The 57,671-nt window shown below is 66.3% G+C and carries 39 protein-coding genes (2 of these 39 running past the window's edge); 25 read left to right on the forward strand and 14 right to left on the reverse strand.

Annotation, left to right across the window (positions count from 1 at the left end; all coding sequences use genetic code 11):
- Both ACFQ9K_RS22760 and ACFQ9K_RS22765 read right to left on the reverse strand, forming a co-directional pair.
- Nucleotides 1-200 carry the start of a chlorinating enzyme gene (locus tag ACFQ9K_RS22760; protein ID WP_378720399.1) on the reverse strand. The gene continues 691 nt to the left of window position 1, outside the view, so only the first 200 of its 891 coding nucleotides appear in the window; its start codon is at nucleotides 198-200; the stop codon falls past the left edge of the window.
- Nucleotides 190-2,799: an amino acid adenylation domain-containing protein gene (locus ACFQ9K_RS22765; protein WP_378720400.1), complete on the reverse strand. Its 2,610-nt coding sequence runs from the start codon at nucleotides 2,797-2,799 to the stop codon at nucleotides 190-192. The genes ACFQ9K_RS22760 and ACFQ9K_RS22765 overlap by 11 nt, the downstream gene beginning before the upstream one ends.
- A 218-nt stretch (nucleotides 2,800-3,017) precedes the next feature.
- Here ACFQ9K_RS22765 and ACFQ9K_RS22770 point away from each other — a divergent pair, with 218 nt between their 5' ends.
- Nucleotides 3,018-5,384 carry an amino acid adenylation domain-containing protein gene (locus tag ACFQ9K_RS22770; RefSeq protein WP_378983546.1) on the forward strand — a complete coding sequence of 789 codons (2,367 nt, stop codon included), beginning with the start codon at nucleotides 3,018-3,020 and terminating at the stop codon, nucleotides 5,382-5,384.
- A 584-nt stretch (nucleotides 5,385-5,968) separates the two neighbouring features.
- Nucleotides 5,969-8,074 carry a BTAD domain-containing putative transcriptional regulator gene (locus ACFQ9K_RS22775; protein WP_378717137.1) on the forward strand — a complete coding sequence of 702 codons (2,106 nt, stop codon included), beginning with the start codon at nucleotides 5,969-5,971 and terminating at the stop codon, nucleotides 8,072-8,074.
- Nucleotides 8,075-8,127: 53 nt separating this feature from the next.
- Here the strand turns inward: ACFQ9K_RS22775 and ACFQ9K_RS22780 are convergent, their stop codons facing one another.
- The gene (locus ACFQ9K_RS22780; protein ID WP_378717135.1) at nucleotides 8,128-9,351 is read right to left on the reverse strand and encodes an argininosuccinate synthase domain-containing protein; all 1,224 of its coding nucleotides are present in this window, start codon (nucleotides 9,349-9,351) and stop codon (nucleotides 8,128-8,130) included.
- Entirely contained in the window at nucleotides 9,323-10,264 is a 942-nt protein-coding gene (locus ACFQ9K_RS22785; RefSeq protein ID WP_378717134.1) for a TauD/TfdA family dioxygenase, read from the reverse strand. The genes ACFQ9K_RS22780 and ACFQ9K_RS22785 overlap by 29 nt, the downstream gene beginning before the upstream one ends.
- 450 nt (nucleotides 10,265-10,714) lie before the next feature.
- On the opposite strand from ACFQ9K_RS22785, the gene ACFQ9K_RS22790 reads away from it, so the two are divergent.
- Nucleotides 10,715-11,548, forward strand: coding sequence for a phytanoyl-CoA dioxygenase family protein (locus tag ACFQ9K_RS22790; protein ID WP_378717132.1), 834 nt, complete (start codon nucleotides 10,715-10,717; stop codon nucleotides 11,546-11,548).
- Between the two features lie 15 nt (nucleotides 11,549-11,563).
- Complete coding sequence (locus ACFQ9K_RS22795; RefSeq protein ID WP_378717130.1) at nucleotides 11,564-12,373, forward strand: class I SAM-dependent methyltransferase; 810 nt, start codon at nucleotides 11,564-11,566, stop codon at nucleotides 12,371-12,373.
- A 73-nt stretch (nucleotides 12,374-12,446) separates the two neighbouring features.
- Here the strand turns inward: ACFQ9K_RS22795 and ACFQ9K_RS22800 are convergent, their stop codons facing one another.
- From ACFQ9K_RS22800 to ACFQ9K_RS22815, 4 genes are read right to left on the reverse strand one after another with little or no spacing between them, the layout of a single operon-like run.
- Nucleotides 12,447-13,175: a cyclase family protein gene (locus ACFQ9K_RS22800; RefSeq protein WP_378717128.1), complete on the reverse strand. Its 729-nt coding sequence runs from the start codon at nucleotides 13,173-13,175 to the stop codon at nucleotides 12,447-12,449.
- A 14-nt stretch (nucleotides 13,176-13,189) separates the two neighbouring features.
- Nucleotides 13,190-14,005, reverse strand: coding sequence for an ABC transporter permease (locus ACFQ9K_RS22805; RefSeq protein WP_378717126.1), 816 nt, complete (start codon nucleotides 14,003-14,005; stop codon nucleotides 13,190-13,192).
- An 11-nt stretch (nucleotides 14,006-14,016) separates the two neighbouring features.
- On the reverse strand, nucleotides 14,017-14,775 hold the full coding sequence (locus tag ACFQ9K_RS22810; RefSeq protein WP_378717125.1) for an ABC transporter permease: 759 nt from the start codon (nucleotides 14,773-14,775) through the stop codon (nucleotides 14,017-14,019).
- Between the two features lie 2 nt (nucleotides 14,776-14,777).
- The gene (locus ACFQ9K_RS22815; RefSeq protein ID WP_378717122.1) at nucleotides 14,778-15,728 is read right to left on the reverse strand and encodes an ABC transporter ATP-binding protein; all 951 of its coding nucleotides are present in this window, start codon (nucleotides 15,726-15,728) and stop codon (nucleotides 14,778-14,780) included.
- Here ACFQ9K_RS22815 and ACFQ9K_RS22820 point away from each other — a divergent pair.
- On the forward strand, nucleotides 15,684-17,264 hold the full coding sequence (locus ACFQ9K_RS22820) for a hypothetical protein (RefSeq protein WP_378717121.1): 1,581 nt from the start codon (nucleotides 15,684-15,686) through the stop codon (nucleotides 17,262-17,264). The genes ACFQ9K_RS22815 and ACFQ9K_RS22820 overlap by 45 nt on opposite strands.
- Nucleotides 17,265-17,288: 24 nt before the next feature.
- Here the strand turns inward: ACFQ9K_RS22820 and ACFQ9K_RS22825 are convergent, their stop codons facing one another.
- The gene (locus tag ACFQ9K_RS22825) at nucleotides 17,289-18,170 is read right to left on the reverse strand and encodes a transglutaminase-like domain-containing protein (RefSeq protein WP_378717119.1); all 882 of its coding nucleotides are present in this window, start codon (nucleotides 18,168-18,170) and stop codon (nucleotides 17,289-17,291) included.
- Nucleotides 18,171-18,478: 308 nt separating this feature from the next.
- On the opposite strand from ACFQ9K_RS22825, the gene ACFQ9K_RS22830 reads away from it, so the two are divergent.
- A complete protein-coding gene (locus ACFQ9K_RS22830) occupies nucleotides 18,479-21,868 on the forward strand; it encodes a condensation domain-containing protein (RefSeq protein WP_378717118.1) in 3,390 nt (1,129 codons plus the stop codon).
- Nucleotides 21,865-24,681 (forward strand): excinuclease ABC subunit UvrA, encoded by a 2,817-nt coding sequence (uvrA, locus tag ACFQ9K_RS22835; RefSeq protein WP_378717116.1) that lies wholly within the window; start codon nucleotides 21,865-21,867, stop codon nucleotides 24,679-24,681. The genes ACFQ9K_RS22830 and uvrA overlap by 4 nt, the downstream gene beginning before the upstream one ends.
- Here the strand turns inward: uvrA and ACFQ9K_RS22840 are convergent.
- Nucleotides 24,674-26,077 (reverse strand): aldehyde dehydrogenase family protein, encoded by a 1,404-nt coding sequence (locus tag ACFQ9K_RS22840; protein ID WP_378717115.1) that lies wholly within the window; start codon nucleotides 26,075-26,077, stop codon nucleotides 24,674-24,676. The two genes, uvrA and ACFQ9K_RS22840, sit on opposite strands and share 8 nt — an antisense overlap.
- 290 nt (nucleotides 26,078-26,367) lie before the next feature.
- On the opposite strand from ACFQ9K_RS22840, the gene ACFQ9K_RS22845 reads away from it, so the two are divergent.
- The 14 genes from ACFQ9K_RS22845 (at nucleotide 26,368) to ACFQ9K_RS22910 (ending at nucleotide 43,859) form a co-directional block, all read left to right on the forward strand.
- Nucleotides 26,368-27,477, forward strand: a complete 1,110-nt coding sequence (locus ACFQ9K_RS22845) for a sugar phosphate nucleotidyltransferase (RefSeq protein WP_378717114.1) — start codon at nucleotides 26,368-26,370, stop codon at nucleotides 27,475-27,477.
- 1 nt (nucleotide 27,478) lies between these two features.
- Nucleotides 27,479-30,244 (forward strand): nucleotide sugar dehydrogenase, encoded by a 2,766-nt coding sequence (locus ACFQ9K_RS22850; RefSeq protein WP_378717112.1) that lies wholly within the window; start codon nucleotides 27,479-27,481, stop codon nucleotides 30,242-30,244.
- The gene (locus tag ACFQ9K_RS22855) at nucleotides 30,237-31,223 is read left to right on the forward strand and encodes an NAD-dependent epimerase/dehydratase family protein (RefSeq protein ID WP_378717111.1); all 987 of its coding nucleotides are present in this window, start codon (nucleotides 30,237-30,239) and stop codon (nucleotides 31,221-31,223) included. Before ACFQ9K_RS22850 ends, ACFQ9K_RS22855 begins: the two co-directional genes overlap by 8 nt.
- A complete protein-coding gene (locus ACFQ9K_RS22860; RefSeq protein WP_378717109.1) occupies nucleotides 31,220-33,460 on the forward strand; it encodes an aminotransferase class I/II-fold pyridoxal phosphate-dependent enzyme in 2,241 nt (746 codons plus the stop codon). The genes ACFQ9K_RS22855 and ACFQ9K_RS22860 overlap by 4 nt, the downstream gene beginning before the upstream one ends.
- The gene (locus ACFQ9K_RS22865; RefSeq protein ID WP_378717107.1) at nucleotides 33,457-35,292 is read left to right on the forward strand and encodes a beta-galactosidase trimerization domain-containing protein; all 1,836 of its coding nucleotides are present in this window, start codon (nucleotides 33,457-33,459) and stop codon (nucleotides 35,290-35,292) included. Before ACFQ9K_RS22860 ends, ACFQ9K_RS22865 begins: the two co-directional genes overlap by 4 nt.
- Complete coding sequence (locus ACFQ9K_RS22870; RefSeq protein WP_378717106.1) at nucleotides 35,289-36,455, forward strand: alcohol dehydrogenase catalytic domain-containing protein; 1,167 nt, start codon at nucleotides 35,289-35,291, stop codon at nucleotides 36,453-36,455. The genes ACFQ9K_RS22865 and ACFQ9K_RS22870 overlap by 4 nt, the downstream gene beginning before the upstream one ends.
- A gap of 6 nt (nucleotides 36,456-36,461) precedes the next feature.
- Nucleotides 36,462-37,397: a 3-oxoacyl-[acyl-carrier-protein] synthase III C-terminal domain-containing protein gene (locus tag ACFQ9K_RS22875; RefSeq protein ID WP_378717104.1), complete on the forward strand. Its 936-nt coding sequence runs from the start codon at nucleotides 36,462-36,464 to the stop codon at nucleotides 37,395-37,397.
- A 23-nt stretch (nucleotides 37,398-37,420) separates the two neighbouring features.
- Nucleotides 37,421-38,818, forward strand: a complete 1,398-nt coding sequence (locus ACFQ9K_RS22880) for a hypothetical protein (RefSeq protein WP_378717103.1) — start codon at nucleotides 37,421-37,423, stop codon at nucleotides 38,816-38,818.
- The gene (locus ACFQ9K_RS22885) at nucleotides 38,811-40,124 is read left to right on the forward strand and encodes a type III PLP-dependent enzyme (RefSeq protein WP_378717101.1); all 1,314 of its coding nucleotides are present in this window, start codon (nucleotides 38,811-38,813) and stop codon (nucleotides 40,122-40,124) included. The genes ACFQ9K_RS22880 and ACFQ9K_RS22885 overlap by 8 nt, the downstream gene beginning before the upstream one ends.
- Nucleotides 40,125-40,128: 4 nt before the next feature.
- Complete coding sequence (locus ACFQ9K_RS22890; RefSeq protein ID WP_378717100.1) at nucleotides 40,129-40,377, forward strand: acyl carrier protein; 249 nt, start codon at nucleotides 40,129-40,131, stop codon at nucleotides 40,375-40,377.
- A 4-nt stretch (nucleotides 40,378-40,381) separates the two neighbouring features.
- Entirely contained in the window at nucleotides 40,382-41,266 is an 885-nt protein-coding gene (locus ACFQ9K_RS22895) for a hypothetical protein (protein WP_378717098.1), read from the forward strand.
- Nucleotides 41,267-41,280: 14 nt separating this feature from the next.
- The gene (locus ACFQ9K_RS22900; RefSeq protein ID WP_378983551.1) at nucleotides 41,281-41,979 is read left to right on the forward strand and encodes a 4'-phosphopantetheinyl transferase family protein; all 699 of its coding nucleotides are present in this window, start codon (nucleotides 41,281-41,283) and stop codon (nucleotides 41,977-41,979) included.
- Nucleotides 41,980-42,195: 216 nt separating this feature from the next.
- On the forward strand, nucleotides 42,196-42,864 hold the full coding sequence (locus ACFQ9K_RS22905) for a LuxR C-terminal-related transcriptional regulator (protein WP_378717096.1): 669 nt from the start codon (nucleotides 42,196-42,198) through the stop codon (nucleotides 42,862-42,864).
- Between the two features lie 47 nt (nucleotides 42,865-42,911).
- Nucleotides 42,912-43,859 (forward strand): alpha/beta hydrolase, encoded by a 948-nt coding sequence (locus ACFQ9K_RS22910; protein WP_378717095.1) that lies wholly within the window; start codon nucleotides 42,912-42,914, stop codon nucleotides 43,857-43,859.
- 56 nt (nucleotides 43,860-43,915) lie between these two features.
- Here the strand turns inward: ACFQ9K_RS22910 and ACFQ9K_RS22915 are convergent, their stop codons facing one another.
- From ACFQ9K_RS22915 to ACFQ9K_RS22930, 4 genes are all read right to left on the reverse strand, one after another.
- A complete protein-coding gene (locus ACFQ9K_RS22915; protein ID WP_378717093.1) occupies nucleotides 43,916-44,161 on the reverse strand; it encodes a hypothetical protein in 246 nt (81 codons plus the stop codon).
- Between the two features lie 348 nt (nucleotides 44,162-44,509).
- Nucleotides 44,510-45,460, reverse strand: a complete 951-nt coding sequence (locus ACFQ9K_RS22920) for a DUF6615 family protein (RefSeq protein ID WP_378717092.1) — start codon at nucleotides 45,458-45,460, stop codon at nucleotides 44,510-44,512.
- Nucleotides 45,461-45,879: 419 nt separating this feature from the next.
- On the reverse strand, nucleotides 45,880-46,854 hold the full coding sequence (locus ACFQ9K_RS22925) for a pentapeptide repeat-containing protein (RefSeq protein ID WP_378717090.1): 975 nt from the start codon (nucleotides 46,852-46,854) through the stop codon (nucleotides 45,880-45,882).
- Between the two features lie 528 nt (nucleotides 46,855-47,382).
- On the reverse strand, nucleotides 47,383-49,320 hold the full coding sequence (locus tag ACFQ9K_RS22930) for an NACHT domain-containing protein (RefSeq protein WP_378717089.1): 1,938 nt from the start codon (nucleotides 49,318-49,320) through the stop codon (nucleotides 47,383-47,385).
- Nucleotides 49,321-50,929: 1,609 nt separating this feature from the next.
- On the opposite strand from ACFQ9K_RS22930, the gene ACFQ9K_RS22935 reads away from it, so the two are divergent.
- The 4 genes in view from ACFQ9K_RS22935 to ACFQ9K_RS22950 are tightly spaced (at most 17 nt apart) and all read left to right on the forward strand, a layout consistent with a single transcriptional unit that may run on beyond the window.
- On the forward strand, nucleotides 50,930-52,354 hold the full coding sequence (locus ACFQ9K_RS22935; RefSeq protein ID WP_378717088.1) for a hypothetical protein: 1,425 nt from the start codon (nucleotides 50,930-50,932) through the stop codon (nucleotides 52,352-52,354).
- Nucleotides 52,351-53,082, forward strand: coding sequence for a hypothetical protein (locus tag ACFQ9K_RS22940; RefSeq protein WP_378717087.1), 732 nt, complete (start codon nucleotides 52,351-52,353; stop codon nucleotides 53,080-53,082). The genes ACFQ9K_RS22935 and ACFQ9K_RS22940 overlap by 4 nt, the downstream gene beginning before the upstream one ends.
- A 17-nt stretch (nucleotides 53,083-53,099) precedes the next feature.
- Nucleotides 53,100-57,419 (forward strand): hypothetical protein, encoded by a 4,320-nt coding sequence (locus ACFQ9K_RS22945; RefSeq protein WP_378717086.1) that lies wholly within the window; start codon nucleotides 53,100-53,102, stop codon nucleotides 57,417-57,419.
- Nucleotides 57,409-57,671, forward strand: the start of a protein-coding gene (locus tag ACFQ9K_RS22950; protein ID WP_378717084.1) for a Wadjet anti-phage system protein JetD domain-containing protein. The gene runs 781 nt beyond the window's last position; only the first 263 of its 1,044 coding nucleotides appear in the window; the start codon lies at nucleotides 57,409-57,411; the stop codon falls past the right edge of the window. Before ACFQ9K_RS22945 ends, ACFQ9K_RS22950 begins: the two co-directional genes overlap by 11 nt.

Consider the following 57,671-nt stretch of genomic DNA (forward strand, 5'->3'; position numbering starts at 1 on the left):
AGCTCGCTCAGTGCGGAGATGTCCAGGTGCCGGTCATAGTTGACCGGATTGTCGAAGACCTTGCGGGCGTTGTTCTCCGGGTCCAGCAGCGCCTTGCGCTGGGTCTTCCACCACGCGGTCATCTCCTCCGGTTCCCACAGCGTGAACGGCCCGATGTACCCCTGCTCGGCGAATGTCTTCGCGTCGTTGTCAAGCTCCACGGTTCGAGTTCCCTTCCGCGCCGACCCGTTCCAGCGCAGCGTCGAGCTGCGCCGCTGCCTCGGCGACGTGTTCTCCACTGATGAATGTCCGGTGTTCGCCCGTGATCGGGATGACGGTGAGCGGCCCGGTGCACAGCTCACGCATGGCCGCGGTCAACTCGGCGCGTCGTTGCGGTTCGGTGTCCGCGGCATCGAACAGGTGCACCGGTCCGGGGTAGGGCTTCGGCTCGTACCGCATCGCCGCGTGCATGCATGCCCGCGCGGTGTCCAGCACGGTGCGCAGGTACCCGCTCGACGCCTTGGTCGCGATGGGCGCGCCCATCAGCTGGAGCCAGGTCTGGTCCGAGGTCAGCTCGACCAGTTCGGCGTCGGTGGTGGCCGGGTCGTCCAGCCGTGCCGCCACGGTGTCGAGCAGTTCCAGGAACGGGGTCCGCGCCATCGGTAGTCCGGTGATCGGATCGATGACCGGATTGGCGTCGAACAGGCCGAGGAAGGCGACGACACCTCCGGCGGCCCGCAGTTGCTGGGCCATCTCGTAGGCCAGCACGCCGCCGAAGGACCAGCCGGCCAGCCAGTACGGTCCGTCCGGCTCGATCGTGCGCAGCTGCTCGACGTGGATCCGGGCGAGATCGGTCAGGGTGCTGCCGAACTTCGGTGGGCTGCCGGTCCAGCCGATACCGAGCAGCCGGGCCGGCGTGGTCGAGCGGTGCGCCAGCTCGCGGTAGGCCAGCAGCTCCCCACCGAGCGGGTGCACGAAGTAGAGGCCGCGGCCGGACGGGCCGGGACGGAGCGTGACGATGTGCGAGGACCGGTCCGCGGGCCGGGGTGCCGCGGTGGCGCCCAGCGCGGCGACCAGATCGTCGATCGTGCTGTCCTCCAGCAACATCGACAACCCGACGGGCCGGTTCAGCACCTGCCCGAGCTCGGTGACCACCCAGGTGGCCAGCAGCGAGTCGCCGCCGACGTCGAAAAAGTCGTCGTCCGGGGCGAATTCGTCGTGCCCGAGCACCCGGGTCCAGATGTCGGTGATGATGTCGGTGAGCGAGGGGGCCGTCCTCGGCGTCTTGGCTTCTGGCGCGGTGGGCAAGGCCAGCTGGGCCAGGGCCCGTCGATCGAGCTTGCCGGTCGTGGTCCGCGGCAGCGCCGCGATCTGGACGTACCGCGCGGGAATCAGGTAGGCGGGCAATAGATCCCGCAGGTGCTCGGTGAGCTCTCGGTGGGCGAGCGGGGCATCGGTCTGTAGGTACGCCACCAGCACCGATACGTTGTCGGCGACCTCGCGCAGATCGACTGCGGCAGCCGTGATCCGAGGGTGGCGCATCAGCGCGTGTTCCACCTCGCCCGGCTCCACCCGGAACCCGCGCACCTTGAGTTGTCCGTCGGCGCGGCCGATGAACTCGTAGTGCCCCGCGCCCGACACACGCACCAGGTCGCCGGTGCGGTACAGGCGCTGACCCGCCTCGAACGGGCTGGCCACGAACCGTTCCGCGGTGCGGGCCGGGTCACGCAGATACCCCTGGGCCAAACCGGCTCCGCCCACGTACAACTCGCCCACGGCCCCGTCCGGCAAGGCACGCAGCCGCTCGTCCAGCACCCGGCAGCACACCCCCGCCACCGGCTCACCGATGCTCGGTACCTCCGGCCACTCGGCCGGTCCGGCGGGCAGGGTCAGGCTGGTGACCAGATGGGCCTCGGTCGGTCCGTAATGGTTGTCCAGCCGGCATTCGGGCAGCCCGGTGAACAGGTCGCGGATAGCGGGGGTGGTGATCAGTCGTTCGCCGGCCGTCACCACGTGCCGCAACGAGGTGGGGACCACGTCGAGGCGACCGGCCGCCACCGCCAGCAGCTGGAGCGCCACATACGGCAGGAACAGCCGTTGGATCTTATGCCGCACAATCGAATCCAAGAGCGCGACCGGATCGCGGCGCACCTGCTCGGAGGCCACGATCAGGCAACCGCCACCGGCGAGGGTGGACAGCACCTCCTGAAAGGTCACGTCGAACGAGTTCGCGGTGAATTGGAGTGTGCGCAGTCCGTTTTCGCCGCTGTCGAGTTGCCAGCGGATCAACCGGGCCAGCCCGCGGCGGGTCATCGCGACGCTCTTGGGAACGCCGGTCGAGCCGGAGGTGTGCATCACGTACGCGAGTGCGTCCGGGTCGGTGCGCAACTCGGTGAAAGAGTGGGCGGGCCCGTCCGGGTCCACCGCGGTGATATCGGCCGGTAGCCGCTGCGCGCCGTCGCGATCGGTAACCGCCACCGGGCAATCGAGGCGTCGCAGGATCGTCGCGTTGCGTGCGGCGGGCGCCGTGCTGTCGAGCGGGCAGTACACGCCGCCTGCCGCGAGCACCGCCAGCATGGCGATCACCGTGTCGGCGGATCGGCCGAGCAGCACCGGTACCGGTCGCTGCGGTGCGACACCGGCCGCGTGCAGACGGTGTGCCAGCCCGTCGACCCTGGCGATCAGCTCGGCGTAGGTCAGTGACGTGTCCGCATCGACCAGCGCCGGTCGGTCGCCGGCGGCGCGGGCCCGCGCCCGGATCAGATCGAGGGGGAACGGGGCCTCGGGATCGGCGGCCGCCGAGCGCGTCACGGTTTCCATGCCTCGCCTTTCGATCACGAACCACCGGGCTCGGTAGCTGCCAATTGCGTACTCCGACAGTAATTTCCGGCAAGGACAGTCGAGCAGTCACGTGAATGGGCGACCCCGACCGGGTCGTGTCGGGTAAATGCGGGACAGGAAACTTCGCCAGCACGGCCGGAATCTGGAGTGACTGCCTTGTTCGCTGAGCATCCACAGCCCGGATCATTGGAGCGTCCATGACATCTGACTCCCTCGCCGCGCTACCGATCGAGGTGCCGCCCCACGCCTCCGGTCGCCGGCGACGCCCGGCGACCGGCACCGAGACGGAGCCGTCGGAATGTGTTGGTCCACTGGTGGTTCCGGCCGACGTGCCGGACAAGCTGCGCGCGCTGGCGGCGGTAGCGGGGACGAACGATTTCATGGCACTGTCGATCTGCGCGACGATGCTGGCGCGCCGGCTGTCCGGTTCCGGTTTCATCCGTCGGGTCCGCGTGATCCGAGGTATGCGCGAAGCCATCACACCGGTCCCGGCCGATCCGGCCGACAGCTTCCGTGCGGCGCTGCGCGGGGCCGGCGAACCTCACGTCGCCGCGATCCCTGACCCGGGCACCGGCCAGCGCGTCGACGCCACCATCGTGGTGTCCGAGGACGGCAGGCTCTACGCGGAGAGCATGTCCAGCTCGGTCGACGCACCGCCCGCGCTGACCTGGGCCCAGACGTTCGTGCAGTTGCTCATCGGCCTGGCCCGCGACCCTGACGCGCCGATGGCCATGCTGCCGCTGATCGACGCCGACGAGCGCGATCGGATCCTGCACCGCCTGAATCCGCACCGCCGCCCCGACATTCGGTACCGCACCATGAGCGAGCCGTTCGAGGAGCAGGCGGCCCGCACCCCCGATGCGGTAGCTCTGCTGGACGAGTTCGGCACCGCGATGAGCTATCGCGAGCTGAACACGCGCGCGAATCGATGGGCGCACCTGCTGCTTCGCCGCGGCGTCGGCCCCGGTACCCGCGTCGGCATCTGCCTGCGGCCCGGTATCCACCAGATCATCGCCATCTACGCGGTGGTCAAGACCGGCGCCGCCTACGTGCCCCTCGATGCCGAATTACCCGACGTCCGGCTGGCTTTCATGCTCGAAGATGCCGCGCCGACGCAGGTGCTGACCGACGGCGACTGCCGGGATCGGATCCCGCAGGGACCGTGGCAGGTCACCGATGTCGAGTTCGAGCCAGGCTACGCCGAGTGCGCAGGCACCGATCCGGTCGTCGACGCCGATCCGGCAGGCCTGCTCCATATCCTGTACACCTCCGGCACCACCGGCAGACCGAAGGGCGTCGCATACCCGACCATCGGCGCGCTGGCGAATCTGCAGTGGCTGCAAGGCCGTTATCCGTTCGCCCCCGGTGATTGCGCGTTGTTCAAGACCTCGGCCGGGTTCGACGTCTCCATCTGGGAAATCTTCTGGCCGCTCTATCACGGTGCGCGCCTGGTGATCTGCCGTCCCGGCGGGCATCGCGACCCGGAGCATCTCGCGCGGCTGGTCGAAAGCCACTCGGTGTCGACGATTTTCCTGCCGCCGACGGTGATGAGCCCGTTTCTGGAGGAGATCTCGGCCGCGCGGGCCCGCGGGTTGCGCTGGGCGTTCTGCGGCGGTGAACCGGTCACGCCGCGCATCCGCGATACCTTCCACGCCACCTTGCCGCACGTCACGCTGCTGAACTGCTATGGGCCCACCGAGGCAGGCAGTGTCGTCGACATGCCTCTGGCGCCCGATCCCGGAGCTCTCGTGGTTCCGCTCGGCCGGCCGGCGACCAATTTCCGGCTGACGATCCTGGACGACAAGCTCGAGCCGGTGCCCGTCGGGGTACCCGGCGAGGCCTACATCGGCGGTGAAGTCGGTCTCGCGCAAGCGTATTGGCGCGCGCCGGGCCGCACGGCGGAACGGTTCGTCGCGGACCCGTCCGGGCCGCCCGGTTCGCGCCTTTACCGCACAGGTGACCTGGTTCGATACCGGCACGACGGGGTGCTGCAACACCTCGGCCGGATCGATCGGCAAATCAAGATCCGCGGACTGCGCATCGAACCCGGCGAGATCGAATCGGTGCTCGCTGCCCACCCCGCGGTGGCCGACTGCGCGGTCGTCGCACACGGCGCGCCGGTGCGGTTGCTCGCGTTCGTGGTGCCCGCGGACGGGACCGAAGCGGTAGACGCGACCGCGATCGGGCAGCACCTGTCCAGCATCCTGGCCGATCACATGCGACCCGAGAGCATCGTGGCGGTATCGCGCATCCCGGCGAACGTCAACGGCAAGATCGACGTCGGTGCGCTGGTCGCGCTCTGGCAGGAGCGGGTGGACCGCGAGCGCGAAATCGTGCCGCCCGCAGACGAGTTGGAGGTAGCACTGGTCGAAATCTACCGCCGGGTGCTGGAAACCGACCAGGTCAGCGTCCTGGACACGCTTGCCCAGCTGGGCGGCAACTCCATGCTCGGCTTCCGGCTGCTCGAGCAGTTCCTGACCCGGCTGCACGCCCAGCCGGAGGTGGCGGTACTGCTCACCGGCACCGTCCGCGACGTCGCGAACTCGATCCGCATAATTTCATGATCCGTAAATTATTTTACACTTATCCGTGCGTGGGTACTGTGAATTATTCGTCTCGGAGAGTCCCGCGGAGTTCATGTCCCGCGCGGACGAGATATCCGGGCTGCAGAGAGGAGTGAGTATGGTGATGCTCGATTTCTTTTCGATCGATATCACTCAGGTCGACCCGGATACCGCCGAATAGGAACTCCGCGCCCGGGTGCCGATGATCTTTCCTCGAGGAGTGCAGTCCATGGCCGAAAACCGAGGGTGGTGCGCCGAAGGCGAACTGCCGGTTCCGCTCGCCGCCCACCTGTGCATATCGCCCACTGCGAACATCGCCGCGCCCGCTGAGCCTGAATCCACCGAGTATTCCCGGTGATCGATCGAGTGCGCAGCCGGGTCAGGTTTCGTGAAAGGTGTTGTGCCGGAAGATTTCCTGCCGACACAAAGTAGGCAGGCGTCGACTGTACCTGTTTCGCGATGACCCAGCTGCTGTCGCCTCGATTGGGCCTTCTCGAAATAGGGGTACCATGAGTCGTTTCGCAGATTTTGATGTTACCGTTCTCGGCCATTTCGCGGCGCATACGGGTTCGCATGCGGTGGCTATGGGTCCGCCTCGGCAGCGTGCCGTGCTCGCGCTGTTGATTGTGCATAACGGACACGTAATCTCGACCCAGCGGATCATCGACGAGATCTGGGGCCAGGCCCCGCCGGATCGCTCGACCGCCACCCTGCAGACTTATATATCCCGATTGCGCAGGCTTTTGACCGACGCTCGTCCCGGAACCGGGAAGAGCAACCCGGTAGCACATTGCCCGCCCGGCTATCGGCTCTTCATCGATCGGCATTGTATCGATTCCTGCCGGTTCGAAGACGCGGTGGCGTTGGGGCAGCAATCGCTGCGGCAGGGTTACTCCGCGATCGCCCAGCAACAACTGGCGGGGGCTCTGGAGTTATGGCGCGGTACCCCGTACGCCGATTTGGCCGACTACCGGTTCGCCGCGGACGAGGCGGCGCGGCTCGAGCAGATCCGGCTGAACGCGGTCAGCGGGCACGCGGAAGCCGCCATGGCGCTCGGCCGGCACGAGACAGTGATCGCCGCGCTCGATGACGAAGTGCGCCATCACCCGTTGCACGAACCCGTGGTACGACAACTCATGCTCGCGCTGTATCGATCGGGACGCCAAGCCGATGCGCTCCGGCTCTATGAGCGCACGCGGCGGCATCTCACGGAGGAGCTGGGCATCGACGCGGGCAGCGAGCTGCAGAGCCTCTACGGCGCGATCCTGCGCCACCACCCGGTGTTGAAAGAAGTTGGCGGACAGGCTCGATCCGGTTCGGGCGCCGAAGGTGACCGCGCCGCGCTCACGTGCGGGACGCCGTCCCGGCAGGTGCTCGCCGGACGCGATCAGGAGCGGTCCACGCTCGAGCGCGCCGCCGCCGTCGCGCGTAACGGTTGCGGCCGGACGGTAGTCGTCGCCGGCGAAGCGGGAATCGGCAAGACCTGCTTGTTGATCGAGCTGGACCGCGGCCTGCACGACCAGCCGGTCGACGTGGTGTGGGGCAGTGCGGTGCAAGCCGACGGCGCCCCCGCGCATTGGGTGTGGGCACAGGTGCTCCGCCAGCTCGCGGCGATCCGCCCGGCGGCCTTCCGGCGAGCCACCGCCGGCGCCACGTCGCTGCTGAGTGGGCTTTTGCCCGAGTACAGTTCGGTTTCGGAACCGCCCACGCATTCGGCCCACGCCCGTTTCCGGATGCACGACGCGGTGTGCCGGATCCTGCTCGAGTTGGCGTCCGAACGTCCGCTGGTGATCGTGCTCGATGACCTCCATTGGGCCGATCCGCCATCGCTGGAGTTGTTTCGGCTGCTGGCCGGGCGCGTGCGCTACGGGCCGCTGCTGGTCGTGGCATCGTCGCGCGACACCGAACCCGATTTCAATCCGGCGCTGCGGCAAACCCTGGGCTCGGTGTTGAGTGAGCCGACGTCGGTCACGCTGCAATTGCGCGGCATCAGCGTCGAAGCCGCCGGTGCCCTGGCGACCGCGGTCACCGGACGTGATATCGGGACACCCTTGCGAGATGCGTTGTACGCCAGGACGAATGGCAATCCGTTCTTCCTCACCCAACTGCTCGCGTCGCTGGCCCAGCATTCGCCGGTGACCAAGGCGGAGGTCGATCGGCTGCTGCTGAAGGATGTTCCGTTCGGGGTGCGCGAAGTGCTGCGCCACCGCCTGTCGGTACTCGACGTGGACACGCGCGCACTCCTGCAGTGCTGCACGGTCATCGGCACCGATATCCCCTTGTCGATGCTCTGCTCCGTCTACAGCGCCGACCCGTCCACGTACCACCAGGTGGAGGTGGCGGTGCGGGCCAACCTGCTCGAGCCCGATCCCGAACGGATCGACATCCTGCATTTCACCCACGCCCTCGTCCGCGACGTGCTGTACGCGGAGCTGTCCACCACGGAACGGGCGCGCCTGCACGGCCGGGCCGCGCAGGCATTGGTCGAACAACGTACGACCAAGGACGAATACGCCGAGGCGATCGCCGTGCACTCGTGGCACGCCGCGTCTGTCCTCGACCCGGCGGTGGTGGTGGAGCGGTTGGCCGCGGCAGGCTGGACAAGATCGCGACCGGTGGTCGCCTCGGCGCGGTGCGAGGAACATCGGCACGGCGACTCATCGGAGCGGGGGCGCTCGCTCAGCGCATAGGCCAGGAGGTCAGCGGTGCCCGTTGCGCGACGGGCACCTCGGTGCTCCCGGCCTCAGTGGTCGCTCTGCGCGGCGCGCACCGAATCGGTGAGTGTCGCATGCCGCAGCCATGGGCCGTACGAATAGGCATTCATCCACCGATGGAAGTCTTCGCCGAATCTGGAGTAATACAGCCCGTGCGGGGATTGGAGCCGTAGCACCTGGACGGTGCCGCGGTGCAGCCGTAGCCGTACCGCTCCGGTCAGCGGTTCGTCCAACTGGGCCAGGCAGCGCGACAGGCTTTGGGCCAGATGGCCGTACCAGCCGCCGTGCACGACGAGGTTCGTCCATTCTCGAGCCAGCGTGGCCCGGACCGCGTGCTCGCGCATGCCGTACACCGCGTTGGACAGAGCGCGGTGCGCGGTGGTGATCACGGTGGCGGCGGGGGCCTCCCGGATCTCATGGTTCTTGACGCCGAACGCGGTGTCCTCCAGTCCGCTGAACCGTCCGACGCCGTGCAGGCCGCCGAGCTCGTTCAGCGTCGACACCAGTTCGTCGAGTCCGGCCGGTTGCCCGTCCAGTTCGGTGGGCAGGCCGCCGGTGATGCGCAGATCGATCTCGGTCCCGCCCGCGGGGCAATCGTCGATGGCACGGGTCCACGTGAATACGGTCTCGTCGAGGGTGTTCTCCGGATTCTCCAGCGAACCATTTTCGATGACGCGTGCCCACGGATTGGCGTCCACGCTGTGAATTCCCTGGTCGACATCGAGGCCCGCTTCGCCGAGCGCCTGCAACTTGAGCTGCCGCGCGACATCCGAACCGAGGAAGGGCGCGGCAACAACGATGTTGCGATCCAGGGCGGCGATGGATGCGTTCAACCGAAGCGCGCTGTTCTGCATATAGGTGGCCGTATGTGCCACGGCGTCACATCCGAGCTGCCGGGCCGTGTGCACGGCGACCTTGGCCATCAGGGGGCGGGTGAGGGTCGAACTCACCGGAAACTGGCCCTGGTAGTAGGCGTCGGCGTGGATCGCCGCAGGCAGGAAATCAGCGAAGAACTCGCTGGTGGCGTCGACGGTGTGCAGCTTCACCCCGAACTTCGCGGCACGTGATTTCGCCAGGTCCGACGCCACTTCGCCGGCGTCGCCGATGACGACCTGCAGTGCCGTCGCTTCGAGATTCCGTTGCGCGAGCCATTGCAGCAGATAACTGCCGTCCACGCCGCCCGAGTACAGCACCAGGATGTGTTCGGGCGCCGCGTTTTCCAACTCATCCAAGGTGGTGATGAAATGAAGCATCAGTTCTCCTGCCAGAAAGTCGTTCGGCCGCCGCCGGATTCGTCAGCTCCGAGAGTGGTTTGCACACGCGCGATCCCTCGGCGCGCGCGGCCAGGGAACGACGCAAGTCGGTGACCGCGAGACAACGGCGCAGCCATCTGTCGGTGCCGTTGTACCGAGCCTTGAACAACGTGCGTCCGTGCACCGCGCCGCGATTGTCGATGACGAGCAGGTCGCCGGCCTCGAGGACGACGCCGGAGAGGGAGTCGGCCTGCAACCTCTTCATTTCCGCCAAGGCTTGCCGAGCGAGCTCGGTGCGCGGCTCCATCGCATGGAAATCCAGCACGAACTCGCTCCCAGCGGCGCGCACCACCGGCAACCACGGAGACCACCCCGTCGAGCCGTGCTTGCGGAACGAACTGCTGACCCGGATGCGGAACCATGGCTCGTGCAGTGCTGCTCGGAGGTCGGGTGGGAGGGCGGCGACCACCGGGCCGATACTGCCCAGCAGCGTGAACGCCACTCGATCGTGGTCGGGTCGTAGGCACAGCAGGGTCACCAAGTCCGGCTTGTGCGGGTGAAAGCCGTCTTCGGTATGCAAATCGAGGTGAACTGTGCCGGAGTTCTCCTGGCTTTGCTCCGCGCTCGCCATCGGGACGATGTCCTGGACGAGGCGGCCGGATTTCTCGTCGGCGTAGGAGATCACGTCGCCCAAGCGCGAGCAGATGGCCAACTGCAGGAGGGTGGATATCGGTAAGGCCTGCCAGTCGGGTGCCATGTCCTCGGCGGTCGGTGTCGCCGGAATCTCGTTGTCCAGCGGCAGGTTTCGAATCAGCAGGCCGCCGAGCCCGTTCCCCTGCACACGGAATCGACTGAGCGTGTGCAACAAGGATTCCGGCAGGTTGCCACCCAGCATTTCGGCCGCGAACAACAATGCCGGGCTGTCCAGCGATTGGCCCCGCGCGGTTTCGTAGATCTTCGCACATTCCCGGAAGGCGACGTCACGCTCGCTGCTCGTCAGCGTGACCGCGACATTGTCGAGTGACTTGTACAGAGTCGCGGATCGCGCGGCATTTGTCATCTGTTGGCTCCCTCTCCTCCGGCGTGCGGGATCCGTGGTGTCCGATCCAAGCTATATCAAATTGCCAAATTCGTGGGCGAACGTAAGTCCGGAAAAAGCTATAGGCGCCATCAGGTATGGACGGTCGGGCGCTCGATCGGGCCGGTGCTATACCGAATAGACCGGACCGAAGGGATATGCCCGAATGGTCAGCTCCCCGCCCCGGAGTTCATCTGGCAGACTCGGATATTGGTGAGCCGGGCAATTCGCCGCGCGTAGGTAGCGGCCGGCGGAGGGCTCGAACGAAATGAGGAGTGCAGCAGCTTGACCAACGACATAGCTCATCCACTCTCCGCGGAAGATATCTCGGAATACGAACGCAACGGACTTCTGGTGCGAGAAGCGGGCTTTCTCGCCGAGGACGAGCTGCGCGAGCTGTCGGCAGCGACCCCGGAGATCCTCGACAGCCGGGGGCCGGAGGTGGTGCTGGAACGTGACGGAACGACGGTGCGGTCGGTGTACGGCGTGCATCGCACCTTTGCGGCGGTGCGGGACCTGAGCATGCATCCGAGACTCGTCGGCGCCGTCGGGCAGATCCTCGGCGGCGAGATCTATGTTCACCAATCGAAGCTCAATGTCAAGGCGGCGTTCTCCGGTGACCAATGGGAATGGCATCAGGACTACATCAACTGGCTCAGATCCGATGGAATTCCGCGGCCGAGCCTGGTTAATGTCGCCATATTTCTCGACGCCGCAACCGAGTTCAACGGGCCGCTGATGTTCATTCCGGGTTCGCAACGCCTCGGGCTGCTGCCTGGTAAGGACCGTATCGGAATGCCGGTGAATTACGAAGATGCGCCGAGCTGGGTGAACACGTTGACCGCCGACGAGAAGTTCCAGGTGGATAGAGATGCCATTCGGACACTGGCCGAACAGGGCGGACTGTTCAGTGCGAAGGGCGCTGCCGGATCCGTGCTGTTCTTCCACTCGAATATCCTGCATGCCTCGCTCCCGAATATATCGCCTTTCGACCGGAAGGTGCTGATTCTCGTGTACAACCTGGTCGACAACGCGCCCGAGCACGTCGATACGCCACGTCCTGAGTTCCTCGCCGAGCGCTCGCCGGTTGCCTTGGTACCGCGTATCGGAAAAACGTAGAAGGCGGCGGTGAACATGGGTACCGAAGTTGATCCCGATCTCCTCGCGGAGATCGCCCGCGGTCTAGTGGCTCCGTCGACCGATCGCCCCACCACCCTGGACGATGTGCCCGGCTGGTTCAGCCGAACCGATCAGGACCTGTTCGGCTGGATACTCACGGATCTCGCGGAGCACCTGCCCGGCGGCGACATCGTGGAACTGGGTGCGTTCCTGGGCAAGAGCGCGATTCATCTCGGGTCATTGCTGCGGGAGTCGGAGCGATTGGTCGTCTGCGACCTGTTCGGCTCGGATGTGCCGCGAAACGCGATGTCAGCCAACGCCCGAGCGTTCTACTCCCAGCCGGTACGGAGCGTTTTCGAGCGCAACTACCGGTGTTTCCACCATGAACTTCCCGCTGTTGTGCAAGCACCCACGAGCGAGATCCTGAATCACGTGGCACCGGGCTCGTGCAGATTCGCTCATGTCGACGCTTCGCACGAGTACGACAACGTGCATGCCGATATGCACGCGGTTCGTCAGCTGCTCGTGGCCGGCGGTGTGGTCGCGTTCGACGACTACCGGGCCGAACATACCCCGGGTACGGCGGCCGCCGTCTGGGAGGCGGTGCGCTGCTGGGGCTTGCAGCCGATCTGCCTGACCGAGGACAAGTTCTACGGCACCTGGGGTGATGCGGCGAAGCTGCAAGAGGCGCTGATCGGGGTGCTGGCGCGCGCGGCCGCGTACACTTTCGCGACCCATCTCGTCATGGGCTACCGGGTCATCCGGGTGGTGCGGCGCAGTGGCCCGGCGGCGAGCGCGCCGCCTATTGCTGAGCATCCGGCATAGAGCGCTTGTCCTGACTCGGACTGGATGCCGTTCTCGCAACTTGCGCGAACGGCATCCAGTGGTGCGTGTTACCTCAGCTTCGATCCGTACCCGGAGTCGCCGATTGCGGTACCAGCGCGTAAGCCCGGATCGGAAAGGTGCCCATACCCGCGACGGCGACGGGCGCGCCATGGAACCGAAAGCCGCTGTCCGGCAACAGGTCGAGCCCGGTCAGATGCTCGATGACGGGGATGCCCGCAGCGAGCAATCCGGTGTGCGCCGGCCTGGACAGGTCGGACATGTCGTCGATGTTCACCGAGTCGATCCCGACGACCGCGGGGCGGAGCGCGGTAATCCATTGGGTCGCTTCGACCGTGAGAAACGGATGGCTCGGGTCGGCGTAACCCGCGGTGCCCCAGTGCCGATCCCAGCCGGTGTGCACGAGAACCGCACTCCCCGTTATCGAGTCGCGGTACGGGGCGAGTTCGGCGATGCCGATGCCACGGTGTTCGGCCCGGATCACGAGACCGGGCAGATCCACCAACCGGGACAGCGGAATACCGGCGAGATCGATGCCGCCGCTGAAGCGATGGAACGGCGCGTCCAGGTAGGTTCCGGTGTTGGCCACCATCGAGATGCGCCCGATCTGGAACTCCGTGCCGGGCGCGTACCGGTCGCGAGAGTCGGTGCGCGACATATGGTCCACGATTTCGGGTCCCGGCAGACCGGGATAAGTCACCATGCCGTCCTCGACGACGTGGCTGAGGTCCACGACCCTGGTCGCGGTGACCATGTCGTCCGGTGAACGAAGGGAATGAGGCATCGGTACTCCTGTCGTCATTTGCTGAGATCCCGCTCCAGTCGCCAACCGGAGAAGGCGAGGCCGCCGACGACCATGAGGAGCAGGAAGCTGATGTGCCCGAGCAGGGCGAGTCCGTAGTTGCCGATCGTCACATCCCGTAGGAGTTCGATCGAGTGGTATAGCGGACTGAGTCGCGCGATCGCTTGAATCACTGTCGGGTACTTGTCGATCGGAAAGAACGTGCCGGAGAACAAGAACAGCATCGTTTGCACCACGATGATGATGTCGAAGTCCTGCCAGCCCCGCAGCAGGGTGCTCACCCCCATGCCGACGGCGCAGAAAGCGGCGTTGATCAGCAGCGTTGCCAGCAGGGCCGGGAACGCGTCGCCGGCACCGATGAGCCCGGTGACGGTCATGACCGCCACGAAGATGCCGCTGAGCATCGTGACCCGGAAGATGTTCCAGATCAAGTCCGCGAGCACCAGCTCGTACGCGTTGACCGACGTGGAACAGATCATTTGGAATATGCCGAGGTGGCGGTGCCTGGCATAGAAACTGAAGACCGAGGCCGAGATCGCTCCGGTCATGCAGGAGACGGCGAGCATCCCGGGTGCGACGAATTCGACGTAACTCAGCGCGTGTCCGTCGACGCTGATCTGCCGGTCGACGAGACTGCCGACGCCCAGACCGAGGGCCAGCAGGTAGAGCACCGGCTCGGTGACCGCGGACAGCAGGATTATCCCGAACAGTGAGGCCGCGCGGGAATGCAGGAAACTGAGCACGAAGGCACGTTCGACCACGGCGGCGACGCGGGTACCGGAGATACGAATCGAGGGAGCGGTGATTGTCATGATTGCCGGCATCAATCTGTGAGGCGTCGTCGGAAGGTGAAGTTCGCCGCGAACCAGCCGGCCGCGACCCATGCCAGCAGATAGCCGGCATGGCCTGCGCACTGGATGACGGTGGCGGTCCCGAAGGTGAAGTCCCGCAAGAGATCCACGCCGTGCGACAACGGTGAGAGGTAGGAGATCGGCCGGATGGCCGAGGGGAGCTGGCTGACGGGGAAGAGCACACCGGAGAACAGCACGGCGGGCAGGATGACGAATCGAGTCAGCAGCAGGAACCAGTCCTGATCCCTGATCATCGCCGAGAACGCTGTCGTCGGCGCCGCGATCGCCAGCGAGACCAGGCCGCAAACCAACGGTGCGGACAGGGCCAGTCCCAGGGTGAGGCCGCCGAACAGCGCCGCGACGATCAGGAAGGCGCCGACGGCGATCTCGGTGGCGAGCAGCACATAGAGCAACCAGCCGAGGACCATGTCCCGCGTGCGTAGCGGCGTCGACCGCATGGCGTGAATACCGCCCACCCATTCGAACTCGCTCAACACGCCGTAGGTGGATTCGCTCGCGCCTATCTGGAAGGCCGTCGAAGCGAGCAGCCCTGGAACTATCCAGAGCAGATAGTCGTGGCCGCCGATCGTGCCGATATACCCGCCGACGCCCAATCCCATACTGAGCAGAAAGAGCACCGGGAGGACAAAGGAGGAGAAGGCCGAGGCTCGCCAGAGTCGCTGGTAGAGGTGGAGGTGACGTTCCAGGACCGCGATTGCCGGATAGGTCATGGCTATTCCACCAGTGCCCGTCCGGTCAACCGCAGAAAGACGTCTTCCAAGGTGGATCTGCGGACGAACACGCGCGACGGGGACAGGCCGCGGCGGTGTACTTCGGTTAGCGCATCCTCGCCGCGGGCCGTATAAAGGACCAGCCGATCGGTCAGCAGATCGACGTGCTCGCCGATACCGCTGACGAGGGCAACGGTCTCTTCCGTCGGATTATCGGCGAACCAGAGCTCGACCACTTCTTGACTGGCGTTCTCTTTGATCAGCATCTGCGGGGTGCCCTCGGCGACGATGCGGCCGTGATCAATGATGACTATCCGATCGCATAGCTGTTCTGCTTCGTCCATATAGTGCGTGGTCACGACCTGCGTCGTCCGTTTGCGCTTGAGCTCGAGCAGATGCTCCCACACCACATGCCGCATCTGCGGATCGAGACCCGTCGTCGGCTCGTCCAAGAACACCAGATCGGGGGAGTTGACCAGGGCGCGGGCGATCGCGAGCCGCCTTTGCATCCCACCGGACAGCTCCTCGGCCTTGGTCCCCGACCGGTCTTCCAGCTGAGCGAATCGCAACATCTCCAGCGCCCGACGCCGAGCGTCGGACCTGGCGAAGCCGAAGTAGCGCGCGTAGGTGGTCAGGTTCTCCACCACGGTGAGATCGAGGTCGAGATTGTTGGCCTGGTGCACGATGCCGAGCCTGGCGCGAATGCTGGACGCTTCGCGGCGGGCGTCTCGATCTAGTACCCGCAGCGTCCCGGTCGTCGGCTGCGAAATGCAACTCAGCATTCGCATGGTGGATGATTTTCCGGCGCCATTCGGTCCGAGGAGGCCGAAACACTCACCCGAATACACATCGATATCCACCCCGGCCACGGCGGTGAGATCGCCAAATCGCTTCGTCAATTCACGGCCGTGGACAGCCAGGCCGTCGAGCGGTGGTCCGCACTTCGTGTCCAAAGTGATAACCTCCATATCCGTCGAGTGGGATCGATTTTCCGGTATTCCGAGCGTCGTCAGGTTAGTCGACGGAATATTCGGCGGGGAAGGTGTCGTACCGGAGAGTTCGGACGGACGGGTATACCCGAACGGGCAGTTTCCCCGGTGCGGGCCGATCTGACAGAATTTCGGATACGGCGTCTGTGGAGGATGTGGTCGGTGCCTATGTCGAATTCGATTGATCTCATTGTTCCGAACAACGCGGAGTTCAATCTCCGCAATTTCTCGACTCGATTGAATCGCGAGGCCGAACGCGGCTTTGTCGAAGCCGGCGATATGATGGCGGACCAGGCCGTGTTCTGGAGCACGGCGCCGCGAATTCTCGTCCTTCCCGCCGGATTGGACCGGGACTGGTTCGCCGATGTGCACCGCGTACTCGGGGTGGCGGAACCGCCGGTGGTCAGCCCGGTACCCCGCACGGGCCGACTGGTCGCGGATCTGCTGGCCGATGAGCCGGCGTTGACGCGGTTACGTGCGCTGATCGCCGAACGCCACACGCGGATCAAGTGTTTCGGCGTCGCCCCCGGCGTGTACAAGCTGCTGTCCGCGATCGAAGCGTGGGGTGTCCCTGTCGACCTCGACGGGCCCCCGAAAGCGGACTACTGGTCGAGCCCATACCTGGACAACAAGCTGAGTTGTCTGGATCTGGCCGGAACGGTCGCCGGTTTTCGAGTGCCGCCCGGTATCACCGTGACGACGTCGGAGGAGCTCGAGGGTGCGTTGCGCACCATCCTCGCCGCGGGCGGCCGCGCGATCGTGAAGAGCATGCACGGCGTCAGCGGCGATGGATCGTTCGTCGTGCACGCCGACGAGATGTCCCTCGATACCTTCTGGATCGAGGTGCTGCACGACCCCTTCTTCCGGACCTTCCCGCTGTTCGTGCAGCGCTATGTCGAGCACGCGCCGGACGTGGGTTGCCCTGCCGCCGATATCCGGGTCACCGAGGCCGGCGTGCAGGCGGTCGTCCTCGGCGCGATGACCGTCGACGTGAAGCGCTACGAGTCCGTTTCGGTGGGTGAGGAGTGCGTGCCGGCCGATCTCCGCGAACGGCTGCGGGCGCTCGCGCGTGCCGTCGGGGACGCCGCACACGCGCTCGGCTACCGCGGCTGGCTCTGCATCGACTGCATCGTCGATCGTGATCGGGAACTGTATGTCACCGAGATCAACGCACGACGAAGCGGTGCCATGCATCCCATTGCGCTGTTGGCGCATTGGGACGGGCACGCGCGGAAGGGCTTGATCGCGCACTCCCACGACAGCATTGCCGCGCGATCCGAAAGTGGTTGCCCCGCTTACGCCGAACACATCCGGCCGGTCTTCGAGGAACTATGGTCGCGGGGCATCCGGGCGGTGCCCACCGCGGTCCGGGGGTTGACCAGGGAGGCGCCGATATTCGCGGTGGCGGTGGTAGCCGAGAACATCGAAACGGCTCGCTCGATCGTCTGTGATATCCAAGCCAAAGTTCAGGCCGGCGAACCCAGGGGCGTCGCACGGTGAGTCTGTCGGGCCGGCTCCGGTAGATCAGTTCGCGCGCAACAGGATGCGGGCCGGCGCGAGCCCGGCCGGAGAAATGGTGATCACCGCTTCCGGCACTCGCACCGTCGTATCCTCGAACAGGTCTGAGATCTGTTCCGGCGCAACGTCGTCCGAATGTAACAGCGCTGCCAGCCCGTCGAGCTTCATGGCGAGCTCATCCGGATCGCCGGGTTCTTCGGCGAGCAGTCCCCAGATGTCCCACAGGAGCATTTCGTGTTTGTTCAGGGCCGCGAGGTCTTGGATCAGGTTGTGGGTCAACTGGGGCCAGCCGCGCAGATCCGGTTCGGGCCGGTCGGGGGACACCACGAACCTGCTCGGGTCGGCGGCTCCGGATCGGCAGGCCTGCCAGGCGTGCGGGCCGGTCAGGAACATGTCCCGGGGGACGTCCAGCACGTCCAGGAGCTTGTGCTCGGTGAACTGCGGATCGACCAGCCGCCAACGGGATTCGTGCTGATCCCACACCTCGGCGACCACGTGGTCCATGGTCCAGTCCGGCATCAGGTACTTGGCGAACCCGACTCGCGCTCGCGCCGGTATGCCGTGGTGGCGGGCCATCGCGACGAGCAATAGGGCGGAGTCGCGGCAGCACCCCACGACGCGGTCGGTCGGCACGCGGTCGCTGCCCGGCGGCGCCGGATTCAGTTCGTGCAGCCGGGTGAGTAGATCGTCGGCGTAGCGGAGGTCGATCTCGCGCACACGTTTGGCGGCGAACCCGTGCTCGGTGATGTCGCCGTGCGCCGTGTAGTGGAACACGAGCCCGGCGGCCGCCGCATGCATTCCGGGCAGGTCGGTAGGGATGTCGTCCAACCACCACGACATCGCGCGGGGGTCGGTGAACCGGCTCTGGGATGCGTATGACGTGGTCAAAGCTCGATCACCCTACCGTTCTGCGAAGTTGAAACCCGAGTTTCCCTACGGCGTCAGATGTGTTGTGCCGACCCCCATTCGCGCGACTCGGCACCGCTCGCTCGACCATAACAGAACTGGTGGCCGTAGCCGTTCATCCAGCTCTATCGCGCGCTCGTCCGAGGCTTATCGCGCGCGGCCCGGCTGCGGATACTCATCTGAGCGACAACCTTCACTCGGCTCCGTGCGCCCGAGAGCGACTGATGCGCAATGACTTTGGTAAGCGCTGCCCAGTGCAGTTTCCCGACGTATGACGGTGGGTCCTGAGCATGACTGAATTTGCGATAACTCGAACGGATGCGCTGGATGCCGTGCAGCGCATCATGACCGAGGTCCTCGGCGTGGACAGCGCGAACCCGGCCGAGAGTTTCCACCAACTGGGCGGTGACTCGCTGCGTGCCTTGAAGGTGGCCGGGCGGATCGCCTTCGAGTTCCGGACCTCCGCCGCGGTGGACGGGACGGTGCTGGAAGCGCTGCTCGACGGCGTGACCGGGGAGTCGCTCGCCCAGATCCTGCTGCATTCCATCGAACGGGAGGCCGCCGAGGACGGCGAGGACGCGCCGTCGCGGGAGCTGTCCTTCGGCGAGGAACGGCTGTGGATGGCCCAGCAGTATCAGCGGGATCGTTCGACCTATCACGGCGTCAGCGGTTTCCGGGTGACCGGGACGCTCGACCTCGCGGCGCTCGACCGGGCGGTGACGAGCCTGGTCGAGCGGCATCCGGCCTTGCGCACCCGATACTCGGCGGAGCAACCGGCGGTGCATCCGGACAGCGCCGGGTGGCCGTCGGTCGACATCGTGCATGAACGCGAGGTGGTGCCGTGGGAGCAGGCCTGGGCGCGGGCCGAGCGTGGCATCCAGGAGCCGTTCGACCTGACCAGCGGTCGCCTGATGCGGGTGCGCACCTATCGGACAGGGGAGCGAGAGTGGCTACTGCAACTGGTCATTCATCACATCGCGATCGATGGCTGGTCGATGGACATCATCTTCCGCGAACTGGCGACCCTGTACGCCGGGAACGATCCGGGGCGCGGAGAGCTGGCCGGCTATCGGGACTTCGCGCGCTGGCAGCGCGGGCCCGCGGGGCTGGCGGCGGAAGCACAGGCCTGGGCCGAGCGGCTGCTGCCGCTGCCGGACCGGATCGACCTCGGCGACGGGCGTAGGCGGACGCCGACCCGATCGCTGGAGGGGGAGGTGCTGTACACGGAGTTGCCGCGCGAGGTCGTGGACAAGCTGACCAGGCTGGCCGCCCGGACCCGGACGTCGTTGTTCGTGGTGTTGCTCGCGCTGTTGCATGTGTGCCTGGCCCGGCGGACGCGGCAGTGGGATGCGTTGATCGGCACGGTGGTCGCGGGCCGGAGCCGTCCGCAGGACCACGAAACCGTCGGCTATTTCACCAATACCCTGCCGGTGCGGGCCTCGACGTCACCCGACGCCGCGGTGACCGAGCTCATCACGTCGCTCCGCGACGAGTGGCGTTACGTGCTGACCCACCAAGGTGTTTCGCTGGAGGAGCTGGCCGTTCGGACCCGCCGCGCGCCTGACCCGGCCAGGACCCCGCTGGTCGATGTGGTTCTGGTGGTGCAGAACAGCGACGATGTGCCGCTGATGCTCGCCGATTGTGCCGCGGAGCCGGTCTGGATGCACACCGGCACGGCCAAGTTCGATCTCTTGGTCGACGCGATTCAGGTTGCCGGAGAACTGCTCCTGAGCTGGGAATACGCCACCGAGGTGCTCGACGCCGGGGAAATGGCTGAGGTGGCGTCGTCCTTCGAGCAGCTCGCGCGAGCAGTGCCGGAGGACGGCGCGATGACCGTGCGTGACCTGCTGCGCCCGACACCGGCGGAGGTCGGACGGATCAATGCGCTGAATGCCACCGCGCATCCCGTGCCGTCCGATACCGACGTGTGCGGTCTCTTCGCGTCGATCCTGGCGCGCCACCCGGACCACATCGCGCTGTACGAATCGGTGACCGAGGTGACCTACCGCGACCTCGGATACCTCCGTGATCAGGTCGTCTCCTGCCTGGTCGAGAGCGGGGTGGGTCCCGGCGACGTGGTCGTCGTCGATGTGCCGCGCGCGCCGCTGTCGGTGGCCGCCATGCTGGCGATCTGGTCGGTCGGCGCGATACCGGCGCCGGTCGAGCCGAGCCGGTCGGCCGAGCAGCGGGCACTGCTGGTCAGCGCGTGCCGGCCGAGAGTATTGGTGGGCGAACCGGGCGCGGACGGGGCGGGGCTCGTGGTGATCTCGGCGGCAGCCGTTGCCGCGGCGCCGCCGCATCCGGGGGTCTCGGTGCCACGCAGGCCGGAGGATCCCGCCTGGCTCGTCGCCACGCCGGGCGCGACCGGCGAGGCCGAGGTGGTGGCCGGTACGCATCGCGGTCTGCTCAACCGGTGCGCCTGGGCCTGGGCGGCTTTCCCTTACGGGACAGCGGAAGTGGCCGTCGTGCGCGCGTCTCTCGGGCCGGTCGACGTGCTTTTCGAAACACTGACGCCGCTGCTGGCCGGCGTTCCGTTCGCCATGCTTCCCGATACCTCGGACCCCCGCATGCTGGCCGACTGGATGCGCCGATACCGGGGGACCAGAGTGCTGCTGACACCCTCGTTGATGTGGACGATGCTGCGTTCGGTCCCCGATCTGTCGGAGGCGCTGGCTACGCTACGGGTGTGCGCATTCAGCGGCGAGCCACTCGACGCAGACCTGCTCGTCCGGGTTCGGCAGGCGCTACCCGAATGCCGCTTGGTGAATCTGTACGGATGCGCCGAGGTCGCAGGGGTTGCCACCTGGGCCGAGGTCACCACGCATCCGGTCGGCACGAATGTCCCGATCGGCAGGCCGATCGGCAATGCGGAGGTGTTCGTGGTGGATGAGCAGGGCGAGCTGTGCCCGCCCGGGGTGGTCGGTGAGTTGGTGGTGGCCGGTGCGCCGGTCGGCCTCGGCTACCTGGCCGGCGGGAATGTGGTGCGCTCCGGCGGATTCCGGACCGGCGCCCCGGCGGCCGACGGCGTCGGCTGCTTCCGTACCCGGGACCGCGGATGGCTGGACGCCACAGGGCAATTGGTGGTCGCGGGCCGCCGGGTCACCGTGCGTGGCTGCCGGGTCGACCTGAGCGATGTCGAGGCGGTGTTGCGTTCGGTCGACGGCGTGTCCGGGGCGGTCGCCGGGATGGCGCCGACGCCCGCGGGTGACCGCGTGCTGGCCGCCGTTGTGCCGCACCGCCATCAACGGTTGTCCGGCGACGACGTGCGACTGAAGGTGCAGTATCGCGTGCCCTCCTATCTGGTGCCCGCTCGGGTGGTCGTCGTCGATGCGCTGCCACTCACCGCGCGCGGCACCCTCGACCGCGCCGCGCTCATCGCGCTGGCGGCGGCGCAGGACGGCGAATCGGCGGGCCGCACCGAGGTTTCGCCGATCGAGCAGCGCCTGCAGAAGATCTGGTCGGAGGTCCTGCACGAGGAACTGGCCGGTCCCGACGACAACTTCTTCGCCCTCGGCGGCGATTCGCTGGCGGCCAACGCGATGCTCACGGCGGTGCTGCGCGAGTTCGGCACCGAACTGGGACTCGGCCGGTTCCTGATGCAGCCGACGATCCGCGGCATCGTGGATCAGCTCGCCGACAACGGCGCGGCGGTCGGGGCCGGGCATGGAGACCGGACGTGAATCCTGTTGTGCGGGATCCGCTGTGCATTCTGGTGCAGGGCGCCAGGGAGAACAATCTGCGGTCGGTCACCGTGGCGATCCCACGCAACGAGCTCACGGTGATCACCGGCGTGTCCGGCAGCGGAAAGTCCTCGCTGGCCTTCGGCACCGTCTACGCCGAAGGCCAGCGCCAGTATCAGGAGAGCCTGTCGCCCTACCAGCGGCGTGGCTTCGACCGGATCCCGAAACCCAAGGTGGACACCATCACCGGGCTCGGCCCGACCGTCGCCGTCAAGCAGCACGTCGCGGGCCGGAATCCGCGCTCGACCGTCGGCACCATCACCGAGGCGGGCGACTTCGTGCGGGTGCTGTTCGCCAGGGCGGGTGTCCATACCTGCGGCGGCTGCGGTGCGGATGTGCTGTCGCGCACCACCGATGAGTTGCTCGAGCAGGCGTTGGCCGCGGTGCGCGGCGGGCCGGCCAGATCGGGCCTGGTGCCTCGCTGGTTGCTACCGGTCGACGATGGCATTGCCCCCCTTGATGATTCGTACGCGGTCGAGGTCGTACGCGACCAGGGCGGCCGGGAATCGGCCGACGCGATCCGCCATCGGGTAGCGGCGCTGCGGACCCGGCCCGACGCGGTGCTCGTGGTCGAACCGGACGGTGCGAGCCCGCTGTATCTGGCGACCGGCCAGCTCTGCGCGCACTGTGGCCGCACGGCCACCGCCGTCTCGCCGCGGCACTTCAGTCCGAACACCCCGGACGGCATGTGCCGCGGTTGCGAGGGCCTCGGCACCCGGATCGCGGTGTCGGTGGACAAGATGGTCGCCGATCCGCACGCCTCGATCCGGGCGGGTGCGCTGGCGTTCTACGGTGACCGGCGCGGCGACCCCAAGAAGACGTACTGGCCGGTGCGTGATGTCCCGGATGTCCTGGCGCACTTCGGGTTCACCCTCGACACGCCGTGGAACACACTGCCCAGCGCCCTGCGTGACATCATTCTGCACGGCGAGACGCCACGGTCTCTGTCCGCCGACACCGCGGCCTTCCTGTCCGGACGAGCCGAGTCGGGTCTGTTGCCCGAACTCGACCGGCTGTTCCGGGCCGCGTCCGACGATGGCAAGAAGCGCTACCACCGGTTCATGAGTGCCGAGCCGTGCACCGAATGCGGCGGCACCAGGTTGAACGCGGCCGCCCGCGCGGTGCGCCTCGGTGGACTCGATATCACCGAGGTACAGGCGCGGCCGATCGCGGAGCTGGCGCAATGGCTGGACACGGTGCAGAAGCAGGACCTGTCCGCGCTCGTGGTGGAGGCGGTCGACGAGATCGTCCGCGAATTGCGCCGCAGGCTCTTTCACATCTGCGAGGTCGGGCTCGAATACCTCGCGCTGGACCGGCAGATGCCCGCGTTGTCCGCCGGCGAAGGCCAGCGGTTGCGCATCGCCCGGCAACTCGGCTGCGGTCTGGTCGGCGTCGTCTACGTGCTGGACGAACCGTCGGTCGGCCTGCACCCCAGGGACACGCGGAAGCTGATCGAGAGCCTGCGCCGGCTCCGCGAAGCGGGCAACACGGTGATCGTGGTCGAACACGATGCCGAGGTGATGCGCAGTGCCGATCACCTCATCGATATCGGTCCCGGTGCGGGCACCGCGGGCGGACGGCTGGTGGCGGCGGGTTCGCCGGACGAGGTGATGGCGCGGTCGTCCTCGCCGACCGCCCGGTATCTGCGCGGCGAGTTCGTACCGGGCAGCGAGCGGACCGACCGGCGGGTTCCGGATCCGGCCGCGCAACTCCACCTCACCGGCGCCCGGCTGCACAACCTGCGCGATATCGATGTGGCCATCCCCGTCGACCTGTTCACCTGCGTCACCGGGCCGAGCGGTAGCGGCAAGAGCTCACTGGTGAAAGGCATTCTGGAACCCGCCGTGGCCGCCGCGATCAAGGGCGAGCCCGCACCCGGCGGTGTCCTGGACCGGCTGGGCGGCCACGAGGTCTTCGGCCGGGTGATCGGCGCCGCGCAGGATCCGATGGGCCGCTCCAGCCGTTCGATACCGGCGACGTACATCGGCGTCTTCGATGAGATCCGCCGGCTGTTCGCCCGGCTTCCGCTGTCCGTCGAGCAGCGGTGGAACATCGCGCACTTCTCGTTCAACGCGGAATCGGGCCAGTGCCTGAGCTGCCGTGGCTCCGGTGAGCTGTCGATGGCGTTGCACTTCCTGTCGGATGTGGTGGTGCCGTGTTCGGTGTGCGCGGGCCGGCGCTACAACGCCGACGTGCTCGCGGCCCGGCTGGACGGATTGTCCATTGCCGACGTGCTCGACCTCGAGGTGTCGCGGGCGGTCGGCTTCTTCGCCGAGCGGCCCAAGATCGTGCGGGCGCTGCGCATGCTCGATGAGGTCGGGCTGGGTCATCTTCGGCTCGGACAGAGCTGCGCGACCTTGAGCGGGGGAGAAGCCCAGCGGCTCAAGCTGTCTCGCGAGCTGCTGCACGACACCGACACGACGCGCACGTTGTATATCGTGGACGAGCCGACGAGTGGATTGCACGCCGCGGACGTGAGCCTGCTGATCGACCTGCTGCACCGGTTGGTCGACCGCGGCGACACCGTGGTGGTCATCGAACACAACGTGGATGTGATCGCCGCGGCGGACTGGGTCATCGATCTGGGTCCCGGTGGCGGCGCGGACGGCGGACTGCTCGTCGCCCAGGGCACCCCGGAAGCCCTCGCCGATCATCCGCACAGCGCGCTGGCGCCCTTTCTGCGCCAGGCGCTGGCCGGATCGGCGGCCGCGCGGGCACCGATCCGGCACGACGGCGCGGCACCGGTCAGCTGAGCCGGACGTGGGTGACCTTGACCCGCGTGTACTCCAGCAGACCCCAGTAGCCGTACTCCACGCCGATCCCGGACGCGCGCACGCCGCCGAAGGGCACGTTGTGGCGCAGGTCGCCGTGCGTGTTGACCCACACCGTCCCGCAGTCGAGATCGGCGGCTGTGCGCCGGGCCGAATCCTGGGCACCCCAGACTGATCCGCCGAGGCCGAACTGGGTCGAATTGGCCCGCGCCACTGCGTCATCGAGGTTGTCGTACAGAATGACCGGCAGCACCGGGCCGAACTGCTCGAGCATTTCCAGTCGACTGCCCCTCGCCAGACCGGTGACAATGGTCGGCGCGTAGAAATGTCCCGGTCGATCGAGCCGGTGTCCGCCGGTGACCACGGTGGCCCCGGCCGCGGCAGCCTCCTCGGCGAACCCGGCGACATAGCGGAGGTGCCGATCGCTGATGAGCGGTCCGAGCTGGGTATCGGGGTCCATGCCGTCGCCGATCACTGCCTGCTCGGCCTCGTGATGCAGTGCCGCAACCACTTCCGCGTATACCGAGCGGTGCGCGTAGACGCGTTTGACGGCGCTACAGTACTGACCGCTGTTTTCGAAGGCGGACCAGAACAGCCGGTGCGCGATCTCGGCCACCGGCGTATCCGGCAGAATGATCGCGGCGTCGTTTCCGCCGAGCTCCAACGTCGGTTGCTGTAGCCGGCGCGCTGCCGCCTCGGCGATCGCGGTGCCGGTGGCCACCGAGCCGGTGAAGGAGACCTTGTCGACGCCCTCGTGTGCCACGAGCAGGCGTCCCACCTCGCCGGTGCCGGAGACGACGTTGAGCGCACCCGGGGGCAGCACCTCCTGCAGGATCTCGCCCGTCCGCAGGCTCGACAGCGGGGTGTCCGGTGCGGGTTTGAGCACGACCGTGTTGCCGGCCAGCAGCGCGGGCGCGATCTTGCACACCGCGAGGATGATGGGAAAGTTCCACGGCGTGATGGCGGCTACCACGCCGTGGGGTCTGCGGTGCAGCCGGATTTCGGCGTGCGCGTCGCCGAGGTCGTCGACGGCGAGTTCCAGGTGCGCGGTGTCGGAGAACCACTGCGCCGAGAGCCGAACTTCGGCCTGCGCCTTGGCAAGTGGTTTGCCTTGTTCCCGCGTGAGCAGCAGCGCGATCTCAGGCACCGCCGCCTCGAGGACCTTGGCGCAGGCCTCCAGGTGCTCCCGGCGCGCGTCGTAGGAGAGCGCGGACCAGGCGGGCCCGGCCCGCCGCGCCGCGGCCACCGCGGCGTCGAGCTGCGCGGGCGAGCAGGCCGGTGCCGTCGCGAATACCTGTGCGTCGGCAGGGTTTTCGACGGGTAGGCGGTCCTTCGCGGTGACCGATCGTCCGCCGATCGTCATAGGTGTGGTCAGCATGTGCGGCTCCATCGGTAGGCCGATCTCTCGTGTTCTCGCTGAGGAAAGGATCCGCTCTCCGCGCCGTGCGCGCCGAGCCGGATTTCGGTCACGGCCACGCCATCGTTGCGGCATATTCGCGCCTCGGCCGGGATCGGCGGGGGTGCCTGGCTTTTCGACTATGGCCGTATTGCCAGGTCGGTCGCGCGCACGTCGGAGACTTACCTGATTGTTCGGCCGCGCCGATACTCGATTCATCACACAAAGTTCCATCACGGAGATCGTTCACTGCGCACCGGGCAGGAGGAGCCGTGCATGCCATCATTTTGGCCGGAGGCAGGGGAGCGCGCCTGCTGCCCTATACGAAGAATCGACCGAAGCCGCTGATGCGGCTCGGCCGGTATTCCATTCTCGAGGTGCTGATCCGGCGACTGCGCGCGTGCAATGTCGATCGGGTGACATTGTGTATCGCGCACCGCGGCGACATGATTCGCGAGGAATTCGGCGGCGGCGGGCATCTGGGTGTGGCCATCGATTACTGCACGGACCAACCGCCGTCCGGCACGGCGGCTCCGCTGCTGCTGGTGGCGGACTGGGATTCGCCCGCGGTCGTCATGAACGCCGACATTCTGACGGCGATCGACTTCGCCCATCTGCATCGGGTGCACGAGCACAGCGGCAGCGCGCTGACCGTCGCGTTCCAGCGCAGGCAGGTCCCCGTCGACCTGGGCGTGCTCCAGGTGGTCGACGGGCAGGTGCATGCCATGTGGGAGAAACCGTCCCTGGCGATCGACGTGTCGTCGGGGATATACGTGATCGATCCCTCGGTCAAAGCCGTTGTGCCGGAGGGCGAGGCAGTGGATATGCCCGACGTCATCGAAGCCCTGCTCCGCGCCGGCGAACGGGTCAATGCCTACGGCTTCAGGGAGGAATGGTTCGACATCGGCACGCCGACCACCTATAAGACTGCCGAACGGGAATTCCTGGCGAAGCAGGAACACTATCTCGCGCCGCGCAAAGGTGCGCGGTCGATACCACTCGACCGGTCGAGCGCCGAGGTCATGACGTTGGAGACCTGGGCGACCGGCCGTCCGCAGCTCGGCATTCTTCCCGGAAACGGAGGCGCGCGCGGGCAATTCGGCTCGCGGGGCCCGATCAACGAGGTGAATATGAATGGTCTCGTCGCGATTATCGGACGGTCGATGGGAAACGTGCTGGCCGGTCCGTCGCTCGCCGCGACCGACGACTTCTTCGCCCTGGGCGGCGACTCGCACCGGGCGATGCAGGTCGTCGCCGAGCTGGTGGTGAAGTACGGCCCGGACGACGCCGCGCTCGCGGAGAAGTTACACGAGGAACTCGTCCTGACCATGTTCGACGACAGTACGCCGCAGGCGCTCGCCACGGTATTCGGGAAGTATTGACATGGAACGTTCGTTATTCGACTATCTCCGTCATCGCGCCGAAACATCGCCGGGCGCAACGGCAATCGCCTCCGGCGCACCGTCCGGCTGGGAATCGGTGACCTGGGCGCAGCTGTACGCTGCCGCGTCGGGAGTAGCCCGGCGGGCCCGCACGCTGCCCGTCGGGGACGGCCCGGTGGTGCTCGCCGTGGACAACAGCGTCGCCTGTGCCGCCGTGCTGCTTGGGCTGGCCGGCGCCTCGGTGGACCTGCTGCTGGTCGAGGCGGCCAACTCGTATCTGACCGACGAGCAGTCGCCGATCGTCCGGGCGGCGCCGTCGGCGATGGTCGGGCCCGCGGAATTCGCGGCAACGGCGTCGGCGCGGTTCCCCTGTGTGCGCTTCGACGAACTCATGGCCGGGCCGCTGTCCGACGTTCCGCCGCGGCGCGCCTCGGTCATTCACCAGCTCACCTCGGGCTCCACCGGCGAGCACCGCATCGTCTGCCATCCACTGAACAATGTGCTGCGCGGCGGGATCATCTATCGCGATGTGCACGGCTTGACCACCGCCGACACGCTGTTCGTGACGGTTCCGCTCGCGCATTCGTTCGGCCTCGTCGGCGGGCTGGCGGCGGCGCTGGTTTCGGGAGCGCGACTGCTGACGCTGACCCGATTCAATCTGCGTGTCCTGTTGGCAGGCCTGCGCGACGGGGCGACCGTGCTGCTGAGCACGCCGCTCGGCTACGACCTCATCGCCTCGGTGACCAGGCCGGCGCAGCGGGACAACAGCCTTCGCCTCGCGCTGTCCTCGGGCGGTCCGCTGTCCGCGGACGTGGCGGCCAGAGCGGCGCAACGGCTCGGTGTTCGAGTCCACCAGGTATACGGAAGCACCGAAACGGGTCTGGTCGCGTGCGCCTACGATCGCCAGGAGCCGTGGCCGGACGGGTCGGTGGGCACGTTTGCGCCCGGTGTCGAATGGCGTCTCGCACAGGATGATTCGACGGACGGAACGGGTCGGCTGCTGGTTCGGACCAGCACGATGTTCGACAGATACCTGGACGGCCAGACGGTCGGTGCGGGCCATTACGACACCGGGGATCTGGTGCGGGTCGACGCGCAGGGCCACGTGTTCGTCATGGCGCGCAAGAACACCTTCGTGAATGTGGGTGGCAGGAAGGTCAATCCGCGCCGCATCGAGCGGGTGCTCGCCGACTGTGCCGGCGTCGTCGAGAGTTTCGTCTACGGCGCGGAATCCGACGGCGCCGAACAGGAAATCCACGCCGCCGTCGTACTGGCCGGCTCGACCGGAGTGCCGGAGCTGCTCGGGTTCTGCCGGGCGCGACTGATGCCGTACGAGGTTCCGCATCGCGTGCATGTGCTGGCCGAGCTGCCGCGCACCGCCCTCGGCAAGGTGCACCTGCACCGGCTCATCGATGCGGTATCGGCAAACGAGGCAACCGAATTCACGGGAAGGCAAGACATGACCCAACCCACGGGCGACTACGTCGCCGTCGTCGGCCTCGGCTACGTCGGACTACCGCTGGCGCTGCTGCTCGCGCGATCCGGTCAGCGCGTGGTCGGGGTCGACCTCGACCCGGAGGTGCGTGCCGCGCTCGCGGCGGGTAACCCGCGTTTCGTCGAGCCCGGCGTCGCGGAGCTGCTCGATTCCGTTCCGCCGGAGCGGTTCACGGTGTCCGACCGGCTGCCCGAGGTAGCACCGCAGGCGGTCGTCATCTGCGTCGGCACGGCCGTGGACCTGGCCACCGGGGAGCCTGATCTGGCGCACCTGAGGTCGGCGAGCGCGCATGTCGCCGAACACATGTCGGCGGAAACGCTGGTGGTGGTCCGCAGTACGGTTCCGGTCGGCACCTGCCGGGACACGGTGCTGCCGATCCTGCGCACCGCTGTCGATGCCCCGATGCTCGCGATGTGCCCCGAACGCATCATCCAGGGGCAGGCGGTGCGCGAGATCGAGACGTTGCCGCAGATCATCGGCGCGATCGACGAGCGGGCGCGGGAACGCGCCGCGCAGCTGCTCAAACCCGTTGCGGCCGACCAGGTGCTGGTATCGGCGCTGGAGACCGCGGAGATGGTGAAGCTGGTGTGCAACGCGCACACCGACCTCATCTATGGGTTCGGCAACGAGGTCGCGCTGATGTCCGCGGCGCTCGGCATCGACGCGAACGAGGTAATCGCGAGCGCCAATCTCCGCTATCCCCGCCCGGACCTGTCCCGGCCCGGATTCGTCGGCGGGAGTTGCCTGATCAAGGACCCGTACCTGCTGATCCACGGTGCCGAGGCGGCAGGATACCGGCCGTCGATGGTCGCGGCGGCCCGTTCGGTCAACGAGCGGGTGCCGCAACACGTCATCGACCTGGTGCTGAAGGCTTTGGCCGCGACCGGGCGGGCGCCGGCCGACGCCAAGATTCTGGTGTGCGGAATCGCCTACAAGGGGCGTCCGGTCACCGACGACGTCCGCGGCGCCGCCTCGGTGGAGATCGCGGCGGCCCTGCGCGATCGGGTGGCGGTTCTCGGCGGGCACGACTTCGTGGTCGAGCCGCGCCGGATCGCGGGCCTCGGCTACCAGCCCATGGACTTGGCGGACGGCCTGACCGACTCCGACGCGCTGATCCTGCTGGTCGACCATCCCGGCTACGCGAAGCTGACCGCCGAATTCCTCTGTGCGCGAATGCGAAAGCCTGCGATCGTCTTCGACATGTGGGGTGCGCTCGACGGCGAACTGTCCGGCGCGCACGACATCGACTACCTGAGGTTGGGCCGTGGCTGAGCGCGTATTGATCACCGGCGGAGCGGGATTCGTCGGATTACACCTGGCCCGGCGACTGGTGCGGGACGGCGCGCGCGTCGTGCTGCTCGACGACTTCTCGCGCGGCCGCGCCGACGCCGAGCTCGATGAGCTGCGGCAGCTGGCCCAGGTGGTGGAGCACGACCTGACCACACCGATCCCGGACCGGCTGCTGCGCGGCACCTTCGACAGCGTCTATCACCTGGCGGCCGTCGTCGGCGTGCGGCAGGCGAACGAGAATCCGGACCGGGTACTGCGCACCAACATACTGGCCGCGCTGAATCTCCTCGACTGGTGCGACGAGCGGTCGCCCGGCACGCTGTTCCTCAGTTCGACGAGCGAGGTCGCCGACGGCGCTATGCGGTTGGGACTCAGCGACTTTCCCGCACCGGAGAATCTGCCGTTCGTGCTGCCCGATCCGCGCCTGCCCCGTGCCTGCTACGCCTTGAGCAAGATCGTGTCGGAGACCCTGTTCCTCCAACGCAGCGCGCGGTTCCGGATCCGGATCGGCCGATACCACAACATCTACGGCCCGCGGATGGGCTACGCACACGTGATCCCGGAGTTCATCGAGCGCGCGCTGTCCGGCGTCGACCCGTTCACCATCTACGGCGACGCGCAGACCAGGGCGTTCTGCTACATCGATGATGCGGTGGCGGCCACGATCGCGCTCACCCGGCTCGACACCGACGAGCCGATCGTCGCCAATATCGGCAACGATCGGGAGGAGATCAAGATTCGTGAGCTCGCCCTGCGGATCCTGACCTTCGTGGCGACCGACCCCGAGCTCGCCGTCTGCGCTCCGCCTCCGGCCTCGCCCGATCGGCGCCTGCCGGAGCTGTCCGCGTTGCGGCAGGCGACCGGGTACGAGCCGACGGTCGATCTGGATGCCGGACTGCGTGCGACCTTCGATTGGTATGCGCGCCATCGGCGCACGAGCGCGGATCGAGATGGTCGATGAGCGAGGTTCTCGTCACCTTCGGTGGGTATCCGTCGGCCCGTTCCGGTGCCGAGCGGATGGCCTGGCGGACCAGTGCACAGCTCGCCCGGCGCGGGCATGCCGTCACCGTGCTCACCGATTCCCGGCCGCCGGCGGACGGGGACGCCGGGGCGATCCGGATCGTTCAGTGCGACGACCAGCTGGGGGCCACCTGGCGCCCGGACGTCGTGCACGCCTACGACCTGGCGAAGCCGGAGTATGTGGACCTGGCGCTCGGGGTAGCCCGGCGCACCGGTGCTCGATTCGCCTTGACGCCGGCGACGGCGCCGGAGCTCTGGCCCGATGCGGCGCTCGGCCGCGCCGCGTGCCGCCGGGCGCATATCATCTATGTGCTTACCTCGGCCGAGGCCAGGGTGCTGTTCCCGTTGGGCGCCACCCCGGACCGGGTGCGGCAGATCCCGCACGCGCCTGATCTGCGCGGCGAGCCGGATCCGGCGGCGTTTCGGCGGCGGCTCGGGTTGCGCGGGCCGACGGTGGTATTCATCGGCCGTCGTATTCCGTCGAAGGGCTACGCCGAACTGCTGCGGGCCGCGCGGCTGGTCTGGCGGGAACTGCCGGACACGGAGTTCCTTTTCATCGGGCCGAATGACGAGACCGCGGCGAAAGTGTTTCGGGCCCACACCGATCCGCGGATCATCGACCTGGGCGTGGTGGACGAGCAGACCAAGCACGACGCGCTCGCGGCCGGTGCCGTGCTCTGCCTGCCGAGCAGTGCCGACGTCTTCCCGCTGGTCTTCGTCGAAGCCTGGGTTTGCGGAAAGCCGGTAGTGACCGGTGATTTCGCCGGGGCGGACAGCGTGGTCGAGCACGGCGTCGACGGCCTGGTCATCGCACCCCGGCCCGCCGAGATCGCGGCCGCGCTGGTGCAACTGTTGTCCGACGACGCTGTGCGCCGTGCGATGGGGCGCGCCGGTCAATCTCGGGTCCGGCGCGAGTTCACCTGGGACAAGGTGGCCGCGAGTGTCGCGGCCGGTTACGCCTGCCCGATGGAAACCCTTGGAACGGAGACGAGTTCGATGACAAGGCCGACCGTTGCGCCCGAGTGGCGGGTGACCCTCGCGGACAACACGATCGATCACGAGGAGATCGAGGCGGTTACCGAGGTCCTGCGGTCGCGGTGGTTGTCGCCGGGGCAACAGACTCGCGCCTTCGAACAGGAATTCGCCGAGGCGCTCGGCTGTGCGGACGCGGTGGCGGTGAGCAGTGGGACCGCGGCCCTGCATCTGGCGCTGCGCGCCCTCGGCATCGGCCCGGGCGACGAGGTGATCCTGCCCTCGCTCAGCTTCGTGTCCGCGGCCGCGATGGTGGTCTTGCAGGGCGGCACACCGGTTTTCGCCGACGTCAGGTCGGACGTCGATCCGACGGTCGATCCGGTCGATGTGCGCGGGTTGATCACCGGCCGCACGCGGGCGATCGTGGCGATGCACTACGGCGGGTATGCGGCCGATCTGCCCGCGCTCGTCGCCATCGCCCGGACCTGTGGCATCGCGTTGATCGAGGATGCCGCGCACGCGCCGGTGGTCGGCGCCGCGGGCGCGATGCTCGGCGCGGTGGGCGATATCGGCTGTTTCAGCTTCTTCGCGACCAAGAATCTCACCACCGGGGAGGGCGGCATGGTGGTGGCGAAGGATTCGGCCGTACTCGACCAGGTGCGCGCCGCTCGTGCGCATTGCCTCACCGCGTCTACGTGGGACCGATTGCACTCCGGCGCTGCGGATTACGATGTTCGCGCCGTCGGCCTGAACTATCGTCCCACCGAGATCAGTTCGGCGATCGGCCGCGTCCAGCTCCGAAAGCTGGCACAGGATCGCCGGTGCCGAAGGGAGCTGACCGCCGGTTATCGTGCGCGGCTCGCCGCCGTTCCCGGGGTGGTGGTGCCGTTCGCCGACCGCACGGACGATTCGGCGCTGCACCTCATGCCGGTGTTGCTGCCGACCGGGATTGATCGGGACAAGGTGCGAACAGCGCTGCGTGACAGCGGAATTCAGACCTCGGTGCACTATCCGCCGACCCATCGGTTCAGCTTCTATCGGGACAACGTCGATTCGGCGCGGCGGCCCTTGCCGATCACCGACGACATTGCCGGGCGGCTGCTCTCGTTGCCGCTGCACGCCAGGATGACCGACGCGGATGTGGCACTGGTGGTGGATCGGTTGTTCGACACCGTAATCGGACTGTCGAGGGAGTCGGTGCCATGAGTTTCGAAGTCCGCGATGGCCGGCTGTACCGGGCGGGCCTGCCCTTTCTCGCCCTCGGCGTCGATTACCACCCGTCCGAGGCGGGGTGCCGAATCTGGACCGACTGGGATCCCGGTGCGATAGCGAAAGACTTCGCCCGAATCGCTGAAGCCGGCCTGAATACCGTGCGGTTCTTCGTGTTCTGGCGGGACTTCGAACCCGAACCCGGGCACGTCGAGCAGGAGATGCTCGACCGGCTTCACCGGGTCGTGACCGAGGCCGCGATGGCTGGTCTGGCCTGTGTCATCTCGGTGTTCACCATCTGGATGAACGGGCAGCGGCTCGAGCTGCCGTGGCGGCGGGGCCGGAGTCTGTGGCGCGACGGCGAGATGTTGGCGCGAGAGGAGGGTTTCGCCAGGCTCGTGGCCCGCGCGGTGCGGCATTGCGACAATGTGCTCGCGTTCGATCTCGGTGACGAGATCGGCTGCGTCGACCCGGTCGAGGCGGCGTCGCTCACCGCCGCGGAGGTGACCGCCTGGCACGCCCGCCTGGCAGCGGTGTTGCGTGCTGAAGCCCCGAATGCGCTTGTCCTCCAAGCCAACGACGCTTCGGGGGTGCTCGGGCCGTCGCCCTTCGGCGCCGACACCAGTACCGCGCTCGATGTGATCGGCGTCCACGGGTTCCCGGTGTGGTCGCCGGGGTCGATCGAGTCGACGCTGTCCTACAAGGCGACGAACCTGACGCCGTTTCTGGTGCGCTTCGCGGCCGCCTACGGTGTCCCGCTGGTGGACGAGCTCGGAAGTTACGGAGTGGACGACCTGACCGCGGCCGCGTACCTGCGCGCCTCGGCTGCCTCGGCCATCGCGAACGGGGCCGCGGGACTGTTCGTCTGGTGCTGGCAGGACATCGCTTCGACGGCCGAACCCTACCAGGACCGGCCAGCGGAACGCTTCGTCGGATTGCATCGACTCGACGGCACCGCCAAGCCGGTAATGCGCGAATATCACCGGACTGTCGGTGCCGCGACGGACCTGGTGGTGACGCGGCCGCGGCCGGCCATCGCGGTGTACCTGCCACAGCGAGTCCGCGCCGCAGGCGGCTCCTATCTGGACAACGGGGTGGCCACGGTGGCGACGTTCTACTCCTACCTGCTGCTCAAACGCGCGCACCTCGAATTCGACATCGTCGCAACGGATCTCGCCGGATACGAGCTCGTCATCTGCCCATCGGTCGGACATGTCACGCTGCCGGACCTGGAGCGCCTGCGCGCCGTGGTCGATCGAGGCGGCACGGTCTACTCGTCGTTGGGTGACCATCTGCACGGGTTTCCCGGCGAATCGCTGGTGGGCGCGGAGATCACCGACTACTCGTCGCCGACCGAGGGGACCGCCGCATTGCGCTGGGACGCGGACGAGTGGGCGCTCGATTGGACCGCGACACCGGCGCGCACCACTACGCTGCGGCCGACCACGGCGCGGGTGCTCGGTCGTTATCTCGACGGTTCCCCTGCGCTGCTCGACCATCGGGTGGGTGCGGGGCGATTCCTCTTCACCAACGCGCCGTTCGAGCGTCAGCTCGATCGGCCCGGCCGACTGACCAGCGCGCCCTGGGAGCACTTCTACCGCCGGATCGCCGGCCTCGCGGGCATCGCCCCCGCGGTCGAGTGCGCCGATCCGGACGTGGAGATCCTGCCCGACGTCGACGGCCGCGTGATCGTCGTCAATCACGGTGCGGCACCAAGCGATACGCGGCTCCGGTGGCGCGCGGACGGGACCATGCGGACCGTCCGGCTCGAAGTGGCTGCCAAGGATTGGGCAGTCGCGCACCCGCGCGAGAGCGAGGGACGTCGATGAAAGGTGTTGTCTACCAAGGCCCCTATCAGGTCGAGGTCGATCAGGAGTTGCCGATGCCGCGGGTGCTGGATCCGCGCGACGCCGTGGTCCGGGTGACCCGCACAGCGATCTGCGGTTCCGATCTGCATCCCTATCGGGGCGAGATGCCGGATTTCGCGATCGGCACGGTACTGGGTCACGAATTCGCCGGGGTTCTGGTCGAGGCAGGCGCGGATGTGCCGTTCGCGGTGGGGGACCGGGTGTTCGCCTCGGATCTGGTCGCCTGCGGGCGATGCCCGAACTGCGCGCGCGGCTGGCACTACCATTGCGCGCAGGCCAGCCTCTTCGGCTACTCCACCGTGGTCGGCCCGTCGATAGCGGGCGGTCAGGCGGAGTATGTCCGGGTTCCGTTCGCCGATGTGGTGCTGGCGCGTTCGCCCGACGAGCTCACCGACGAGCAGGTCCTGTTCGTCGGGGACGTGCTCACCACCGGCTACGCTGCGGCAGCCGATGCCGAGATCAATCCCGGCGACGTGGTCGGCGTGGTCGGCGCCGGGCCGCTCGGCGTGCTCTCGGCCATGTGCGCCGCCGCGCTCGGGGCGGGCGCGGTGATCATCGCCGACCCGGATCCGGCCCGGCGGGCGGCGGCGGTGTCGATGGGGTTGCGCGCGGCGGCGCCCGAAGAACTCGGCGCCGCTTTGCACAGCGTGTCGGACGGGCAGGGAGCGCGTGCGGTGATCGAGGCCGTCGGCAACGACGCGGCGCTGAACTGCGCGCTGCACAGCGCCGGGCCGCGCGCCACGGTGGTGGCCGTCGGTGCGCACAGCGCGGTGGCCATGCCGTTTCCGAGCGGGCTCGCCTTCACCAAGGAACTCACCGTGCGCTTCACCGTCGGCGACCCGATTCGGCATCGCGGGCCGGTGCTGCGGCTCATTCAGGACGGGCTCATCGATCCCGCCCGGATCATCTCGCATCGGCTGCCGTTGTCCGACGCCAGGCGGGGTTATGCGCTGTTCGATCGCAAGGCGGCGTTCAAGGTTGTCCTGACCGTCGACGGTGTCACCGACCGTCCAGGTATGGCCGTTGGTACAGGCCGACAGCGCGGTCGTCCGAGACTTACCGAACTCCCCGGGTTCGGCGATATTCAGTGCAGGAGTCCCTTTTCCGAAGGGGAAGAAGGGTGACACACGATGACGAGTCTCGAGGACGTGTCCATCTATCTGCCGCCGGCAAGCATTCCCATCGACCGGGCGCTGTCGGATCTCGACGTGAGCGACGCGCAGATTCGGCTGTTCCAGCGTTTCTACGGATTCGCCCATATTCGACGAGACCCGGAGACCCCGCTGGTGGCGCAAATGCTCGCGACAGCGGCGGGACTGACCGCCTTGCGCGGCCGGGAACAGCACGTGCGCTATATCGTGCAGGCGCTCACGATTCCGGTGTGCGCGCCCTATCCGGAGAACCCGGTGCACGAGGTCCGCCGGGTGCTCGGCCTGGAGCACGCACTGGCCTTCTGCCTGACCCAGCATGCCTGCGCGACCGGGCTGCTCGCGGTCGACGTAAGTGGCAAATTGCTGGCCGGCGATGATGATCCGGACGCCCTGGCGTTGATCTTCACCGGGGAGAAGGCCTACACCGCCTACGCGCAGCGCTACATCGTCGATACCGCCGTGATGGGTGAGGGTATGGCCGCGATCCTGGTGCGTCGGCATGGCGACCGGGATCGACTGCTCGCCTTCGCGAATCGGGTCCACGGCCAGTTCAATGCCGCGCCGTGGCTGCCGAACGAGCTGGCCCGGGAATTCGACCGGATGTATCCCGAGGCCCTCGCCGAGGTGATATTCGCCGCGCTGGCCGAGGCGGATCTCACCCTGTCCGATATCGTGCTGATCTTGCCGCACCACGTCAATCACAATTCGTGGAAACGGTTGTCGAAGCGGATCGGCCTGCCGATCGAGCGGATCTTTCTCGACAACCTGCCGATCATGGGGCATTGCTACTGCGCCGATTCCTTCATCAACTACCGCACCGTGCGGGACAACGGCAAGCTGCGCCGGGGCGACTACTACATGATGGTGTCGGTCGGGCTCGGCGCGACGTTCTCCGCGATGGTTTTCCAGCACTGATGAAACCGTCTGGAGGAGTTGCCATGTCGAGCGTGACCGATGACTTCAACGCCGGATTGAAATCCGCTGTGGCCGGTACAGCGGAGGCGAGCCTGGTGTTCCTCGGTAACTTCGAGGTCGAAGCCCAGTGGGCGATGGGCGAACCCGCATTGCCGGGGATCACGTTCAAGGCCAGCCGGGCGGTCGTCAACCGGATGGACGAGTTCGCCCTGCTGCTGGCCACCAAGAGCGATCACGTCGTGCTCAAGGACGCGCCCGACGAAGGGTATCTGCGATATCTCACCGACCTGGGGCTCGAGCTGCCCCGGATACTCAGCGTGCGTCACCAGGATCCGCAGCGGGTGGTCACCGCGGACGCGCTGGCCGATCCCACCCTGATCTCCGGTCTCGCCCGGCTGGCGAAGGCGGGTTGCCTGCTGGCACCGCACGGGGTTTCGGTGTTGGAAGAGCAACTCGCCGAGCGTTCCGGGCTCCCGCTGGCCGCGCCCGGCGCCGCGATCTGCAAAACGGTCAACAGCAAGATCTACAGTCGGCGCCTGGCCGCGGAACTCGGTCTGCGGCAGCCGCAGGGCTGGGCGTGCGACACGCTGGCGGAGCTGGACGAAGCGGTCGCCGGTGCGCGCGCACTGCTGGCCGGAGGCCGCCGGGTCGTGATCAAGGACGCATTCGGCGTGTCCGGCAAGGGAATCGCGGTCATCGACACCGAACAACGCCTCGACCGGATGCACCGGCTGATCACCCGGAAGGCGGAGCGTTCCGGACGGCAGCGGGCCGGTCTGGTGCTCGAGGAATGGGTCGCCAAACGCGGAGATCTCAACTACCAGTGCACGATCGGGCGGGACGGCGCGGTCGGCTTCGACTTCGTCAAGGAGGCCTTGACCGAGGCCGGCGTGCACAAGGGGCATCGGTTTCCGGCGGCGCTCACCGCGGCGCAGGTGGACGAGCTGACGGAGGCCGGGCATCGCATCGGCACGCGGCTGGCCGCCGACGGGTACTTCGGCGTGGCCGGGGTCGACGCCATGATCGATTCCGAGGGCGGGTTGTTCCCCATCGTCGAGATCAACGCCCGCAACAACATGTCGACCTATCAAGCCCAGGTCCAGCAGCGCTTCGCCGGCACCGGAAGAGTCGCTCTCGCACGGCATTACGCACTCCGGCTGCGGCGCGAACTGACCTTCGCCGAACTGCGGCGGCAGCTCGACGGCGTGCTGATCGACCGGGCCACACCCACCGGATTGCTGGTCAACAATTTCGCCACGGTCAACGCGGCCGCGCCGGCCGCCGGCACCGCGCCGCAGCGGTCCTTCGACGGTCGATTGTATGGACTGGTGGTCGCCCGGTCGACCGAGCAACTGGCGGCCTTCGACAACGAGATCACGGCCCGCCTCGTGGCCGTGCAGGGAGGCAATGGCGATGACTGAGTTCGAGATTCAGGGCATACCGGTGTCGGAATTGGCGCGCGCGCACGGCACACCGCTTTTCGTTTATGACGGAGCGGTACTGGTCGATCAATATCGGGGGCTGCGCCGGCGCCTGCATCCGAAGCTGGAGATCTTCTTCTCGCTCAAGGCGAATCCCAGCCTGTCGATCTGCGCATTACTGCACGCGCAGGGGGCGTGCGCGGAGGTGTCGTCGTTGGCCGAACTCGTCACGGCGCGACGGGCCGGGATTCCCGCGGCGGATATCGTCTTCCCCGGCCCCGGTAAGAGTGCCGAGGAACTCGCGGCCTGCATGGACGCCGAGGTCTTCGCCATCATCTGTGAATCGCTGGGTGAGCTGGCGCTGATCGATCAGCTCGCCCGGCTGCGCGGCAAGGTCGCGCGGGTCGCGCTGCGGATCAATCCAGCCTTCACGGTCAAGGGTTCCCGGCTCACCATGGGCGGCAAGCCGCGACAGTTCGGCATCGACGAGGCGGAGCTCGACGAACTCGACGACCTGGCCGAGCGGTTCCCCGGGGTGCGGCTGATGGGTGTGCACGTCTATATGGGTACCCGCATTCTCAGCGAGGACGTCGTCGCCGAGAACACCGGCCGCATTCTCGAATTGGCCGAGCGGGTATCGGCGCGGCTGAACTTCCCGCTGGAGCTGGTCGATATCGGCGGCGGTCTCGGGGTGGCGTACTTCGACGGCGAGCGCGACATCGATCCCGCGGCGCTGGCCGACCGGCTCAACCCGATCATCGCGGACTACGCGGCCCGCAGGCCGGAAACCCGGCTCGTGATGGAACTCGGCCGATATCTCACCGCGCTCGCGGGCACCTATGTGGTGCGGGTCCGCTACGTGAAAACCTCGCTGGGACAACAGTTCGCGATCACCGACGGCGGCACGCACCACCATATGGCCGCGGTCGGGATCGGCTCGTTCGCGAAGCGGAACTTCCCGATGCGGCTGCTCGACCGGATGAGTGAGCCGGCGACCGAGCGGTGGAATGTGGCGGGGCCCCTGTGCACGCCCAACGACACCCTCGCCAAGGACATCGCCTTGCCGCCGGTCCGGCCCGGCGATCTGCTCGGTGTGCTGCGCTCCGGCGCCTACGGCCCGACCGCCTCGCCGGTGCATTTCCTCAGCCACGGCGCACCCGCGGAGGTGCTGGTCCACCGCGGCCGCCCCTGCCTGATCCGCGATCGGGACACGGTCGAGGACCTGCTTCGCCCGCAGTATCTGCACGAATTCTCGGCATCGACCGTGCCGAGCCAGCCCACCGATCCGGACAATCGAAGGAACTGAAACGATGGACCAGCAGGCTGTTACCGAACAGGTCGTGGTCATTCTCGCTAAAATGGTTCGGCGTGAACCCGATTCGATCCAGCGCACCACCCGGCTGTTCGACGATCTCGGGCTCGATTCGACCAGTGCGCTCGAACTGCTGATCCTCATCGAGGACGGGATCGGTGTCGAGTTCGACGAGGACACCCTCGAGCCGGACCACTTCGAGACCGTGGCTTCGCTCGTCGCGTACGTACTCGAGCAGCAGGGGTGACCACATGTACCCCGTGACCTCCCTCTCGCAGCGGGACCGAAACCTCGGCAAGGCAACGCCTTTGCGGCTGGCGGGCATCGAACACCAGGTGTTCGGCGACGGCAGGCCCTACACCCCGGTGTTGCTCAGCTACTTCGCGGACCTGGCCGATCAGTTCCGCCAGCCCTACTACGAGGAGTACTTCGCCCGCGCGACGCCGAACTCCTTCACCGAGATGGCCGCCGAAATGCTGCCCGCCGCAACAGCTTCGGCCGAACCCTTCGACCTGGTCGTGGTCGCGCACACCACGCCGGACGCCAGGCCGGGGCGGCCGGCCTGCTTCCTGTCGCACGCACTGACCGGCAAGGCGCTGGCTTTCGCCGTGTCCGAGCAGGGCACTGCGGCGCCGTTCACCGCGATTCGGCTGGCCGGTGACTACGCGCGAGCCGGCGGGTACGGCCGGGCGCTGGTGCTGATCGTGGAGCAGAGTTTTCTGTGGAACGGGGCCAAGACCGAGTTGCCGGCGGGCACGCGGATGCCGGGCCGGGACTCCGCGGTCGCGGTGGTGCTGGCCACCGACGGCGCGCTCGGCCCGGTGACGGTGCGGCACTTCGCCGATGTGGCCGCGGTCGAGGTGGACGAGGTGGTGACGGCAGCGCTGCGGGACCTGGCCGCCAGCGATCTGCCGACGACGATGATCGCCGGGGCGGGCGTCGAAGGTGAACTCGGCGTGGACTATCCGATCCAGCGTGCCGCCGGCGATCTGCCGTGCACCGGGGTGTGGTCGGGCTTCGCCGGCGGCCTCGCGCAATGGACGTCGACGGGACAGCGGGTGGTGCTGGTCGACTACGACCCGACCCTGCGTTACGTGTCGCTGTGCACGATGGACGTGCCACCGGGACCGGGCTGAGCGTTCCGGTGTCGATGCGCGCTTTGTCACCGGCCGAGGTGCATATCTGGACCATCGCGTTGGATATGCCGGGCGGTGCGGTCGCCGCACTGGCCGCGGCGTTGGCGGCCGAGGAACGTTCGCACTGCGCCGCCTTGCCCGAGGCCGAGCAGCGGCGGCGATTCGTCGCGGCGCGCGGCGCGTCTCGGGTCATTCTGGGCCGATACCTGGGCATGCCACCGGAACAGCTGTCCTGGCGCACCGGACGGTGGGGCAAGCCGATGATCGCGGACTGCGCGGACAGCTTGTGCTTCAGCCTTTCGCATTCGGGGAGCATCGCCTTGCTCGCCGTCACCGGTGGGCGCGAGGTCGGCGTCGACGTGGAACGCTGGCGGCCCGGTTTCGCGGCCGTGGCGTTCGCCGACCGATACTTCCCGCCGCAGGAGCGCGCGCTCGTGCGGATCGCGGAACGACACGGCGAACCGGGTGGTTTTCTGCGGCTGTGGACGCGGAAGGAGGCGTGCGTCAAGGCCGCGGGTGCGCGACTGGGCCAGGGGCTGAAGCTGCCGGTGGCGGGCGGGGAGGTGTTGTCGGTGTGCGACCCGTCCGGCAGGCTGCCCGGTTCCTGGCTGGTCCGTGACGTTCCGGTGCCGGACGGATATGCGGCTTCGGTCGCCGCGGCGGGCAGCGCATCGTATCGCCTGTATTCCCAGCATTGGCGGCCGAATGCCTGAATCGTTGATATCGCGGGCTGTTCCGGCGCGGTCGTGCCAGGTATCGCGGCGGCATTATGCCGTCAGCAGGTCCCGATCCTCCGCATAATTGCCGAGTCAGGCATCACGGACACCTGATAAATTTATTTGCAGCGGCAATGGCCTGCCGGGAAATTATCGAGAAGAGCTCGGCACTCGGGCCGCCAGGTGTTCGAGGATTGCTGATAGGGGAATACGGTGACCGAAGTTTCTGTCGACTATGTGCGAGCCGAAATGGCCCGCCCATCGATCAACGTCATACTGTTCGGCAATGAGGTACTGCGCCGGGAACTGGCGGTCATACTGCGCCGCTTACCCACCGTCGGCGGCATCCAGCATTGCCTGGAATGGTCCGGGGTGGAACAGTACCTGCGTCCCGGCGCGGTCGACGTCCTGATCGTGACCGGTGCCGAAGGGCTGCGGCTGCGCACATTGGGGCGCAACAACTCCCGGCCCAAAGTGCTCATGCTCCTCGACGAGTCGCAGGCGGCAAATCCCGGCCCGCTGGCGAACCTGCCGGTGGACGGTTATCTGCTGCGGCAGGAGTTGTCGCCGCGGTCGCTGCACGACGCATTGCGCCGGATGGCCGCGGGGGAGATTCCGATGCCCGCCGTCCTCGCGCGGCAACTGCTCGGGCGGGCGGTGTCGGGAGAGAATCTGCGGCCGGTCTCGTTGACCGCCAGGGAGAACGAAACACTCTCGCTGCTGGCCCAGGGCATGAGCAACAAACAGATCGCGCGCTGGCTCAAGATTTCCGAGCATGGCGTTAAGCGTCTGGTCGGCAGTGTATTGCTGAAACTCGGTTCGCCGAACCGGACCACGGCGGTGGTGACAGCCATGAAATGCGGAATCATCGATTTCCATTGATTGAATTCGATGAGCCACAATCGATATGACCGGAGGTGACGACCGCGGTGCTCCATCCTCAGACAGAAGCGGTATTGCAATTGATGATGGCCGCCTACCCTGATCTCGGCGTCGGTGTCACCGACGCCGCGGCGGCCCGGCGGGCATTGAGCCGGACCAAGCAGCCACCGGGACCGGACGTAGCCCGGGTAGAAGATCGGATCATCCCCGGCGCGGCGGGGATTCCGGTGCGGATCTACTGGCCGGTCGCCGACGCCACGGCGCACCCGGTGATCGTCTACTTCCACGGTGGTGGTTTCGTCCTCTGCGGGCTGGACAGTCACGACGGCATCTGCCGGATGCTGGCGGCAGGCGTGCCTGCCATCGTGATCGCGGTCGACTATCGGCTGTCGCCCGAGCACAAGTACCCCGCCGCGGTCGAGGACGCGGATCGCGCGGTCGCCTGGGCGCACGCCAACGCGGCCGCGCTCGGTGGCGACCCGGAGCGACTCGTTGTGGCGGGTGACAGCGCGGGGGGCAACCTGGCGGCGGTGTCGTGCCTGCGGGCCCGGGACGGCGCAGGCCCACCGATCGCGTTCCAGCTGCTGTTCTACCCATGGCTGGACTTCCTGGCCGAGCTGCCCTCGCGCCGGGACAACGCCGAGGGCTACTACCTCACGGCGACTCATCTGCGCTGGTTCGAGCAGCAGTATCTGAACGCGCCGAGCGAGGCGGCGCAACCCCAGGTGTCACCGTTGCGGGCACCCGACCTGACGGATCTACCTCCGGCGCTGGTGATCACCGCCGAATACGACCCGCTGCGTGACGAAGGGGAGGCGTACGGCACTCGGCTGTCCGAGGCCGGCGTGCCGGCCCGGACCTATTGTGCGGCCGGTCTGTTCCACAGCTTCTTCGCGATGATGGACTTTCTGCCCGGTGCGCAGGAGGCGTCCGATATCGCTTGCGCGGCAGTGCGTTCCGCGGTGTCGACCGCTCCGTTGCGGTCCGACGCCTAGCTCGTGCCCAGGGCGATTGCTGCGTGGCGGTTGCGCGCGGGCTGGGTTGAGGGTGATCAGGCTGTCGCGTCGGGCTCCTCGATCCATTGCACGACTGCGCGATCGACGATCCCCTTGGTGATCACCGGTACCGCGAGATGCCCGAGGGGCGGCAGCACACGTTTGCGTCGGCCGCACAGATACGGATCGGTCGTTTTCGGCTCCAGCCCGTTGAGTGCGAGTGCCATATTGACTTCGCCGTAGTCGGCCAGTGACATGTTCGCGCCCACCGGATCGATGCCGTGTTCGGAGAATCGCAGCATCCGGTCTATCCAGTTCTCGGCGAGCTCTCTGGTGGAGAAGCTCTCGGATTCTGACCGGCGCCCATTCGTTATCGGATCAGTCCACCGCAGTCGTGCACGGAAAGGCTTGCCGCCCTTACGGACCAGGAGGCCGCCCCATGACGGTCCGTCAAGAGTGTGACCAGCCTGGTGCAGATCAGCTTCTTGCTGAAGCTGCGCGTCCAGGCATCGACAAGTGGTACGGGGATACAGGCTTATCGCCCAGGGACTGCCCCTGAGTTCGGTTGACTCGCGGGTGTGGTGTTTCAGGCCGTGCGTGCGGGCTGATTGATTGTCTGAATTCCACCGGTATCAGGCGGCCGTACTGGTCTACCGGGGTCGTCGATACAGGGCCACGACATAGCGCGCTGCGGTTTCGTCGTCGACTGCATCTTCGAGCCCGGACTTAATGTCGCGATTGCCAGGCCGAGCTGGCAGGTACCAGGGTGGGTTGTCATGAATCCCGTTGTTGGCCAGTGTCGGTGCGATCGTCGTGGCGAACTGCTGCTTGTACGGCATTGATTCCAAGCGGCCGACAGCCATCGCGGCGTCTACTGCCCGGTCAACTCCGGACGGGGTCGTTGGATCGAGTCCCAGTCCCATTCTCAGGGCGTGGGGGTTTCGCCACGGCCAAAGTCCCGCCCGACACGTTCGAGGACAGCTGACCAGACATGACCACGGCATTGCGTACCGGCTGACCTCCTGCACCGACACCGGCCTGTTGCGGTTGAGCTCCCAAAGCCAGCGTGCGGCATAGCCGCTCAGCACCGTCACGCCCGCGCTGCCTGACGGCAAGAGCGGATACTGAGCACAGTCCGCTGTCGACAGTGGCAGTCCTGCCTCGGTGTCGTTGTACAGCACATACAGCGGCGGAATCCTGAGGTCCTCAGCGGTAGCGATCAGGCTGTCGAGCTGATGCTCCGGGTGAGGGTTTCGCTTACTTGGGGCCGGCTTGTATCCGAAGTTGATCCGACCGTCGCCGGTGGTGCGTTTGGCTTGGACGAGTGCGCCGAACCACTTTGACTCACCCTCGATCCACCACTCCCAATCGGAACCTTCGACAGCTTCGTCGGCGCGGCCGGTCATCTTTACGCGTAGATCCGGCAATTCACGACAAAGGTCCAGCAGTAACGAGTTGGTGAGCGTCTCCTCCGGCTGCCGGATCCCATGCGCCTCACCGCGAGCAATCCGGCGGCCGGTCCATCGAGCCCATTTGCCCAGGGTCACAGCAACTTTAGGTTCATCGACCTGGTGGCTGACCCAGCTGGCCCAGTTCTTCACCGTAGGTAACACCGAGCCAGTGTCGCAGACTACCCCGAGGGCCATCGGCGAAGTGAGCCGTTGTGGTAGTCGAGGGCTCGAACCTTCCGGCTTATGTCAAGTGTTGGGCTACAACTCAAAAATCTTGTGGGCCACGGGATCTGCTGACCAGAAAGGAGTGGCGCTACGCCAGCTCGCGGTCGTGCAGTCGCGGACCAGCTCATCTGCAGTTCGTTGGTGCCCACTCGCTGGCGGCAATATCCACGGCGGTCTCATGCAGGCGGGTCTGCCACGCTGCGCGGGCCAGCGTAACGAGGGCCGTGCGGTCTTCGATCACGAACGGAATGTTGCGACCTCACCGATATTGCTCCGCGATGTACCCGCCGACCGGCTGCAACGGTCGCTGGTGAACGTTAAACCGGGGGAGCAGATAACGGCCGTTATCGCGGCGGTGTGAAGCCTGCGGGCCATCGGGTAGCGCTGTCGTAGACGACGCCCGACCAGTTCACATCGGTGAGGTTCACCTCGAAGAGGTACGCCCCGGCGAGATTCGCGCCGGTCAGGTCCACGTTGGAGAGGTTCGAACCATCAAGGTGGGCAAGTGTCAGGTCAGTGTGGACGCACGATGCGCCGGTGAGATCGGCGACGCTGATGGTAGTGCTGTGCATGTTTGTATTAGCCAGGCACGCTTCAGTGAGGTTGACGTACTCGAATCGGGCTGCGGTGAGGTTGGCGTCGCACATGAACGCGTCGGTTAGGTCTGTGTTCATGAAGTCCGTGCCGGTCAGGTTCGCCACTGCGAGACTTGCCTTCGACAGATTCGCACGGAACGCCTTGGCATGGGTGAGTTGTGCGAACTGCAGTTGCGCCCGTTCGAGATTCGAGGAGTTCAGGTCGACATAGGCGAGGTTGGTCTCTCTAAAATTCACTCCGGCGAAGTTCGAATCTCTCATACGAGCACCCGCCAAACAGGTTCGGCTCAGATCCGGCCGGTCAACCACCGCCTCAAGCTCGACCGCCCGCCGCCCGATCACCGTCAACACGGCCTGCACGTCGGCCGCCGGTGTTACGGTCGGTGATTCCACAGGGCATTGCGCGGCGCTGGTATGAGTACGCAGGTATGCCGAGAGCAGCGCGAACACCGTCGGATGATCGGCGGCGGAATCCTTCGCGAGCCGCTCCAGCAGATAAATGCCCGATAGTCGAACATCGAGCTTGTCCGATGACAGCTGCTCGGTAGCCTTCTGAAAGCGATCGCTCATTGCGACCTGCTGTGACAGCTCGTACTGGTTGTTGGTTGCCAGTAACGACTTACTGGTGAACCACAAGGCGGCCAGGGCGGCGATCGTCGTCACGATCGCCGCGGCCTTGTTCCATCCCGGCCATTCGGCTATCCGGCCCATGATCCGGGCCACGCGTCTGCGGCGATTCGGCCGGGGTGAAGGGGGCGGGGGAGGTTGCGGCACTGGGGGCCGTAGCGAACGACCCCGCCCTGCTACCGATCTACGCCGCCGGGGCGGCGTTGCGCCACTCGTAGCCATGGTCCTCCGCTCATCCCTGTGGTGTCCGTTGAGTGTGGGCCGCTCGACACTTGATCAACTCCCATTTCGACAAGAAACCGGGGGAGGACGACATGGGCTGCGAGAGGTGGTGGCGGACCTGCCAATTCGTCTGAACCGTGAACCACTGGATATCGCTGTTCGCCAGGAGATCCGAGGTCTGCCCGAACAGTCTCCAACGAACGAGAGCGAGGTTCAGGCACGTGCGCAATCGTCGTCGTAGGTGAACCGTAGCTGCGTGCCGGGTTTAGGCGTCATTTGCGGATGGTGACCCATCTCGCGCGGTCATCCGGGCCACGTCCACTACGCGGGTGATCTCGATCGACAGACTCGGGCGCTGTCGCGTTGCTCGTCAGGGGCATTGTGGGCAGGGGAACCCCAAACCTATGGCTGTGCAGCGAGCCACTCCTGGTAGCTCTGATGCCGAAACTGATAGGCGGCACCGGTAACCCGCAGGAGACCGGCCACACGCGCCCAGTCCAGGAAAGGTCCTGGCGACGATGCGAAATCAGATCCAACCGTGAACAGCAATCTCGCGCATCCGTATCGGATGCTCGCTTTGGCCCGCGCCATGAAGATCAACACACCGAGAGCGACGCCCAGCGGAGCCCCGGCCAGAGCCATCAGCACTACCACCAAAGGACTCAGCGCCAGCAAGAACGGCGAAAGTTTGCCTTCGCTTGCACCTTTGGCAAACGCCCATACGGTAACGATCGAAACCAGCACGAGCCATGTGATCGCACTGACGTAGACCGCAGCCAGCGCGTCGTCACGGATGATCCGTTTCTCGTCGAGCCGAGGTTCCCCGTGACCGGTGAGGCTGATGCCGAAGATCAACACCAGCGCGGTGATGACACCGACCAAGCCTGCGCCTTCTGCAGCATCTCGCGGCGGAAGCGGGTTTCCTGTTTCTGGGTGCGTGCTCGTCAGGAAGGCACAGATCGAAAGGGCAAGCCCCGTGACAACACCTGCAACCGCGGCCTCCATCCATCGCTTGGCATCACCGGGCTTGTACGTGCGCCACAACGCCTTTCGCGATTTGGTCCGACATGGCCAATATCCGCGGATGCCGCACACGAGCGCGCACAATGTGCCAGCCACGACGCCGTTCCGCGCTGTGGTCCCTGCATCGGTCCCTGCCCCGACCGTAGGCACAACGAACATCACGAGCACCGCCCCGAACGCGGCTATCGCAGCGACGAAGGCATGGAGCAGCCTGCACGGCAGGCGTCCACCCAGGCTCCATATCTGATCCAACGCGAAGTCGTTGCTGTCTGCCCGATTCGGACCAGAGGTGAAGTGGCGGGCAAGAGTCCGCATCCACGCCGACACCTCGACCTCGGTGTACTTCTGCTTGCTGTGCGAGTCCCGGGGCTGAGCAGCGACTGCGGAAGGAATCAACGCGGAGAACAGCGCATCTTCGATCGCCTCTCGGCTGGTTGCCTCCATCAACGCGGCGGCTTCCTCTGCTCGCGCGTGCTTCAGGAACTGCAGGGTCAGGCCGAGCATCCAGGGTGTGCGCAGCGCCCGCGCGAAGACCCCGTGGGGATCGGCTTGGAGCTTGTCCTTCAGCGACGCCCACTTCAGCCCGCCGTTGGTATCATGCCAGGCTGTCAGATGATCAGCGACCTGCTCGGTCGTCAATGCTTGCAACGCGATCGCTGACGCCTCGTGCAGTCCGGACTCACCACGGACTTCTGAAATCTTGCGGTAGGTGTCCGCCCGGCAGGTAACGACGACCGGCTTTCCGAGCCAATACACTTCGTTGAGCTGATCCAAGGCCGCGAGGGCGCGTGCGGGTTCTCCCGAATCGCTGTCCATCTCATCTAGACCGTCCAGGACTGGAAGTATCCGGTCGGTCTTGATGAGTTCCCGTGCCACGCGTAGGCGAAGCGAATAGTCCCGCGCGATCCGCCGAGCGAGCCACTCTTCAAAGCTGTGCGAATCGGGGTCCCAGCTGGAAGCGTTGAGGCGCACTGGAACCGGCATTCGATCACGCCTCGAACCCACTCGTCGATCCAGCAGGTCGAGTACGAGATTCAAGGCGGCGACGGTCTTTCCCGAGCCGGGGTCACCGACGATCACGAGGCGGGAGTCCCGCAACCGGTCGAAGTACCTGCGGACCTCCGCTAGCGATCCGAATTCACCGCTGCCGACCGTCCATGTGTCAACCAGTGCGTTCCATCGCAGACCTATTCCCTTACCACGCGCCACCCCCAGCTCTCCCAGCCGGCGCTTTTCAGTCTTCGCCACAAGATCGGCAAGGTTGTCCGCGACCGAAGCCAGCGCAGTAGCCGACACGTCCGGGCGCAATTTCCGCATCAGAGCTCCGGCGCCTCGCGCTGCGGGTACCACCGCACGACCGACGACAGCCAACTCCGAACCTGGCACTACACAGCCCCTCCGTCCATTGCCACGACTCCCGGTAGCTTCGGTCGAACTCGAATCATCCTCGCGGTCAGACGATTCAGCGCCAAAGCTAATACATGCGGCAGCGCCGAGCCAGCCTCATTGCCAGACGCGCCCAGTACACGACAGGCCCGTCCTCGCCGGTCAGTTGCAGCCCGCTGGCGCGGGCCTGGGCCACGAGCTGGCCCACCAGCTCGGCATCTACCGCCGTCGTCTTCGGTTTCCCTAGCTCTGGCCACCGCGCCAGTATCTGCCAACTCGGCCGCCACCACATCAGAGTCCATGTGCCACTCCTTGCTTCGGAGCTACACCGTTGTTTGGCCTCTGCCCCACTTTCGGCTCTGTCTCACTTTCGGTGGTGGCGGATGGCGGGTTGTGCCAGCAGGATTCGGTGGCGCAGTAGCGGGAAACCGGCCCGGCCATACATCTGCCTCTTGATCAGCGTCGTCTTCGTGTTCACGTCCTCGATCGGGCCGCTGCTGTAGGGGAGGGGCAGGCCGGCGACTGTAGGGATATTCGCCCGACACGTGGGACCACGGACATTGTCTTCCTGGCCGAGTGGCTGTCTTCCTTTGTTGAACCGTCGAAGCCCGCGGCTCGAGAAGGGTGGTGGTTGCAGAGCGGACGCTTCGCACAGATCGACCGTGGACTGATGTCGAGTATCCGCACAAACCTTTAGATCGTCCTTGTAGACGAGCTGAAACTATCTTCGTACCAGGTGGATTCACCTGCTCGGCGGTCTGGGTACATTGTCCGCCTACTGCGGATAGTGTTGGCCTATAGCATTTTCAAGCAATGATGATGGTTTCGGTATCGGCTCAAGTACTGGACTGACGGCGTAGAATTCGGCGGTCAGAACATCGGTGACAGCTACATGCCCACACGCCCGGACAACCCGCCGCAGATGCGGCGGAGGTACTCGCCGGGCTGCTGATCGCAATCGGCATCGACCCACGCAATCTGCCCGAGACCGTAGCCGAGCGCCGCGACCTGTGGCGTCACCTGCTCGCTGGCAGGAAGATGCTGCTAGTTCTCGACGACGCGGCTGATCGGGAACAGATCGAGCCCTTGCTGCCGAGCGGATCGGGATGCCTAACCCTGATCACCAGCCGTCACCGGCTCACCTTGCCGGATACCAGCCGACGCCGAGATAACTTCAGCCCGAATGGTTGTCGCTGATGCAAGTTCGGTGACGTACTCAGGATGGGCGGCGGTGCGAATTCATCCGCCGCATCCGGGGTGACCCGTAATTGCGGTCATCGGGAGATCTTCGTGCTTGAGCAGCTGTGCGGATGAAATCCCGTGCATGACAGCGTCCAGCAGAGTGGTGTAGCAGCTCGCCCTCGTGTATTGAAACAACTTGTCGGACCTGGCCGATAGCATCCTCACAAGTCACTGGGCCGGCATCGGACATCGATCGCCGATCGAGATGCTCCAAGGGGTGGATATGGTGGGTAGACGCGCTCGACGTCCGATTACGGACCTCCATGGTCGATGGCAGACACTGCAGCTGCTGAGCCCGGTGTTCGAGTTGCTCAACCGGGCTGCGCCGCGCGCGGAGTTCGACCATCGCAACTACGATCTCGCGCAGCTGGCCCTGCGGCTCATCGACTACGTCGTAATTCATCAGGCCAGTCTGGACGGCTCTGTTACTCCGGCGAGCGCCGTCGACCATCTCACGCAATTGGCGCGGCGGATGCACCCGAACGATCCTGACCGCCCCTGGTCGAAGGTTGCCAAGGTCGTTTTCGCGACCATCTTGAATGACGGCCGACCGCACGCGGCCGTTTGGGTGGAGCCCGAGTCCGAGCACGCAGGCCCGCGCAGTGAGCAGTTCAAGTTCCGGCTACTGCGGTTGGTAGACGACGATGCGGGAGTCTGCATTACGGCGACCGATGAGGCGATCGTTCTCTATCTCCAGGCGCTGAATACCGACCTGGCCGACCGGGCGCTCGCCCTGAAGCTCATGGTCGAGATCCAGATGAACGCGGGGGAGTTCGTCAAAGCGCTCGAGTCCGCCCGCGAGGCGACTCGCACCGCGCGCGGCTTGTCGGCCAGCCTGCGGGAGCGACTTTCCGAAACAAAACGCGATGTCTCGGCGGTGGATTGGCACGGCGAGATGCCCGCTTGGCTGACCGATGTCGTCGGCCAGGTATCGCAGCAGCTCGACCGTGATCGACAGCTTCGGGACTTGGCTGCCCGCTATGCGGCCGATCCAGCGGCTGCGGACGCGTGCCGGAATATCGATGACGAGGTGCAGCGCGGCCAAGATGTCTGGATCCGGCTCGAACGCTTTCTCCAGCAAGCCATTCCGATCTTTCTGGAAGCGCAGGAAGATCAGCGATTTCATCCGCGCGGTCTAGCTGCGGTGATCGACCTTTCGCGTGATGTCCTCGCGCCTGCGCTCGCCTCCGACGACGTACTTGACGTGGTCGGGGAAAGGCTGATCGTCGGGGTGAGTTCGCCTGTGCGGCCGGTGTGCTGGGGCCTCGGTGATCTGTGCGATGTCCTGTTCCGCGCGCCGGTGGCCTACGAACGGCAGCCGCCGAACATCGACGCACCCGGCGAGCTGGGTGATGTCGGCGTGGAGTCGATCCCGGCCGACATCGCCGCTGTGGCCGCAGATGTGCTCAACGCCGCGACCGTCCGACCGATGTTGTTGTCCGAACTACTGCTCGAGGCGAGATCCCGCGCGGCCGAAGTTGACGATCCGGTCCGCCTTTTGGACATTGTCTGGGGAGCCGCGCTGTGGGTGTTCGTCGCCGACGCGGATGTCCCCGCCGACGAGCAACCGCAGAGCTCCGATCTGGCGTCGGCGGTTTCGCAGCTGGTGGCGGCCGTCGACGATCGCCAACTGCTGGACGACCGATTCGCGGGAGGCGATCTCACCGTGGCTGCTTCGGTCTTGCTCGACCGACTCGACCTCGAAACCGAGAGTGTGTCATGAAACTCGCTGACATCTCCGACGCCGCCCGATTCGTGCGATATGCGTTCGCTCCTCGGGAGCGCCCGATTCAAGGCAGCCAGTACCGGACGCTCCTCGACCGATATCGCACCGATATCGAGTTCGCCGAAATTGTCGGCCGGGTCGCCGACGGCCTCGGACTCGACATCTACGCGGCCAGTCAGATCGGACTGCTGATCGCGGGCCGGCCCGAAGGACCATTCGGTGTGACCTTGGATAACTGCGGCCTGCCGATCCGGACCGGCGAGCATCGGGTGAAAGATCGACGGTGTTTCGGCTTGGTCATCGTTGCCCTCGCGGCCTACGCCTACCCCAATGGTGACGCGCTCGGCGACTCGGTCAATCCGACCGTTCGACGGGGCGAGCTGGAGCGGTTTCTCGATCGGCACGTCCGCACCGCGCTCGAACGAGTCGACGGCGATGACGAGATGGCCGTCCAGCTCGGTGAAGCGGCCCGGACCTGGCTGGAGCTGACGGAGGTACTACCTGCGCAGCGCGGCGGGATCCGGCGTGAGTGCCGCCGCTGGTACGTGAACCAGGTGCTCGCGTTCATGGTTCAGCAGGGGCGCGCCAGGCGCGAGCCTGCACTCGATGACGAGGGCGGCGAGGCGTATGTGCTCAATGACCGCTTCCGGGTGGGACTGTCGGAGATCTCGGGGTCGCTCATACCCGAGTCATGGTCACCAGACCGCAGTGCGGAGGGGGCTTGATGTTTCGACTGCGGAGGATGTATCTCGATTCGATCGGGGTCGCCGAGAACAGGTTCACCGACCTGATGGTGGATTTCACCGATACCTCGGGCGAACCGACCGACACGATCGTGTGGCTGCGCAACGGCGCGGGCAAGACGACGATGTTGTCACTGTTGCTGGCGCTGATCCTGCCTTCCCGGACCGATTTCCTTGCGACACGCACCAAGAACCGCACCCTCGAAGATCTGGTGCTGGCCGGCGATACCGCGCACGTTGTGGCGGAGTGGGTGTCCCCCGAGGGAGAACTGCTGCTGACTGGAGCTGTATACGAGTGGGACGGACGTTCGCGACCACACGACTACAACGGCCGCGGAAAGGAGAAGCTCAGACGCAGCTGGTGGTGTGTGCATCCGGACCCGGTTGTGGATGGGGCCACCTTGGACACGCTGCCGTTCACGCTGCGGAGCGGTGGTGCCTACGATCGGGAGCGGTTCTGTGCGCATGTGCGGAACTTGACGGCTGATGGCATCAATACCGTCGTGGCGTCCACCTACATCCACGAATGGCATACCGCACTGCGGGAACGACGATTCGATCCCGATCTCTTCCGGTATTTCGCCGAGGTCAATTCTGCGGAAGGCGGGATGGACGGGCTGTTCAACGACATCGATTCACCGGGCAGGTTCGTCCGCTACCTGCTGCGATTCGTCGGAGATCAGCAGCGCGTCGCGCCGGTCCGAGATCTGTTGGCCGACACTGCGGTCGAAATCGCGAAACGGCCGATCTATACGGCACAATTGCGATTCTGTACTGATGCTGTCCCGAAAGTCGCAGCGTTCGGTGAGGCCCACGGGCAGTGGCTTGCGGCGACTGGGCGCAGGAATGAGGTCATTCTCCGAGCAGCCGCACTCAAGCGGGCTCTGCTGGAAACGGCGGCTCAGGCGCAACAGCGATCAGCCATCGCGGCAGATCGCGCAGAACTGCTGGAAGGTCAGCTCCGTGAAGTTCGAGCCAAGATCGATTCGGCGCGAAACCAGCGGAACGAATACCTCTACAACATCACGGAATTCGATTTCGCCGACGCCGAGGAGGCCGCGAAGGCCGCTAAGGCGGCAGCTGAGGAGGCCGAGCGCGAAGTCGGCGCATGGGCTGCCGTCGAGCAGTACGCCCAGCTCGAGCAGCGCAAAGCGGAACGCGACGCGCAGGCGTCTACGTTGAAAACGGCAGCGGAGGGCGCGTTCCCCCTGGTGGAGCGATGCAATGGCGCGAAGCAAGTCCTCGCAGCCGCGATCCAGATCGCGATCGACAAGATTGGAGCGGACATCGCGGAACTGGAGTCGGTAAAGGAATCAGCCGCGGTGGAGCGAGATACCGCCGAAGAACTCCGTGATCGGGCCGTAAACGTGCTGGCCGGTTTGGACGCGGAATCCGAGCGCTTGCGAGTTCAGCTCACGCAGTTCGACGACGAGTGCCAGCAGATGGTGACCGAGGGCATCCTCAACCCGGACGAGCGGCTCGGCGACGCCGAGAATCGGCTGCTCACAGCGCAGTCCACGGCACGAACGAACCGCGATCAGCTGCATTCGCAACGAGACGAGCTCGCCCCTCAGATCGAATCTGCTCGCACGCGAAACGAAACGGCACGCACCGAGTTGTCAACTACCCGTCAGAAATCGGACAGGTTGGTATCTGAGCTGCATCGACTGACAACGCGGGCAGCAGACCTCGCCGACAATGCTCGGCTTCGTCTGCTGCTGCAGACAGATACGGTCGATCTCGGAGCGAGTAGCGACGATGCTGTCACGCAGCTGACCAAGGCGATCGCGGGGGACGAGAAGGAACTCGTCGGCCTCGGCGAGGAGCGGGCCCGAGGCGAACGAGCCATTCATTCGCTGACCGATTTCGGACTGCTGCCCCCGAGACTTGGCGTCGAAACGGCCATCAAGGCGCTTGCCGACCAGGAAATCACTGCCGTGTCCGGGTGGCGCTATCTGGCCGAGCACATCGACAGGAGCGAGCACGAGCGCTATCTGGCAGAGATGCCGGAGGTCCTTGATGGCGTCATCGTCTACGGTGACTCGAACCACGTGGCAGCGGCTGCACACGCCATCGCGGACGCGGATGAGCTCATCGTCATCGTGAGCGCAACAACTTTCGCTGACCGATACGTACCCAAGACAGTCGTCGGCCCCGCTGCGGCGCAACACGACAAAGCAGCCGGCGAAGCCGAGATGAGGCAGCGCACGAACCATCGCGAGGTACTGCAACAGCAGGTCGAAACACTTACAGCACGTCGTGATGCCGACCTGGCGAGCCGATCCGCGATCAGTGCCTGGTGTGACGACCTCCCTCCGGACGGCCTCGGTGGACTTCGTTCCCGAGTCGAATCGGCCGCCGCCGAGCTGGGCGATGCGGAATCCGAGGAGCGGCTTGCCGCGGACGCGCTGAGTGCTGTCCAGAACGAAGCGAAGCAGATCGAGCAGCAGATTTCGGCTCTGAGCGAACAGTTGGCGCGGTTGGACGGTGTATTGCCGCGAGTACGGCGTGCGGCTGTGGTGGAACGAGAACAGATGGCGCCGAGTCGAATCCGGCTCGCTGCCATTCCCCGCGACTCAGACCGGGCTCGAACCACCAAGGAGAAGGAGGCGGAACGGCAAAAGGTTGCAGCAGGTCGCGTCGAGCAACTCGGGACCGATATTCGGCTGGCAACAAGGCTACGGAACGATCTCCGCGCCGAACTGGAAGGACTGCCAGAACCTACGCCGATCTGCGATCTGACTATCGAAGCCGCCCGCACCAAGCTGGCAGTCTTCGAAAAGCAGCTGCGTGAGCAGTTTCCCGAATCGTCACTGCGACAAGCGGTGCTCACGGCAGAGGAGGAGGTGACTCGTGCCGCTTCCGCCTGGAACACCAATGACGATCAGACCCGATGTCGCGCAATCGAACTCGCTGCCACTACTGCAGCCGCTGACAGCGCTGCACGATCGGACGCACGCTCGCGAGCAGCGCACGTTCACACTCGGGCACAGTCCGACCTGGGGGTCGCCAATGAACGATGGCGCATCGCCCGAGACCGACGAGCAAAGGCAGAGACTGAACGCCCCCGAGGTATTATCACTGCCGACAATCCGAAGAACCGGGACCACGCGACACTGCTCGCGGACGCGCAAGCCGATGAGATGGCCGTGCGCGAATCCGAGCGCCACCGCGTCGACGGCGACCGAAAATCAGCGCTTGCCGAGGCTGGTCTCGCGGAGAACCGAGGCCAAATGCTCAACGACCAAGCGGCATTGCTGCGCGATATCGAAGCCGCCTCTGCCTCGTCAACATTCGTTCCCGATGACAACGCCGAAGTCAGGCAGCGCACCCGAGTGATGCTCGACGCCCTGAGTTCGGCATCCGCGGTCCTCAATGCCGCCGAACGGGCACGACGCGAGCGCGCGGACGAACTTAGCCGCTGGGCGGGTACCGATGAGTTCGCGGCGGTCGCCGAGGACGAGCACGGCAGCGCCGTCCGCCAGCTGCGTGACATGTTCTGGGACAAAGGTCATCTCGATCGAGTAGCCGACCGGATCCCAGAACTCACCGACGCGCTCGAAATGCGGAAGAGCGCGATCGTGCAGCAGCTCGCTCAGGTCGAACAGCACAAGGACAATGTCGTTGTTCGGATGATCGACTTGGTCGACGACGCACTATCGGTGCTCACCCGAGCCGCCACGCTGTCCGAGCTGCCAGCCGGGATCGGGCCCTGGGAGCACAAACGCTTCCTAATCGTCGAAGCCCGCAGTCGTCCATCGCGTGAACAGATCGGGCTGCGCGTCGGTGAGCTGATCGACGCAATGGTTCAAGCCCGCCGGATCGAGGCCGATCCGGCGGAGTTGCTCTGGCGTGCCACCGAAGTCGCGGTCCCGGACGGGTTCCGAGCGACGATTTTGAAGCCGGCGCCGGATCAACCGACCGCCCGGATTCCGGTGGAGGAGATGCGAAAATGGTCCGGAGGCGAGAATCTCACCGCGTCACTGGTCCTGTTCTGTGTACTCGCGAGGTTGCGTGCAGAGCGCCGCACCGGCGACCGAACCGGAACGGCGGGCGGAGTTCTACCACTGGACAATCCCGTCGGGAAGGCCAATTATCTGCCCTTCCTGGATTTGCAACGCCGGGTCGCGCGAGCGTGTGGGGTCCAACTGGTGTTCTGGACCGGTTTGGGTGACCTGGGCGCGGTCACCACTTTCCCGAGAATCGCCGCCCTGCACAAGCGTCCGTCTGCTACCCGGCCGGGCCGGGCCTATGTGTTGCCGGATGCCAGTAACACCCAGGTTCTCGACATCGTCAGTGCAGTCCGCAATGAACCGTGAACCCGCTTTGGCCACTGCGATTCTCGCCGAGGTCCGCTCGCAATCGACCCTTCGGACACCGCTGCACAGGATCCTCACCGCGGCTGCCGCAGTGGATAGGACGGCGGCGGCGTCGGTGGGGTGGCGCACCCGTGTGCTGGACGCGATCACCAGTCTGTCCGAGGCCGGCGAAATCACCTTGCCCAAAGGCGCCTGGGATCGCACCACCACACCGCCGCTCCCGGGGTATGTCGGCAGAGTCGAATCCTCGGT

It is taken from the genome of Nocardia sp. NPDC056564, from assembly GCF_042793755.1.
Classification (GTDB): Bacteria; Actinomycetota; Actinomycetes; order Mycobacteriales; family Mycobacteriaceae; genus Nocardia.

Bases quoted from the DNA above. Each gene is read 5' to 3' on its own strand.
- ACFQ9K_RS22865 (WP_378717107.1), top strand. From the start codon at position 33,457: ATGAGTTTCGAAGTCCGCGATGGCCGGCTGTACCGGGCGGGCCTGCCC.
- ACFQ9K_RS22945 (WP_378717086.1), top strand. From the start codon at position 53,100: ATGTATCTCGATTCGATCGGGGTCGCCGAGAACAGGTTCACCGACCTG.
- ACFQ9K_RS22795 (WP_378717130.1), top strand. From the start codon at position 11,564: ATGGGTACCGAAGTTGATCCCGATCTCCTCGCGGAGATCGCCCGCGGT.
- ACFQ9K_RS22830 (WP_378717118.1), top strand. From the start codon at position 18,479: ATGACTGAATTTGCGATAACTCGAACGGATGCGCTGGATGCCGTGCAG.
- ACFQ9K_RS22880 (WP_378717103.1), top strand. From the start codon at position 37,421: ATGTCGAGCGTGACCGATGACTTCAACGCCGGATTGAAATCCGCTGTG.
- ACFQ9K_RS22895 (WP_378717098.1), top strand. From the start codon at position 40,382: ATGTACCCCGTGACCTCCCTCTCGCAGCGGGACCGAAACCTCGGCAAG.
- ACFQ9K_RS22810 (WP_378717125.1), bottom strand. From the start codon at position 14,775: ATGACCTATCCGGCAATCGCGGTCCTGGAACGTCACCTCCACCTCTAC.
- ACFQ9K_RS22860 (WP_378717109.1), top strand. From the start codon at position 31,220: ATGAGCGAGGTTCTCGTCACCTTCGGTGGGTATCCGTCGGCCCGTTCC.
- ACFQ9K_RS22930 (WP_378717089.1), bottom strand. From the start codon at position 49,320: ATGCGGAAATTGCGCCCGGACGTGTCGGCTACTGCGCTGGCTTCGGTC.
- ACFQ9K_RS22870 (WP_378717106.1), top strand. From the start codon at position 35,289: ATGAAAGGTGTTGTCTACCAAGGCCCCTATCAGGTCGAGGTCGATCAG.
- ACFQ9K_RS22850 (WP_378717112.1), top strand. From the start codon at position 27,479: ATGGAACGTTCGTTATTCGACTATCTCCGTCATCGCGCCGAAACATCG.
- ACFQ9K_RS22765 (WP_378720400.1), bottom strand. From the start codon at position 2,799: ATGGAAACCGTGACGCGCTCGGCGGCCGCCGATCCCGAGGCCCCGTTC.
- ACFQ9K_RS22840 (WP_378717115.1), bottom strand. From the start codon at position 26,077: ATGCTGACCACACCTATGACGATCGGCGGACGATCGGTCACCGCGAAG.
- ACFQ9K_RS22800 (WP_378717128.1), bottom strand. From the start codon at position 13,175: ATGCCTCATTCCCTTCGTTCACCGGACGACATGGTCACCGCGACCAGG.
- ACFQ9K_RS22780 (WP_378717135.1), bottom strand. From the start codon at position 9,351: ATGCTTCATTTCATCACCACCTTGGATGAGTTGGAAAACGCGGCGCCC.
- ACFQ9K_RS22890 (WP_378717100.1), top strand. From the start codon at position 40,129: ATGGACCAGCAGGCTGTTACCGAACAGGTCGTGGTCATTCTCGCTAAA.
- ACFQ9K_RS22915 (WP_378717093.1), bottom strand. From the start codon at position 44,161: ATGCTGCGATTCTCCGAACACGGCATCGATCCGGTGGGCGCGAACATG.
- ACFQ9K_RS22770 (WP_378983546.1), top strand. From the start codon at position 3,018: ATGACATCTGACTCCCTCGCCGCGCTACCGATCGAGGTGCCGCCCCAC.
- ACFQ9K_RS22775 (WP_378717137.1), top strand. From the start codon at position 5,969: ATGGGTCCGCCTCGGCAGCGTGCCGTGCTCGCGCTGTTGATTGTGCAT.
- ACFQ9K_RS22875 (WP_378717104.1), top strand. From the start codon at position 36,462: ATGACGAGTCTCGAGGACGTGTCCATCTATCTGCCGCCGGCAAGCATT.
- ACFQ9K_RS22805 (WP_378717126.1), bottom strand. From the start codon at position 14,005: ATGACAATCACCGCTCCCTCGATTCGTATCTCCGGTACCCGCGTCGCC.
- ACFQ9K_RS22940 (WP_378717087.1), top strand. From the start codon at position 52,351: ATGAAACTCGCTGACATCTCCGACGCCGCCCGATTCGTGCGATATGCG.
- ACFQ9K_RS22885 (WP_378717101.1), top strand. From the start codon at position 38,811: ATGACTGAGTTCGAGATTCAGGGCATACCGGTGTCGGAATTGGCGCGC.
- ACFQ9K_RS22900 (WP_378983551.1), top strand. From the start codon at position 41,281: ATGCGCGCTTTGTCACCGGCCGAGGTGCATATCTGGACCATCGCGTTG.